General features: G+C 40.0%; 58 protein-coding genes and 1 other RNA gene (2 of these 59 cut by a window edge). 37 read left to right on the forward strand and 22 right to left on the reverse strand.

The window, feature by feature from the left end:
- From ACM44_RS00490 to ACM44_RS00520, 8 genes are all read right to left on the reverse strand, one after another.
- On the reverse strand, positions 1-409 hold the 5' portion of the coding sequence (locus ACM44_RS00490) for an antitoxin Xre-like helix-turn-helix domain-containing protein (protein ID WP_048498281.1). 68 nt of this gene lie to the left of the window's left edge; the window shows 409 of its 477 coding nt (coding positions 1-409); it begins with the start codon at positions 407-409; its stop codon lies off the left edge, out of view.
- 74 nt (positions 410-483) lie between these two features.
- Entirely contained in the window at positions 484-1,737 is a 1,254-nt protein-coding gene (locus ACM44_RS00495) for a pyridoxal phosphate-dependent aminotransferase (RefSeq protein WP_048498138.1), read from the reverse strand.
- A 90-nt stretch (positions 1,738-1,827) separates the two neighbouring features.
- The gene (locus ACM44_RS00500) at positions 1,828-3,546 is read right to left on the reverse strand and encodes a phospho-sugar mutase (protein ID WP_048498139.1); all 1,719 of its coding nucleotides are present in this window, start codon (positions 3,544-3,546) and stop codon (positions 1,828-1,830) included.
- Positions 3,547-3,851: 305 nt separating this feature from the next.
- On the reverse strand, positions 3,852-4,574 hold the full coding sequence (locus tag ACM44_RS00505) for a GIN domain-containing protein (protein ID WP_048498140.1): 723 nt from the start codon (positions 4,572-4,574) through the stop codon (positions 3,852-3,854).
- The gene (locus tag ACM44_RS00510; protein WP_048498141.1) at positions 4,574-4,987 is read right to left on the reverse strand and encodes a type II toxin-antitoxin system VapC family toxin; all 414 of its coding nucleotides are present in this window, start codon (positions 4,985-4,987) and stop codon (positions 4,574-4,576) included. Before ACM44_RS00510 ends, ACM44_RS00505 begins: the two co-directional genes overlap by 1 nt.
- Positions 4,988-4,992: 5 nt before the next feature.
- Positions 4,993-5,115: a hypothetical protein gene (locus ACM44_RS15830; protein WP_262486454.1), complete on the reverse strand. Its 123-nt coding sequence runs from the start codon at positions 5,113-5,115 to the stop codon at positions 4,993-4,995.
- A 69-nt stretch (positions 5,116-5,184) separates the two neighbouring features.
- Positions 5,185-6,141, reverse strand: coding sequence for a glycosyltransferase family 2 protein (locus ACM44_RS00515; protein WP_048498142.1), 957 nt, complete (start codon positions 6,139-6,141; stop codon positions 5,185-5,187).
- A gap of 71 nt (positions 6,142-6,212) precedes the next feature.
- A complete protein-coding gene (locus ACM44_RS00520) occupies positions 6,213-6,794 on the reverse strand; it encodes a DUF4199 domain-containing protein (protein ID WP_048498143.1) in 582 nt (193 codons plus the stop codon).
- A gap of 62 nt (positions 6,795-6,856) precedes the next feature.
- Here ACM44_RS00520 and ffs point away from each other — a divergent pair.
- An RNA gene (gene ffs / locus ACM44_RS14930) (signal recognition particle sRNA small type) lies at positions 6,857-6,954 on the forward strand.
- A 65-nt stretch (positions 6,955-7,019) separates the two neighbouring features.
- Here the strand turns inward: ffs and ACM44_RS00525 are convergent.
- The 5 genes from ACM44_RS00525 to ACM44_RS00545 all read right to left on the reverse strand — a co-directional run bounded on the left by ACM44_RS00525 (position 7,020) and on the right by ACM44_RS00545 (position 11,598).
- Positions 7,020-7,700 (reverse strand): metal-dependent hydrolase, encoded by a 681-nt coding sequence (locus ACM44_RS00525; RefSeq protein ID WP_048498144.1) that lies wholly within the window; start codon positions 7,698-7,700, stop codon positions 7,020-7,022.
- A gap of 96 nt (positions 7,701-7,796) precedes the next feature.
- Complete coding sequence (gene menA / locus ACM44_RS00530; protein WP_048498145.1) at positions 7,797-8,723, reverse strand: 1,4-dihydroxy-2-naphthoate octaprenyltransferase; 927 nt, start codon at positions 8,721-8,723, stop codon at positions 7,797-7,799.
- A 76-nt stretch (positions 8,724-8,799) separates the two neighbouring features.
- The gene (locus ACM44_RS00535) at positions 8,800-9,636 is read right to left on the reverse strand and encodes a 1,4-dihydroxy-2-naphthoyl-CoA synthase (protein WP_048498146.1); all 837 of its coding nucleotides are present in this window, start codon (positions 9,634-9,636) and stop codon (positions 8,800-8,802) included.
- Positions 9,637-9,765: 129 nt separating this feature from the next.
- Positions 9,766-9,999: a putative signal transducing protein gene (locus ACM44_RS00540; protein ID WP_048498147.1), complete on the reverse strand. Its 234-nt coding sequence runs from the start codon at positions 9,997-9,999 to the stop codon at positions 9,766-9,768.
- Between the two features lie 189 nt (positions 10,000-10,188).
- Complete coding sequence (locus tag ACM44_RS00545) at positions 10,189-11,598, reverse strand: APC family permease (protein WP_048498148.1); 1,410 nt, start codon at positions 11,596-11,598, stop codon at positions 10,189-10,191.
- A gap of 163 nt (positions 11,599-11,761) precedes the next feature.
- On the opposite strand from ACM44_RS00545, the gene ACM44_RS00550 reads away from it, so the two are divergent.
- Positions 11,762-12,268: a DUF4920 domain-containing protein gene (locus tag ACM44_RS00550; protein WP_048498282.1), complete on the forward strand. Its 507-nt coding sequence runs from the start codon at positions 11,762-11,764 to the stop codon at positions 12,266-12,268.
- Positions 12,269-12,355: 87 nt separating this feature from the next.
- Here ACM44_RS00550 and ACM44_RS00555 read toward each other — a convergent pair whose 3' ends face one another.
- Positions 12,356-13,462, reverse strand: coding sequence for a M14 family zinc carboxypeptidase (locus ACM44_RS00555; RefSeq protein ID WP_048498283.1), 1,107 nt, complete (start codon positions 13,460-13,462; stop codon positions 12,356-12,358).
- Between the two features lie 347 nt (positions 13,463-13,809).
- On the opposite strand from ACM44_RS00555, the gene ACM44_RS00560 reads away from it, so the two are divergent.
- From ACM44_RS00560 to ACM44_RS00570, 3 genes are all read left to right on the forward strand, one after another.
- Positions 13,810-14,901: a TerC/Alx family metal homeostasis membrane protein gene (locus tag ACM44_RS00560; protein ID WP_048498149.1), complete on the forward strand. Its 1,092-nt coding sequence runs from the start codon at positions 13,810-13,812 to the stop codon at positions 14,899-14,901.
- Between the two features lie 135 nt (positions 14,902-15,036).
- Positions 15,037-15,549: a helix-turn-helix domain-containing protein gene (locus ACM44_RS00565; RefSeq protein WP_048498150.1), complete on the forward strand. Its 513-nt coding sequence runs from the start codon at positions 15,037-15,039 to the stop codon at positions 15,547-15,549.
- A 126-nt stretch (positions 15,550-15,675) separates the two neighbouring features.
- Positions 15,676-17,022 carry an AAA family ATPase gene (locus tag ACM44_RS00570; RefSeq protein WP_048498284.1) on the forward strand — a complete coding sequence of 449 codons (1,347 nt, stop codon included), beginning with the start codon at positions 15,676-15,678 and terminating at the stop codon, positions 17,020-17,022.
- A gap of 15 nt (positions 17,023-17,037) precedes the next feature.
- Here ACM44_RS00570 and ACM44_RS00575 read toward each other — a convergent pair whose 3' ends face one another.
- Both ACM44_RS00575 and ACM44_RS00580 read right to left on the reverse strand, forming a co-directional pair.
- Positions 17,038-17,229 carry a DUF6496 domain-containing protein gene (locus ACM44_RS00575; RefSeq protein WP_048498151.1) on the reverse strand — a complete coding sequence of 64 codons (192 nt, stop codon included), beginning with the start codon at positions 17,227-17,229 and terminating at the stop codon, positions 17,038-17,040.
- Positions 17,230-17,247: 18 nt separating this feature from the next.
- On the reverse strand, positions 17,248-17,718 hold the full coding sequence (locus tag ACM44_RS00580; RefSeq protein WP_048498152.1) for a hypothetical protein: 471 nt from the start codon (positions 17,716-17,718) through the stop codon (positions 17,248-17,250).
- A 121-nt stretch (positions 17,719-17,839) separates the two neighbouring features.
- Between ACM44_RS00580 and ACM44_RS00585 the strand changes: the two genes are divergently transcribed.
- The 6 genes from ACM44_RS00585 (at position 17,840) to recG (ending at position 27,835) form a co-directional block, all read left to right on the forward strand.
- The gene (locus ACM44_RS00585; RefSeq protein WP_048498153.1) at positions 17,840-19,966 is read left to right on the forward strand and encodes a S9 family peptidase; all 2,127 of its coding nucleotides are present in this window, start codon (positions 17,840-17,842) and stop codon (positions 19,964-19,966) included.
- Positions 19,967-20,086: 120 nt separating this feature from the next.
- Positions 20,087-21,766, forward strand: a complete 1,680-nt coding sequence (locus ACM44_RS00590) for a peptide MFS transporter (protein ID WP_048498154.1) — start codon at positions 20,087-20,089, stop codon at positions 21,764-21,766.
- A gap of 118 nt (positions 21,767-21,884) precedes the next feature.
- Positions 21,885-23,381, forward strand: a complete 1,497-nt coding sequence (locus ACM44_RS00595) for a peptide MFS transporter (protein ID WP_048498155.1) — start codon at positions 21,885-21,887, stop codon at positions 23,379-23,381.
- A 77-nt stretch (positions 23,382-23,458) separates the two neighbouring features.
- Positions 23,459-24,994, forward strand: coding sequence for a peptide MFS transporter (locus ACM44_RS00600; protein WP_048498156.1), 1,536 nt, complete (start codon positions 23,459-23,461; stop codon positions 24,992-24,994).
- A gap of 71 nt (positions 24,995-25,065) precedes the next feature.
- Positions 25,066-25,599 carry a thioredoxin family protein gene (locus ACM44_RS00605; RefSeq protein ID WP_048498157.1) on the forward strand — a complete coding sequence of 178 codons (534 nt, stop codon included), beginning with the start codon at positions 25,066-25,068 and terminating at the stop codon, positions 25,597-25,599.
- Positions 25,600-25,729: 130 nt separating this feature from the next.
- Entirely contained in the window at positions 25,730-27,835 is a 2,106-nt protein-coding gene (recG, locus tag ACM44_RS00610; protein ID WP_262486464.1) for an ATP-dependent DNA helicase RecG, read from the forward strand.
- Positions 27,836-27,877: 42 nt separating this feature from the next.
- Here recG and ACM44_RS00615 read toward each other — a convergent pair whose 3' ends face one another.
- Complete coding sequence (locus ACM44_RS00615) at positions 27,878-28,585, reverse strand: hypothetical protein (RefSeq protein WP_048498158.1); 708 nt, start codon at positions 28,583-28,585, stop codon at positions 27,878-27,880.
- Positions 28,586-28,712: 127 nt separating this feature from the next.
- On the opposite strand from ACM44_RS00615, the gene ACM44_RS00620 reads away from it, so the two are divergent.
- Together ACM44_RS00620 and ACM44_RS00625 are read left to right on the forward strand one after the other, a co-directional pair.
- Positions 28,713-31,157, forward strand: coding sequence for a DUF5686 family protein (locus ACM44_RS00620; RefSeq protein WP_048498286.1), 2,445 nt, complete (start codon positions 28,713-28,715; stop codon positions 31,155-31,157).
- Between the two features lie 16 nt (positions 31,158-31,173).
- A complete protein-coding gene (locus ACM44_RS00625) occupies positions 31,174-31,410 on the forward strand; it encodes a hypothetical protein (protein ID WP_048498159.1) in 237 nt (78 codons plus the stop codon).
- Positions 31,411-31,412: 2 nt separating this feature from the next.
- Here the strand turns inward: ACM44_RS00625 and ACM44_RS00630 are convergent, their stop codons facing one another.
- Positions 31,413-32,138, reverse strand: coding sequence for an RNA methyltransferase (locus tag ACM44_RS00630; protein ID WP_048498160.1), 726 nt, complete (start codon positions 32,136-32,138; stop codon positions 31,413-31,415).
- Here ACM44_RS00630 and tamL point away from each other — a divergent pair.
- The 4 genes from tamL (at position 32,124) to ACM44_RS00650 (ending at position 38,743) form a co-directional block, all read left to right on the forward strand.
- The gene (gene tamL / locus ACM44_RS00635) at positions 32,124-34,700 is read left to right on the forward strand and encodes a translocation and assembly module lipoprotein TamL (RefSeq protein WP_083993608.1); all 2,577 of its coding nucleotides are present in this window, start codon (positions 32,124-32,126) and stop codon (positions 34,698-34,700) included. The genes ACM44_RS00630 and tamL overlap by 15 nt on opposite strands.
- A gap of 105 nt (positions 34,701-34,805) precedes the next feature.
- Entirely contained in the window at positions 34,806-35,507 is a 702-nt protein-coding gene (locus tag ACM44_RS00640) for a hypothetical protein (RefSeq protein WP_048498161.1), read from the forward strand.
- Between the two features lie 87 nt (positions 35,508-35,594).
- Positions 35,595-37,817 carry a M20/M25/M40 family metallo-hydrolase gene (locus tag ACM44_RS00645; RefSeq protein WP_048498162.1) on the forward strand — a complete coding sequence of 741 codons (2,223 nt, stop codon included), beginning with the start codon at positions 35,595-35,597 and terminating at the stop codon, positions 37,815-37,817.
- A gap of 257 nt (positions 37,818-38,074) precedes the next feature.
- Positions 38,075-38,743: a hypothetical protein gene (locus ACM44_RS00650; protein WP_048498288.1), complete on the forward strand. Its 669-nt coding sequence runs from the start codon at positions 38,075-38,077 to the stop codon at positions 38,741-38,743.
- 273 nt (positions 38,744-39,016) lie between these two features.
- On the opposite strand, the gene frr is transcribed toward ACM44_RS00650, so the two are convergent.
- Both frr and pyrH read right to left on the reverse strand, forming a co-directional pair.
- Positions 39,017-39,571: a ribosome recycling factor gene (gene frr, locus ACM44_RS00655; RefSeq protein WP_048498163.1), complete on the reverse strand. Its 555-nt coding sequence runs from the start codon at positions 39,569-39,571 to the stop codon at positions 39,017-39,019.
- A 15-nt stretch (positions 39,572-39,586) separates the two neighbouring features.
- Entirely contained in the window at positions 39,587-40,312 is a 726-nt protein-coding gene (gene pyrH / locus ACM44_RS00660; protein ID WP_048498164.1) for a UMP kinase, read from the reverse strand.
- 132 nt (positions 40,313-40,444) lie between these two features.
- Here pyrH and porQ point away from each other — a divergent pair, with 132 nt between their 5' ends.
- The 5 genes from porQ to ACM44_RS00685 all read left to right on the forward strand — a co-directional run bounded on the left by porQ (position 40,445) and on the right by ACM44_RS00685 (position 43,596).
- Positions 40,445-41,443, forward strand: coding sequence for a type IX secretion system protein PorQ (porQ, locus tag ACM44_RS00665; RefSeq protein ID WP_048498289.1), 999 nt, complete (start codon positions 40,445-40,447; stop codon positions 41,441-41,443).
- 98 nt (positions 41,444-41,541) lie between these two features.
- On the forward strand, positions 41,542-42,216 hold the full coding sequence (gene cmk / locus ACM44_RS00670; RefSeq protein ID WP_048498165.1) for a (d)CMP kinase: 675 nt from the start codon (positions 41,542-41,544) through the stop codon (positions 42,214-42,216).
- A 104-nt stretch (positions 42,217-42,320) separates the two neighbouring features.
- Positions 42,321-42,704: a YtxH domain-containing protein gene (locus ACM44_RS00675; protein ID WP_048498166.1), complete on the forward strand. Its 384-nt coding sequence runs from the start codon at positions 42,321-42,323 to the stop codon at positions 42,702-42,704.
- An 81-nt stretch (positions 42,705-42,785) separates the two neighbouring features.
- Positions 42,786-43,094 (forward strand): phage holin family protein, encoded by a 309-nt coding sequence (locus ACM44_RS00680; protein WP_048498167.1) that lies wholly within the window; start codon positions 42,786-42,788, stop codon positions 43,092-43,094.
- 4 nt (positions 43,095-43,098) lie between these two features.
- Positions 43,099-43,596: a hypothetical protein gene (locus ACM44_RS00685; RefSeq protein ID WP_048498168.1), complete on the forward strand. Its 498-nt coding sequence runs from the start codon at positions 43,099-43,101 to the stop codon at positions 43,594-43,596.
- Here the strand turns inward: ACM44_RS00685 and folP are convergent.
- The gene (folP, locus tag ACM44_RS00690) at positions 43,593-44,459 is read right to left on the reverse strand and encodes a dihydropteroate synthase (RefSeq protein WP_048498169.1); all 867 of its coding nucleotides are present in this window, start codon (positions 44,457-44,459) and stop codon (positions 43,593-43,595) included. The genes ACM44_RS00685 and folP overlap by 4 nt on opposite strands.
- Before the next feature lie 72 nt (positions 44,460-44,531).
- Positions 44,532-45,218: a zinc metallopeptidase gene (locus tag ACM44_RS00695; RefSeq protein ID WP_048498170.1), complete on the reverse strand. Its 687-nt coding sequence runs from the start codon at positions 45,216-45,218 to the stop codon at positions 44,532-44,534.
- 107 nt (positions 45,219-45,325) lie between these two features.
- On the opposite strand from ACM44_RS00695, the gene ACM44_RS00700 reads away from it, so the two are divergent.
- From ACM44_RS00700 to nuoL, 15 genes are all read left to right on the forward strand, one after another.
- Positions 45,326-46,456, forward strand: coding sequence for a GNAT family N-acetyltransferase (locus ACM44_RS00700; protein ID WP_048498171.1), 1,131 nt, complete (start codon positions 45,326-45,328; stop codon positions 46,454-46,456).
- A 120-nt stretch (positions 46,457-46,576) separates the two neighbouring features.
- Positions 46,577-46,801 carry a hypothetical protein gene (locus ACM44_RS00705; protein ID WP_048498172.1) on the forward strand — a complete coding sequence of 75 codons (225 nt, stop codon included), beginning with the start codon at positions 46,577-46,579 and terminating at the stop codon, positions 46,799-46,801.
- A 136-nt stretch (positions 46,802-46,937) separates the two neighbouring features.
- A complete protein-coding gene (locus tag ACM44_RS00710; RefSeq protein ID WP_048498173.1) occupies positions 46,938-47,309 on the forward strand; it encodes an NADH-quinone oxidoreductase subunit A in 372 nt (123 codons plus the stop codon).
- Positions 47,310-47,362: 53 nt separating this feature from the next.
- Positions 47,363-47,917, forward strand: coding sequence for an NADH-quinone oxidoreductase subunit B (locus ACM44_RS00715; protein ID WP_048498174.1), 555 nt, complete (start codon positions 47,363-47,365; stop codon positions 47,915-47,917).
- A 4-nt stretch (positions 47,918-47,921) separates the two neighbouring features.
- Positions 47,922-48,422, forward strand: coding sequence for an NADH-quinone oxidoreductase subunit C (locus ACM44_RS00720; protein WP_048498175.1), 501 nt, complete (start codon positions 47,922-47,924; stop codon positions 48,420-48,422).
- Positions 48,423-48,483: 61 nt separating this feature from the next.
- Complete coding sequence (gene nuoD, locus ACM44_RS00725; RefSeq protein WP_048498176.1) at positions 48,484-49,707, forward strand: NADH dehydrogenase (quinone) subunit D; 1,224 nt, start codon at positions 48,484-48,486, stop codon at positions 49,705-49,707.
- A gap of 131 nt (positions 49,708-49,838) precedes the next feature.
- On the forward strand, positions 49,839-50,348 hold the full coding sequence (locus ACM44_RS00730) for an NADH-quinone oxidoreductase subunit NuoE family protein (protein ID WP_048498177.1): 510 nt from the start codon (positions 49,839-49,841) through the stop codon (positions 50,346-50,348).
- 71 nt (positions 50,349-50,419) lie between these two features.
- Positions 50,420-51,775: an NADH-quinone oxidoreductase subunit NuoF gene (nuoF, locus tag ACM44_RS00735; RefSeq protein ID WP_048498178.1), complete on the forward strand. Its 1,356-nt coding sequence runs from the start codon at positions 50,420-50,422 to the stop codon at positions 51,773-51,775.
- A gap of 48 nt (positions 51,776-51,823) precedes the next feature.
- Positions 51,824-52,672, forward strand: coding sequence for a hypothetical protein (locus tag ACM44_RS00740; RefSeq protein WP_048498179.1), 849 nt, complete (start codon positions 51,824-51,826; stop codon positions 52,670-52,672).
- Positions 52,673-52,708: 36 nt separating this feature from the next.
- Positions 52,709-53,746, forward strand: a complete 1,038-nt coding sequence (locus tag ACM44_RS00745; protein WP_048498180.1) for a 2Fe-2S iron-sulfur cluster-binding protein — start codon at positions 52,709-52,711, stop codon at positions 53,744-53,746.
- 30 nt (positions 53,747-53,776) lie between these two features.
- Positions 53,777-54,850 carry an NADH-quinone oxidoreductase subunit NuoH gene (gene nuoH / locus ACM44_RS00750; protein WP_048498181.1) on the forward strand — a complete coding sequence of 358 codons (1,074 nt, stop codon included), beginning with the start codon at positions 53,777-53,779 and terminating at the stop codon, positions 54,848-54,850.
- A 297-nt stretch (positions 54,851-55,147) separates the two neighbouring features.
- On the forward strand, positions 55,148-55,720 hold the full coding sequence (locus ACM44_RS00755) for a NuoI/complex I 23 kDa subunit family protein (RefSeq protein ID WP_048498182.1): 573 nt from the start codon (positions 55,148-55,150) through the stop codon (positions 55,718-55,720).
- Positions 55,721-56,215 (forward strand): NADH-quinone oxidoreductase subunit J family protein, encoded by a 495-nt coding sequence (locus ACM44_RS00760; protein WP_048498183.1) that lies wholly within the window; start codon positions 55,721-55,723, stop codon positions 56,213-56,215. It abuts the gene before it with no gap.
- Positions 56,216-56,219: 4 nt separating this feature from the next.
- On the forward strand, positions 56,220-56,549 hold the full coding sequence (nuoK, locus tag ACM44_RS00765; protein WP_048498184.1) for an NADH-quinone oxidoreductase subunit NuoK: 330 nt from the start codon (positions 56,220-56,222) through the stop codon (positions 56,547-56,549).
- 7 nt (positions 56,550-56,556) lie between these two features.
- Positions 56,557-57,671: the 5' portion of an NADH-quinone oxidoreductase subunit L gene (gene nuoL, locus ACM44_RS00770; protein WP_048498185.1), read on the forward strand. The gene runs 781 nt beyond the window's last position; only the first 1,115 of its 1,896 coding nucleotides appear in the window; its start codon is at positions 56,557-56,559; its stop codon lies beyond the right edge, outside the window.

Consider the following 57,671-nt stretch of genomic DNA (forward strand, 5'->3'; position numbering starts at 1 on the left):
TTAGAAAATCTATCGGTTTATCTTGGGAACCCCACATCGGTTTTTCGAGCCAGGAATTAAATTCATCAATGTTTCCCAAATATTCCTTCCCTTTTTCATAAAGGGAAATCAATTTCAAAAGGTGCTCACTGTAATTGGCCTCCAGGGATTTGTTTTGATCCCGATAATTGCTGATGGTTCTAGGCGAAAGATTTATGACTGCTGCCAAAAACTTTTCGGGCATTTTGATGGAATCCGCAAAAGTGTAAAAAACATCAGTATCAATGCCTTCTTTTGCTTTTTTTACTAATGACCAATCATTCTTCGGAATAAACCTAGTGTAATAGCTGGCTCCATAGGCAATGGCTGCTTCTGAAAATACCGATGTTTTTCTTTTTTGCGGATAGGCTTTGGAATTTTTTGTTTTCATCACCAAAATTTTTCTACCACAAAGGTAGAATTTTTTCCAAAGCAAAAGTGATTTTTTTCCACTTTAACTTTTCATTAACGCAATTTTGCCAAAGCGCTCTCCAGTCGTGGCAACATTGCCTTAATCTCATCCAAAGACAATCCGCCTGCAGATGCCCTAAACCAAGGCGTTTCCGGTGAAGCACCAAAAGCAGAAAACGGAACCAAAGCTACTCCCGCCTCATTAATCAGATAAAACACCAAGTCTGAAGAATTGGCAATTAATTCTCCGTTTGATTTTTTCTTTCCTACATAATCAAGTTTAATGGTGAGATACATTGCGCCCATCGGTTTAATGCTTTCTACAGCAAATCCCCTTGATTTCATGTCCTGAATTGCAGCATGCAAAAATTTCAGGCTGTTTGAAATTTTACCTTTGAATTCGTCAACAAAGGCATCCACATTTTCGGTTTCTCCCAAGAAAACGGAAACTGCCTCCTGCTCAGGTTTTGGCGCCCAAGCTCCCACGTGAGTCAATAGCGATTTCATCTTATCGATGATCATTTTCGGTCCAAAACACCATCCCACTCTCACTCCAGTAGCCGCAAAACATTTCGAAATACCATCTATGAAAATGGTGTAATCTTTCAATTCCGGGAAAAGTGAAACCGGATTAAAATGTTCCTCGCCGAAAGTCAGCATCGCATAAATCTGGTCATACATCATGTAGAGCGGCTTTTCGTTTTCGCCACGAGATTTGTTCTCCTCCAAAACCAGTTCACAGATTTCAGAGAGTTGCTCTTTGGTGAACATAGTTCCCGTAGGATTAAGCGGCGAACAAAGCGCCAGCAAAACCGCACCTTTCAAGTGAGGTTTCAAATCCGCTGCGGTAGGAAGGAAATTATTCGACTCCGAAGTTTCTACTTCTATTTTCTCTGCGCTTGTCAGATACGCGTAATGGTTATTATTCCAGGATGGAATCGGGTAAATTACTTTGTCATCTTTGTCAACGATAACTTCGTATGTCCCGTAAATTAATGGTCGCGAACCGCCTGTGATTAAAATTTCATCCGGTGAATAATCTAGATTCCATCTGGTTTTAAGATCCTGTGCGACTGCCTTCCTCAACGACAAAAGTCCGTTTGCAGGTGGATAATTCGTGAGGTTATTTTGATAAGCTTTATTGATTTCCTCTTTTAATCTTGCCGGAATTGGATAGATAGTGGAGTCTAAATCTCCGATGGTCAGATTTGCGATGTCAGCTCCTTTTGCTTTCAAATCATTGACCTCATTCCCAATTTTTACAATTTCTGAACCGATCAAATTTTCGGCGAGTTTAGATATTTTCATTTTATATTTTTTATGGTATTAGACCTCTTCCTTAATCAATCAAAATTTCTTCTCATCATTCGTAAAATCTCAAAAAATTTGAAATAATCGTTACAGCTTCAAATCTTTTTTTACTTTTTCAATCTTATCCGAAAGGATGATGGATTTATTTTTAAATTCATTTTCAGAATTAATCGAATCTTTTACCGAAACATAAAACTTAATCTTCGGTTCGGTTCCGGAAGGTCGCACGCAGACTTTGGTTCCATCTTCGGTATAATAAATCAGTACATTGGATTTTGGAATTTGATTCATTACCGATTTTTTATTTTCCGGAATGTCAAGTGATGTTTGTTCCTGGAAATCTTTCAGTTCCACTACTTTCGACCCGGCAATTTCTTTTGGTGGGTTCTCCCTGAAATCCTTCATCATCTGCTGAATTTCCTCAGCGCCGGTTCTACCCTTTCGCACCACATTGATGAGTCCTTCATAATACATTCCCAAATCTTTATAAATATCGATCATATACTGGAACATCGAGCTTCCGTTTGCTTTGCACCACGCAGCGATTTCGCAAGCCAAAAGGATCGAGCCGCAGGAATCTTTGTCTCGAACAAAATCTCCGGTCATAAATCCGAAAGATTCTTCACCGCCACAAACAAATTTCTCCTTTCCTTCCACGTCGCGGATCATTTTTCCGATCCACTTGAATCCGGTCAATCCCACTTTACATTCCACCCCGAATTTATTGGCGATATCGTAGAAAATATCCGAAGTCACAATCGTGGAACCAATGAATTCCTTTCCGGTGATTTTCCCTAATTTCTTCCACTGGTCCAAAATATAATAAGTCAAAATCGTATTCGTTTGGTTTCCGTTCAAAAGCTGCATTTCGCCGTCCAGATTTCTCACCGCGATTCCCAGTCGGTCTCCGTCCGGATCTGTTCCGATGACGATATCCGCATTGACGATTTTCGCCAAATCGAGCGCCATTTCCAGCGCTTTCGGCTCTTCCGGATTTGGGGACTCCACCGTCGGGAAATTTCCGCTCGGAATCATTTGCTCGGTCACCAAATCGATTTTCTTGAAACCTGCCTTCTTCAAGGCTTTTGGAATGGTGGTGTAAGTAGTTCCGTGAATTGAAGTGAACACGATATTCAAATTGTCATAACCTGTCTTATCCTTTTGGTAAAGGGAATTTTCCATACAGATATCGATATAGACATCATCCTGTTCCTCACCAATCCATTCTATCAGATCATCATTTCCATTAAATTTGATCTCCTCAAACTTCACTGAATAAACTTCCCTGATGATATTTTCGTCATTTGGGGGAACAATTTGCGCCCCATCATTCCAATAGACTTTGTAACCATTGTATTCCGGTGGATTATGCGATGCCGTCAAAACGATTCCGGCATTGCAATTTTTATCCCGAACCGTGAAAGAAAGTTCTGGAGTCGGTCGGTGGTTTTTGAAGAGTAGAACCTTGATTCCGTTTGCGGTCAACACATCTGCGCACATTTTGCCGAATTCTCGGGAATTGTTTCGCACGTCATAAGCGATCGCTACTTTAATTTCCTGATTCGGGAACTGCTCTTTTAGGTAATTGGCCAGACCTTGCGTTGCCTGTCCCAAAGTATATTTATTGAGCCGGTTTGTACCAACTCCCATTATTCCGCGCATTCCGCCGGTTCCGAATTCCAGTTCGCGGTAAAATGAATCTTCCAGCTCATCGGATTCGGTATCAATCCATTCTCGAATCGTTTTCTTGGTTTCTTCGTCGAAAGTGTCTGTGAGCCAAAGTTTTGCTTTTTCTAAAGTAGTCATATTTAATTTTTTTTTGGATGGAATATGGAAGCAGCAAGAAATTCTGCACACCAATTCAATTTTCCGAATTTTTATTTTTTAATTGGTTCTGAATGCTATAAATGGGTTCATCAAATTAAAAGCATCATCATAAAATTTATTAAATTTTTCTTTTTCAATATAGTTTCTGCGTTTTGCTTTATAAAGTCAAGTCACACATTATGTAATCAACCGAATAGCAAATCCTAAGAATCTCTTGTTTTCGGGATTAGACTGCAAAATTTACTTGTGAGCAAAGGTTTTAAATTTCCGTCTAGGGATTTCTATTATTCTAAAACTTTATTCTTCACATTTGCGGTTTGATCAATTTTCAACACCCGAATCGGGTCATTGTAATAGACCAATTTCGCAGTATTTCTGATATTTCCCCTCAAAGTATCCTTCACGTTCAGTTCCGCATAATTGCCGTTTTTGGAATCAATATTCAAGTTGGTGATGATCCAATAAGGCGCGATGATATTTGCCGTGTCAGAAATTTTGATCACCGCATCCTTTGTTTTTCCCAGGAAATTTGCACGGCTTGTATTTTTCATCTCTATTTCTGCCTTTCTGGAATTAACTGATCCTATAAATTTAGCATTATTTCTCAAGTTGAGCTGAAAATTATCGGTTTTAATTTCGCTCGAAATATTCATTTCCGCTGAATCTGAGATCGAAATCTTTTCGATGTTGTATTTGGAATAAATCGTGATATTGTAAAAATCGACGCCTTGAGTTTCACGGTTTTCAATGATATTTAAAGTTTTATCTTTAACCTTTATATCAAGATTATTCATAATGTTGGAATAGGTTTCCACATTCACGAAACTTTTCTCTGCATTCACATAAAAAACCCGGAACTTCCCTTGAAGATTGATATTGTTGAAGTTTTCCACAGGGAAATCCCTGCTTTCGATATTTCCTTTCGGGGTGATTTTTCCGCAGGAGAAAAATAGAAATGCGGTAAGGATAAAAGCAATTTTATTCAATGCAAGGGTGTTAATTCTCATCATCTTTTATTAAAAACAAATTCAAGTTTCTGTGTTGAATATTCTTTGAATTTTCTGTCGGAACTTACCAGTATCATTTTCTCAGAGATTGCTTGCGAAATAATAAAGTGGTCGATTTGGTCTTTGTGATTTGGAATGATTTCCAATTGGGAATAGGTTTTTAGATGTTCGTCTTTGGTGTGAAGGATGTTCAAATAAAGTTGGTCTTCAATAACATTGGTCAATTCTTCTACCTTGAAGCCCAATCGAATTTTATGAGTTTTATGTAGCAAAATTGTTTCTATGATGCTTGCCGAACTCACACACAGGGTGTTAGAAAAATCCGAAATAATATCTTCTACTTCATGAGAAATGCTTTCAGTTTTTCCTAAAAGCATGAAAATTATGATATTGGTATCTAATAAGAATCTCACGATCTCTATTTCAAAACCGCTTTTAAATCTAAAATTTCACCTGTTCCCCTCAATTCCAAAACCGCTTTCCATGTTTTTGAAATTGGTTTTTGGCCCTTTCCATTTTTATTAGAAATCTTATTTTTCATTCTTTTCAATTTTTTTTCCTTGGTTTCCATCCTTCAAACTTTAATCCAAAGATACGAAATGTTTTTCCTCTAGATTACCTCCTCAATATGATAATTCTTACTCTCCCGGGTTGTTCGGATAATCATTTCGCCCAAAAATCCGGCGATGAAAAGCAGCGTTCCTAAAATCATCATCGTCAATGCGATGAAAAACCAAGGGTTGTTCGTAATTAAATGCCCATAAATTCCATGCGAAACATCGATGAGTTTTGAAATTCCCAACCAAAGTGCCGATAAAAACCCGATAATAAACATCAAGGTTCCAACCGCGCCGAAAAAGTGCATTGGTCTGCCTCCAAACCGACTCACAAACCATAGCGTCACCAAATCCAGAAAACCGCGGATAAATCTTTCGGTCCCGAATTTTGAACTTCCATAAGGTCGGGCTTGATGCTGTACAGGTTTTTCAGTGATTCTTCTAAAACCTGCGTTCGCCGCCAAAACCGGGATATAGCGGTGCATGTCGCCATATACGTCTATGGATTTCACGACCTGTTTTTTGTAAGCTTTCAACCCGCAATTAAAATCGTGAAGTTCAACCCCCGAAAGTTTTCTGGCAGCGGAATTAAAAAGTTTTGAGGGAAGATTCTTGGTCATCACATTGTCAAAACGTTTTTTCTTCCAACCGGAAACAATGTCGTAATTTTCATTTTTGACCATGGCGTACAATTCCGGAATTTCTTCTGGAAAGTCCTGCAGATCTGCATCCATCGTGATTACCACATCTCCGTTTGCCTGTTCAAATGCGGCATGTAGCGCTTGCGATTTTCCATAATTTCTGGAAAACTTAATTCCGTGAATCTGCGGATTACGGATGTTAAGGTTTTCAATGATTTTCCAGGACGAATCGGTGCTGCCGTCGTCCACGAACCAGATTTCATAAGAAAATCCATGGGATTTGCAGACCTGGTCAATTCTTGTAAACAGTTCTTCAAGAGACTCTTCTTCGTTCAGAAGCGGGATGATAATGGATAGGTTTGGATTCAAAGGTTTTTGATTTGATTTTAATGTTCAAATTTACGAATGTTTGTCCATATAAATAATGAATCGGCACAATCTTAATGCTCTGTTCTGCTTCTGAAAAAAGTGGCGAAAAATGTCGATAAGACCAGGAAATAGACGCAGTATCCCGCAAAAATATAACTAAAATTCCTCGCGGAAAACATCTCTTCATTTTTGCGCTCTTTATTGGCGATCCGCATTTTTGCTTCTTCATATTTATCCTTCACCGACTTCCACTCTTCGCTGTTCGGCTTTAAAATCTGGATCGTGCTGCTGTAATCCTCTTCCAAAGAAGTTCGGTAACTTTGGATATATTGGTAGCTGAGCAGATCTTTCGCTTTAGGGTCCACTTTGTTGAAGAAATAAAAAATACTGACCACCGAAAGCAGCCCACCCACAAACATGGGAACAAAGGCTCTTCCGAAAATCTCCCGAAATCCCATGCGGGCTCCTGTTTTTCTTAAATTATTTATAGAGAGAAATGCACCCACCAGATAAATTGCGGGCAGCAAAAACGCATTAATCAGCACGGAATTGTGGTAGTATTGGGTGTTCATTCCAAAAAAATACAATAAAAAGAACACCACCATTGTTGCCACAAACAGCAGAAAACCAACTGCATAACCATTTTTTGTCATAAAAATCTATATTTTCTTAAATTTTGAATTTTGCTTTTTCAATTAAAGCCGTATCTTTGCACCGGCAAGTCCTACACAACCAGCTCCTGAAAATCCTCCAGGGTGGGAACGCAGCAAAGGTAATCGGTTGTAGCGGTGTGATGTAGGTAGCTTGCCATTTTTTATTTATTTTAAGAGATCAGGTAATTTCTAATTTTGGAATGCTTGATCTCTTAATTTTTTTATTCAAATCTCAAATTCCTGCCCCAGTTCCGGTAATGAGAAATCAATGTTTCGGTCTTCAAAGAAGCTTTTTGCTTCCTCATGATTAATTTTAATGGGCGGAAAGGTATCGAAATGGCAACCGATTACTTTTTTCGTGTTCAAAAGTTCTGCCGCGGCAAAACTTGCCTTTCTGGCACACATGGTGTAATGTGAACCGACCGGAAGTATCGCCAAATCAATGTTTCCGAACAATCTCGGAAAAATTTCCATATCCGCCATGATTCCGGTATCGCCCGCGAAATAGATATTCTTCCCCTGAAACCGAAAAATATATCCACATGGTTCGCCACCATAAGTTCCATCGGGAAAACTTGAAGTGTGTGAAGCAGGAACCATGGAGATTTTCAGGTCGCCCATTTTTGCGGAACCTCCGAAATTGAGGTCAATTGAATTCGAATGTTTGAAATAACCACAGATCTCCGGTTGACCGATCAAAGTTGCGTTCGGATGAATTTGCAAAACTTCCTTCACATCTGCGATATGATCACCATGCGCATGAGTAATCAAAACATAATCAATTGGTTGCGCCGAAATATCAAACCCCGATTTTTCTTTTTGGAAATTGTAAAAAGGGTCACTCAATATATTTTTCCCGTTGTAATTGAACAGGAAACAGTTTTGTCCAAGGAATTTAATTTTCATAATGCTATATTTAGTTTCGCGTCAGCAATCAAAATCAAGAGAACAGTTCAATTATTACACCTGTTCAATTTTCTTTCATACCACTTCACTTCAAATTTAAAAATAATTCAATCCAAAAGCCAGCAAAACCGCCATCATTAAGGTAAGAATTCCCACCTGTTTCAAAAATGGGTCCAGTTCTTTTGGCTGGTTCACCGCCATGATTTTTCGCCTTAAAGCCGTCATTGGGAAAACCAGGATCATCACGATGAACGGGTAATATTTTCCTTCTTTGATGAAACCATTGACTCCAAGAAAAACTAAGATTAAAATCAAAGGCAACATCAGCAAAATGATTTCATAAACCATCGCAAGTTTGAAACCCAGCCTTAACGCCAAAGTCTTTTTTCCACTTAAAGCATCACTTTCGATATCGCGCATATTGTTCAGGTTTAGAACTGCGGTGCTCAGCATTCCCACTGCCGTTGCCGGGATCAGAATGTCCCAGTCAAAAGTTTTGGTGAAGAGGAAATAACTTCCGCACACGGAAACCAACCCGAAAAAGATGAACACGAAAATATCGCCCAATCCCATATATCCGTAAGGTTTTTTACCGACCGTGTAACCAATCGCCGCCAAAATGCAGGCAATTCCCAATCCCACGAAAATCCAGAATTCTTGGATGTGGTTCGGAAAAAATGCAAGATATAGAAGCGCCACTGTGGCAATCAAAGAAAGGATAGAAAACAAAATCACGGCATTCCTCATTTGAGCTGCTGTAATTTTTCCGGAAGCTACTGCTCTCTGTTCGGCTTCGTTGACCCTTAATTGATCAGTTCCCTTGATTCCGTCGCCGTAATCATTGGCGAAATTGGACAGGATTTGGTACAATAAAGTGACCAATATCGCCATTGCGAAAATCTTCCAATCCCAAGTTCCACCATTTTCCAAAATCCGCCATCTCGCGATAAAAGATCCCATGATAATTCCGCTCATGGAAAGCGGCAAAGTCCGCAATCTCGCGGCGTGAATCCAATCCTTCATATCTGTTTTTTAGACATTCGATAGGAGACTGAAGATGGAAAACTGCAGTTACCCATCTGTTTGTCTCTGCTCTTATTTAAGATATCCATTTATTTTCCCCAAAATCTGGCTTTCTTTTTTCCAGGAATGCATTTCGTCCTTCCTTGGCTTCTTCTGTCATATAAGCTAATCTTGTTGCTTCTCCCGCGAAAACCTGTTGGCCAACCATTCCGTCATCCGTCAAATTCATGGCGAATTTCAACATTCTGATAGACATTGGCGATTTGCCCAAAATTTCCTGCGCCCACTGATAAGCAGTATCTTCGAGTTCTGCATGAGGTATCACCGCATTGACCATTCCCATTGCTTCGGCTTCTTTGGCAGAATAATTTCTTCCCAAAAAGAAAATCTCTCGGGCTTTCTTCTGCCCTACCATTTTTGCCAGATATGCGGAACCGTAACCACCATCGAAGCTGGTCACATCTGCATCGGTTTGCTTGAAAATTGCGTGTTCCTCACTTGCCAAAGTCAAATCGCAAACCACGTGTAAAGAATGTCCGCCACCAACTGCCCAACCATTTACAACGGCGATGACCACTTTCGGCATGAAGCGAATCAGACGCTGCACTTCCAGAATATTTAATCGGTGTCTCCCGTCATCTCCCACATAACCTTGATGTCCTCTTGCTTTTTGGTCGCCACCGCTGCAGAAAGCATGGACTCCATCTTTTGGACTTGGTCCTTCGCCGGTCAATAAAACCACGCCCACCGAAGAATCTTCGGAAACGTGATAAAAAGCGTCATATAATTCGGAGGTTGTTTTCGGACGGAAGGCGTTGCGAACTTCCGGTCTGTTAATCGCGATTCTGGCGACTCCGCCACTTTTTTTGTAGGTAATGTCTTCGTATTCCTTTACGGTTTTCCAATCGGTCATTTTAGTAGAAAATTTAAGGCGTAAAGATAGGGAAAAGTTGGGGAAGCGGGAAGATGGAAGTAGGAATTTGGACGAAGAAGAAAAGCTTTGCTCCGTGTAGAAAAAAAATGAAATTAAAAATAATTTGGGTTAAAGCATTTCGCTTTCATCTACGGAATCATCTTCTTCGAGGATTTTTTTGGCTTCCTCAAGATCATTTTCGCTCACGACGAGGACATAATTTTGAGACATGGGAAAAACGGCGACATTATTGACAAATTCGTTTTTCACATAACTGGGAATATCCCGGGATGCGAGTTTTGATTTGGCAATCTCAATCTCGTAGAGATAGGATGATTGCAGCAGGATTACTAATTCTGACATGATTTCTTTTGTTAAAGTTAAACAAATTTTTGAACAGGATCCCCAAAAAATCTTGAAAAAAAGAACGACAGAAGTTGATAGCCCCGATTGGAGCAATTGTTTGAGCTCTTTTTCTTTTTTTTCAAAAAAGAAAAAAGCGAGTGCGGAAAGCGGGACGGGTCTTCGGAAAGAATGAAAATCTGGTTGCTCCTAGTTCGCTTTCTTTCTATTAATGAAGAAATATACCGGCAATCCGAGCAAAATAAGGATAAATCCGGGCCAAGTGTATTGCGGTTTGAACCAAATCAAAAGTACGCAAAATGCGGTGCCAATGATGAGGTAAATAATGGGCGTGATGGGATAAAGCCAGGTTTTATAGGGTCTTTCGAGGTTTGGTTTTTTGATCCTCAAATAGATGACTCCGAAAACGGTGATCATGTAAAATAGGACGATGACGAAGGAAATCATGTCCAGTAAATCACCGTATTGTCCGCTGAGTGCAAGAACTGATGCCCAAATTCCCTGCATCCAGAGGGATTTTCCGGGAACATTGTGTTCGTTGTTTTCGATGGCGGATTTAAAGAAAAGTCCATCTTTTGCCATGGACTGGTAAACCCTAGCTCCAGCCAAAACCAATCCATTGATGCAACCGAAGGTGGAAATCATTACCAAAATGGCCATAATCATGGTTCCCAAACTACCGAATATGACTTCTGAAGCGGCTACTGCGGGACGATTTTTGTCTGCAAATGCAATACCATCTCGATCGAGTGCGTTGAGGTAGACGAAATTCACCAAAAGGTAAAGTAGCATCACGATTACCGTTCCAAAAACCATGGATTTCACCACATTTTTTTTGGGATTTTCAATTTCGCCGGACATGAAGGTCACGTTTTCCCACGCCACTGAACTGAAAATGGAACCTACCAAAGCTGCGGCAATTCCGCCCAAAAGTGTGACGCCGCTGATCGGTTTCCAATCTGTGGGCAAAAGGTCGTTCCCTACTTCCCTACCAAAATTCTGGAACCCGCTCCAGCCGAAACTCATGTTTTGTGCCCATTGAGAGTCTTTGATCAAGAGGAATCCAAAAATGATGATGCCTAAAAGCGCGAGAATTTTTGACGACGTGAAGACATCCTGCAAGATTTTTCCGTTCTTTAAGCCCTTGGTATTCACGAAAGTGAGAAAAATAATCACTACTATTGCCAAAATCTGAACCCAGGTAATCTTGAATCCCCCATTCTGAAAGATTGGATGTGAATCATTGAGCCAAGGAATGAGATAGGCGGTAAATTTTCCGAAAGCCATCGCTACTGCAGCAATCGTTCCTGTTTGAATGACGGTGAACAATCCCCATCCGTAAAGAAAACCGGGCATCTTTCCAAAAATTTCTGTGATATAGGTGTACTGTCCGCCGGCTTTTGGAAACATAGAGGACAGTTCGCCATAGGAAATTGCAGCTGCAACGGTCATGATTCCGGTGATGATCCAAACGGCAATTAACCAATATCCGGAACCCAGATTCCGCATCATATCGGAACTTACGATAAAGATTCCACTTCCGATCATCGATCCCATTACCAGCATCGTGGCGTCCCAAAGTTTGAGTTTTTTCTGCATAAATAATTTTTGGTTCAGAATAACGAGTTTTCCCTTTTAAAATTGAAAGTCGTAAATATATAAATTTTTGATAATTATTGTTAAATTGACATTAACTCTTTATAAAAATCTTTAAGATTCTTTTGAATTTGTAAAAATTGCTATTTTTGTGAAAATTGAAAACATGAAAAAATTAGTACTGATTTTTATGATTGCAATCTCCACGGTGGGATTTTCACAGGAAACTGCAGCTCAAAAAGCGGGTCCACCGGAAGGAAATGCTTTAGTAGGTGACTATTATGGGGGAAATGTATCGGCAAAAGCTGAGAAAAATGCCATCACAACTACCCAATTGGAAAAAAAGCTGAAAAAAGCAAAAAAAGTTGAAAACGTGGCAGTGAAGGGAAAAGTGACCGAAGTCTGCGACAAAAAAGGTTGCTGGATGACTGTGGAAACTGAAAACAAGGAAAAATTCTTTGTGAAAATGAAGGATTATGGTTTTTTTGTTCCACTGGCACTGAAAGGGAAAAATGTGGTTTTGGAAGGAAATGCCGAAACCAAGGTAATTTCCGTGGACGAGCAAAAGCATTATGCAGAAGATGCGAAAAAATCACAAGCCGAAATCGATGCGATCACAAAACCACAGGAAGAAATTCGGTTTGTGGCGAGTGGAATTAAGGTAGTGAATTAGATGAAGCTATAAGAATGCATGGTTCAATGTGAGAAAGCATGCATTTTGGCAATGACAAAAAAGCGAAATCAATCGATTTCGCTTTATTTATTCGATGGTGAAATTTTGGATTTCGTCAAGTTTCGGGAATTTCTTTTCAGAAACGAATTTTTTTCCGGTGCAGTCGATTTCTTTCCAGCCTTTCTTTTTGCCTACATCACCCACTTCCACCACAATCGGTACAAATGAGATTTCTTCATCACCATCCTTGATTTCTTCCCGAAATTGCACCGCTACATCCAAAACACATGGAAAATCAGTGTTCAATTTCACGTTCCTGTAGATGATATCATAGTGACTTTCTCTATTTTCCGGGATCTCTAAATAATTTTCCCAACATTCTGTTGAACCTTTGAGAAGTGAAATCGCCTTTAAACCTTCATATAAAGCTATGGTGTAATATTTTCGGGTTCCAATTCTTTTGTAATCTTCCGGAAAATGGCCGCCTTCATAGAGTATCGATGCAATTCCCATTTTAATGAGATTATCGCCGGTTGAAGTGGGATAAAATTCATCGGAATATCTCGCTATTTGATGGGGAATCAGATTTTTCAACTTTTCATGGATCCTGGAAATTACCGCCATTGATTTTTTTCTGGTTTCGGTAACGTCTCTTGCAAAATTTTCGGACGGTGCTAAAAATGAAAGTGTTGCAGGATGTTCACCATCCGAGGTAAAGATAGTGCGCTGCTCATGAAGATTGAGCCCGTATTCATAATTGCCGTTTTCAGCTATACTTTTTAGAATTGGGAACTCTTTACTGGAAAGTTTCAGGAAGTCGCGGTTCATATCAATATCCAAAGCATTTCTGCGGCTCCATTTTTCGGAACCATCCGGATTGAGCATAAAAATAAAATCCAGCGTAATTTCCGAAAACAATGGTTTTGCTAATGCCGGTTGATATTTCAAAATCTCCAGCAGATCCAGCATTGCGTGTGTTGCGTTGGATTCATTACCATGCATTTGCGACCACGCCAAAACTCTGGTTTTTCCATTTCCCAAAGTCATCATGAAAATCGGTTTGTCCAAATAGGATCTTCCAACCTCAGAAATATAATCGCTGTAATTGGTCTGCAGATAAGAAAATAATTTTTCCGGGGAAATATAGCGGTTTGGGAAATTAGGATTCTGGCGGTAATTCAATGCTTCGATCATCAACTCAAATTTTACATTTTTCAAATTTAATTTTTTTTGAGGGAAATATGAAATTAACTTTTGTAAATTCATTAAACACTTGGAAATGTCAGTTTGTCTGTGGATTATTTTGTGGATTGCATTTTCGTTAATTAAAAAATGTAAAACTATACAACTGAGTATTTTAATTAATTTATTTAAACTTTATTTTTAATATTACTTTAAGTGGAAAAGCATGTGGAAAACTCCATTTGAAGGAAACTTTAATAAACAGAATTGGAATGTAAATTAAGTTGAGTTCCATTTTGTTTACATCCGTAAATACATTGAAAATGATTATTTCCCTATATTTGCATATATCTTTTTCTATGACAAGCGAGAACATTTTTCTTATCAGTTTCTTACTATTTATATTCTTTATACTTGCCCTCGATTTAGGACTTTTTGGGAAAAAATCATCTGCAGTCTCTATGAAGCAAGCTGGTTTGATGAGTTTTTTTGTAGTGGCACTTTCGGTGTGCTTCTACTTTGTACTGATTAATTACGGGCATTATCTGCATGGAATTGACAGTTTGGACAAATTGCAGCATGTGATTGCCCGACACCATCATCCGGTGCATCTTATTCCAGGTGATTTGGAACACAGCATTCAGCTTTATAACCAAAATTTAGGGCTGGAATACCTGACCGGTTATGTGGTGGAATATGCGCTTTCTGTGGACAATATATTTGTCATTGTATTGATATTTACAGGATTTGGGGTCGCTCCAAGAAACTACCACCGGGTTTTGTTTTGGGGAATTCTAGGTGCAATCGTGATGCGGTTTGTCTTCATTTTTGTGGGGGCTGCATTGATCGAGAAGTTCGAATGGATCATGTATGTTTTTGGCGCTTTCTTGGTATTCACGGGAGTTAAAATGTTTCTTGATAAAGATAAAGAAGAAAAGATCGACCCTCAAAGTCATCCAGTAGTAAAGTTCGCCAATAAACATTTTAAGGTTCACAACCATTTTGTAGGAAATAAATTCTTCGTTACCGTTGATGGCATTAGAAAAATGACGCCTTTATTCTTAGTCCTTCTTATCATAGAAGCAACGGATCTGATCTTTGCGGTGGATAGTATTCCGGCAATTTTCTCGGTCACAAAAGATCCATATATTGTATTCTTTTCGAACATCTTCGCAATTATAGGGCTGCGTTCCATGTTCTTTCTTTTAGCAGGAATTATCAACAAATTTAGGTTCCTGAAAATAGGCTTGGCTGCATTGCTTACATTCATCGGGCTCAAAATGCTTTTTCACGTATATCTGGACCAATTTGGTTTTACCACCACAGATTCCTTGTTGATCATTATTGGCATTTTAGGAACCAGCATCTTCTTCTCACTGATTTTTCCGGAAAATAAAAAAGACAGAAAATTGAAGTTTGATCCAGAAAATGAAGATAATACCCGGCATTAATTTACCGACATAAATTATCTTAAGTATTACTAATCAATAATTTAGTTGCCTAGTTTACTTTCGTAAACGTTCTTTTTGCCAGTTGGTTTACATTTGTATTTTATTCTTGTGAATTATTTATTTACATTTGTAATTATGGAAATAAATGAAAGAATTGCCAAAGTTTTAGAATATTCTGGATTGTCACCATCTGAATTTGCAGATGAGATTGATGTGCAGCGCTCCAATATTTCCCATATCACCTCCGGTAGAAATAAACCATCACTCGATTTTCTCATTAAGTTAAAAGACCGTTTCCCCGAATTACAATGGGATTGGCTGATCTATGGTAAAGGTGAAATGATCCAGGATAAAGTGGATACTCCTGTTGTCGAGAAACCAAAAACAACTTCACTCCCCGATTTGTTTTCATTAATTGCCGATGACAATTTTGGAATTACAGAAAGTGAAGACCGCATTGCTAATGAGCCTCCACGAGAATCCGAAATTCCTCTGCCTACGTCAACGAATGAAAAAATATTCGATTCTCAGCGATTAGCGGTTGAAGAAAAAATAAGCTCTCCGCAACATACTAATAATCAATCAAGTAAAATAAAGAGAATCGTGTTGTTTTTCGACGACGGCAAATTTGAAAGTTTTGAGCCTTAATTTTAATTTTCCTAGAAAAATTTTGGATGAAGATTTTCTTCCATGCAGAATTTTTAATATTTTCTATTAGATTCCGAGTTTCGCATAGTTTTTGTAAATTTGGTATTAGCCAAAATTTTCAACATCATGAAACTAGCCGATTTAGCGAAGGAACTTCATATTTCAACTGAAAGTTTCATCAAATTCATCACCGATTTCGACCTGGAACTTTCCGAATGTATCACAACCAATTTCGATGTGAAGGATGATTTCGTGAGATTCGCAAGGGAAAACATCAGCTTCCTGCAAAAATATGAAAAGGATTTGAAGGCTGATAAATCTGTAGAAGACATCGCAGAAAACATCCACCAACCTGCAGAGAAAATTGTGGAAATCATCAAAAAGGAAAAGCCAAAATTGTTTGATAATGGACTGTACAAATCTTCGATTTCAAGCTTTGGGATTGACCATAAACTTGGTGGGAATTATCAGTTCGTCTATGATTATTTCGGCAAGAAGACGAGTCTGAAAGAGAGAGATTTCATCGGTTACCGCGATTTGTTTTTCTATATTTCACAGGAATTGCAGCCTTTTATCAACAGTACGCATCTCAGTGAGTGGGGATTACACCGTCCGGCGGGAATTGTTTTATATGGTCCACCGGGAAGCGGCAAGATTTTTTGGGCATACAAAATTGCAGAAATCATTGGTTATCAGTTCAAAGAAGTAAAAAAACACTACCTCGGAAGTTCATTTGTAGATGGCAATAAATCAAGATTCAATGAGTTTTTGGTGAACATGCTGAAAGAAGAAAAAGTTCTTCTGTTTATGGAAGATTTTGACTCGATCATGGGAATCCCACACGACGAACAGTCGGCAGCTGAATGTGACGAAGAAACTAAGGACATCATTCTGCACTATATCGGACATTTTGAGGCAGAAGACTTGCTCATGGTAGGTTCTGCAAACTCCATTATAGAAATTGACAGAGAAGTTCTGGCTCCAGGTCGTTTTGACGTACTGATTCCGATCTTTCCTCCAAATTTACACGAACGCTGTGAAATGATTCTCTTTCACATGATGGATCACCTGACCGAGGATTCGGTTCTAATGAAGATTCTCACTAAAAACCAGGCGGATCATTTACCGTTTTGGAACGAAATTGCCTCCAAGATGAAGACATTTTCCAATACGATGATTATTGACTTTACCCAAAGTTTAAAGAAAAGGATTAGAAACATCTATCTTAATGACCAATCAGAAGACATCGTGATTGATGCTCATATTTTGGAAGCGGCTCTGCGAGATGCATCTGCCAAACTTACCGAAGAATATTTGAATCAGGTGGATCAGTTCCTTCAGGATGCTGCGATCAATAATTATGATGAATTTCAGCACCGGATTGAAGGCCTAAAAAATGAACTTGAAGATTATAAAGTGGTTGAAGCACCTACAAAAACTATAGGTTTCACCCATAACGATGAAGAAAAATAGCGCCTGACTTTTCAATTATTTCTGATTTTTTGACAACGGAGGTACTTTTAGACCCGCATCTTCCGCTTCTGAGATTCCGATTGCGATCGCCTGTTTTCGGTCGGTCACTTTTTTTCCGGATGATGATTTCAATTTACCCTCCTTGAATTCGTGCATTACTTCACCAATTTTTTCCTGGGCTTTTTTTGAATATTTCTTTTTGCTCATGATCGATTTCTTTTACCATCATTTTGAAATGGATACTCCTATTTCATAGACTTTTGCGTGTTTCAGATATTTTGATCGCTCACGCGAAGTCACGGACTCAAATTCACCATTTTTAAGCACGATGATGGGATCTTCAGCAATCTCAATCTCTGCATTAGAAATATATTTTTCTTCCGGGCTATATCCTACCAATTTTGATTTAATTTTCATAAGTTCGTCTGCATAATCCCGAAATCCTGCATCTACCGAGTGAATGAATCGATATTCCGGACCTGCCTCCACGAAAAAATGCAGCTTCTTTTCACGCAAACCCGCTTCGTCAGTAATCTGCGGATTATCATTTCCATCTTTGAATCCAACTTCCACGATATTCCCGTTTTTTAAATTTGCAAAACTTTCGGCATCCTGGTAACTCGCAAATCCTGTGTAAATAACTTGGTCATCCAAAGTATATTTACTTAATTTTTCATGTTGTGCACTGGTTTCCATCACTATAATTTCTTATGATTATCATTAAAATCATCAATAATTCTGCCACTCCTGTTAAAAAAACACGCTTTAACTATTTTTAGGAAAATGACTATCTTTGAAATCTTATCAAAAAATTCACATGAAAAAACTCGTTCTATCATTAGCTATTCTGGCTACTGTCTCCGCATTTTCGCAGGAAATTACTTTAGACAAAATTTATTCCGGCTATTATCGCGGCAAAAACATCGCAGGAATTGCTTCCTTAAAAAATGGTGAAAATTACGCCGTCATCGAGCGTGGCGGAATCGCCAAGTATTCTTATAAGACTTCTCAAAAAGAAGGAAATATCGTTGATGGGGATTTCCAGTCTTATCAGTTCAATGATGATGAATCAAAAATCTTATTGTTAAAGGACAGCCAACCTATTTACAGACATTCCTTTCTAGGCAAGTTTGACGTGAAAGACCTGAAATCCAATAAAACATTAAGCCTAAATAATGGAAATTTTGTGCAGGAACCTACTTTTTCTCCAGATGGGACCAAAGTTGCCTTCATAGTGGACAATAATCTCTTTTTTCAGGATTTAAACACTGAAAAAATCACCCAGATCACAAACGACGGAAAGAAAAACTCAATTCTGAACGGGCTTGCTGATTGGGTTTATGAAGAAGAATTCGGCCACGCAAAACTGTACGAATGGACCAAAAATTCTGATGCGATCGTTTATGTGAAGTCCGATGAATCGCTGGTTCCCGAAATGTTGATCCCTATTTACGGAAAGCAGCTCTACCCTTCTGAAATGCGTTTTAAATATCCAAAAGCAGGAGAAAATAATTCCGTGGTTTCTGCACAATTGTACCGGCTTGATACCGGAAAAAATATTTCACTGAACTTGTCTGGATTCAGGAATTATTATATTCCAAACGTCATTCAGACCAAAAAAGCTGACGAAATTGTGTTGATCACATCCGAACGGATTCAAAACGCGTCAGATATATTGAAAGTGAACACCAAAACCGGAAATGTCACCAAACTATTCACCGAAACGGATGACAAATGGATTGAAACCGATAATGTGACGATGGAGTTTCTGGATGACAATTCATTTATCTGGGGAAGCGAAAGAGATGGAAACCATCATCTGTATTGGTATGACCAAAATGGAAAATTAAAGAAACAAATCACCAAAGGAAACTGGGAAGTAACTGACTATTATGGTTTTAACCCAAAAACAAAAGAAGTACTGGTGAGAACTACCCAAAATGGAAGCATCAATAAAGTGGTGTCAAAAATCAATATCGAGACCGGAAAATCAACCTTGCTTTCCAATCCCGAAGGAAATAACAGCGCCAGTTTCAGCAACAATTATCAGTACTTCATCGAAACCTCCTCTTCTGCCACCAAACCTTACACTTACGTCCTAAAAGACGGAAATGGAAAAACGGTGAGAGAGCTTCAAAACAATGATGAACAGCTGAAAAAATTGCAGCAGGACAATTTCGTGACCAGGGAATTTTTCACCATTCCCAATGAAGCCGGCGACCAAATGAACGCCTGGATTTTGAAGCCGAAAAACTTTGACCCGAACAAAAAATATCCGCTCTTCATGTTCCAATATTCCGGACCTGGATCACAAAACGTAGCCAATACGTTTGACACCGGAAATGGCTTATGGTTCAATCTTTTGGTTCAAAAAGGCTACATCGTGGCTTGCGTGGACGGACGCGGAACAGGCTACAAAGGAACAAAATTCAAAAAGGTAACCTACATGCAATTAGGCAAATATGAAATTGAAGACCAAATTGCAGCAGCCAAATGGTTTGGAAAACAATCCTATATTGATGCCTCGAGAATAGGAATTTTCGGTTGGAGTTACGGTGGATATATGTCAAGTTTGGCCATGACGAAAGGCGCAGATGTTTTTAAAGCGGGAATCGCGGTTGCACCCGTGACGAACTGGAGATATTATGACTCCGTTTACACCGAAAGATTCATGAGAACACCGCAGGAAAACGCAAAAGGCTATGATGACAACTCCCCTACCGAATTCGCAAAACTGATGAAAGGCAAATTTCTCCTCATCCACGGAACTGCCGATGACAACGTACATTTCCAGAACTCTATGGAATTTGCGGAAGCGCTAATCCAGAATAAGAAGCAATTTGAATTCATGGCTTATCCAGACAAAAACCACGGCATTTATGGAGGAAATACCCGTCCACAACTGTACCAGCTGATGACCAATTTTATTTTGGAAAACTTGTAGAAATCCAATCCCGAAATCTTCAGGGAAGAAATAGGAAAACTGTGAAAAATCCGCTCCGAATTTGGGGTGGATTTTTGTTTAAAATAAAAGTCCTATTTTTGGGAAATTCAATTATAACTTATGGAAAAAACAACAGCGAAACATCCGAAAGGACTGCCTTTTTTATTCTTTACCGAAATGTGGGAACGTTTCGGCTACTATTTGATATTGGGAATCTTCGTACTCTACATGATTGACCCGAAAGATACCGGTGGATTGGCTTTTCTGGACAAGACCGCCTATGATATTTTCGGGACTTATATTGCGCTTACTTACTTAACCCCATTTTTAGGTGGATTTCTTGCAGACCGGGTTTTAGGCTATGTGAAGGCGATCTATATCGGTGGTTTTTTGATGGCACTTGGTTATATCGGTGTTGGACTTTTCCAGCAACTGCCAATGTTTTACGCATCTTTGGGACTTGTCATTATTGGGAACGGTTTTTTCAAACCGAGTATTTCTACACTTTTAGGTAATCTTTATTCGGAAGAACCTTACAAAGCCAATAAAGATGCGGGCTACAATATTTTTTATATGGGAATCAACATCGGTGCATTGGTATGTAATTTCGTGGCTGCATACATGCGAAACAAATACGGATGGGGACCAGCGTTCATGACCGCAGGAGCCGGAATGTTGATTGGTTTGGTGATTTTCTCACTCGGAATGAAGCATATTCGTGCAGCAAATGTCTTGAAACCTGTTCAAGAAGGCGACACTAAGATTTCTTCCATTTTGCTTAAAGTTTTCGTTCCTGCTTTGATTGCAGGTGCAATCGGATGGTTCTTGCCCGCCGCAATTTTCGGGCATGATATTTTCGGCAGTGAAAGCACCGATGCATTCATATTTGCCTGTATTCCGGTAATTTTCTTTTATGTAAATCTTTATTTAAGGGCCAATTCGGAAGACAAAAAACCAATCGGCGCATTGCTGGCAATTTTTGCCGTAAGTATGATGTTTTGGGCTGTTTTTAAACAAAATGGAACCGCACTGACCAATTGGGCAAAATATTACACGGTGCGAACTGCTGCTCCTTCCATTGAAAAACCTTTGGAAACCCTTTATCTAGTGGAAACCAAAGAATATAAAGACAAGGAAGTTCCTGTTTATGATGAACAGTTCCGTGCACAGAAAGACGAATCCGGTAATACTTTAAAAGAATCCGGGAAGGATATATATTTCAGGAACCTCTCTCCTGAAGCAAAAGCAGATCTGGAAGCAAACCCCGGTGCAACGGTCTATCTCTATAATACCGAACTCTTCCAATCCATCAATCCGTTTTGGGTAATCGTGCTCACTCCACTGATTGTGGGATTCTTCCTGATGTTGCGCCGAAGAGGCAAAGAACCCACCACCGCCTCCAAGATCGTTCTCGGGTTATTTATCTCGGCACTTTCCTGTTTGGTGATGATTGGTGCAGTTTATGCCGGTGGTGGCAACCTGGAAAAAGTTTCGCCGTGGTGGCTGGTTGCGACTTACGGCGTGGTTACAGTCGGTGAATTGTGTCTTTCCCCAATGGGATTGTCACTGGTTTCAAAACTTTCCCCGCCTAGAATTACCGCTTTGATGATGGGTGGATTCTTTCTTTCCACGTCCATTGGAAACAAACTTTCGGGAATCCTTGCCAGTTTATGGTATGGTTACGAAGATAAGGCGAACTTCTTCTGGGTGAATTTCGGATTGTTATTATTGGCAACTTTGCTTGGATTGTCCATATTAAAGTACCTCAACAAAATTCTAAAAGAAAAAGGAGTTAGCTAATTTTTTCGGCTATTTCTTAACAAATCGTGGGTCTATTCCGCGATTTTTTTCTGGAATTAAGGAATTAACTCATAAAAAAACTATATTTGCTAGTCTTAACAAAAAATAACAAAAAAATATGGATACGGTAAAACCTACAACAGGGCACCCTAAAGGATTGTACTCGCTGTTTTTCACTGAGATGTGGGAGCGTTTCTCCTATTATGGTATGAGAGCCCTTTTAACAATTTTCTTAACAGCTGAATTGGCAACTGGTGGTTTTGGTCTGGACAGGGCAGAATCACTTAAAATTTACGGTGTTTTTACCGCATTGGTATATCTTACCCCTATTTTGGGTGGATGGTTTGCCGACAAAGTTTTAGGCCAAAGAAAATCCATTCTTATCGGTGGATTGGTCATGGCGATTGGTCAATTTATGTTGGCCGCCAGTGCTGCTCCAGATTTACTTGGAGATATTGAAGCACGAAAACATTTCTTTTATCTTGGTTTGGGAGTCCTCATTCTTGGGAATGGATTCTTTAAACCAAACATTTCTACAATCGTAGGTGACCTTTATGATAATGATGATCCAAGAAAAGACGGTGCTTTTACCATTTTCTACATGGGAATTAATATTGGTGCTTTCCTTTCCCCTTTTGTTGCAGGAACTTTGGGTGAAAAAGTGGGTTGGCCCTATGGTTATTTCGCAGCGGGTATTGGTATGTTGATCGGCGTGCTTTGGTTCTATGCAAGAAGAAACACATTGGAAGACAAAGGGTTGCCTCCAGGATATAAAGAAAAAGGCATCGCTCATTTGTTGCCAAAAGACTGGAGGGATGTAATACTATATGTGATTGCAAATGTGGCATTCGTATTTTTGGTAATGATGATCTGGAACAATACTTCAGATGCTGTTCATTCCGTGATGGTATGGGTACTGGGTATTGCCGGCGCATTATTTATAGGTTCGTCGATCTTTAAAGGAACCAGTGGTTCTACGGAGTGGACAAGAGTTTTTGTAATTCTGATCTTGGCCTTCTTCAACATTGTTTTCTGGGCGGGATTTGAACAAGCCGGTGGTACATTCAATCTTTTCGCGCAGGAAAATACCAACCGCGTCGTCGGTGGATTCGAGATTCCTACTACCTGGTTTCAAAATATTAACCCCATTGCCATTGTAACTTTGGCACCACTTTTCTCAATTCTTTGGGTTAAATTATCTGCTCGTAAATTAAATCCAAGAACGCCCGTTAAATTTGCATTGGCAATGTTTATCGGAGCTTTAGCTTTCTTCATCATGACTCAAGCGAATAACAGTGCACAGGGCGGAAATCTCGTTTCTCCATTATGGCTCGTTGTAGTTTATGTACTTTTAACGATGGGTGAGTTAATGCTTTCGCCAATTGGACTTTCAATGGTTACCAAGCTTTCCCCAGGAAAAATCACTTCGATCATGATGGGGGTTTGGATGGCTTCCTTTGCATTGGGTAACTATTTTGCAGCTACTTTGGAGCAAATTCTACAGACTTACAATTTTGACTTGTATCCATTCATCACTTGGTTGATGCTGGCTTCAGGGGTTTCGCTGCTTCTGCTCTCACCGCTCCTTAATAAATTTATGAAAGGAATTCACTAAAAAATTTCGTTAAAATAGCAAAAACCTCTGCTCGGTCAGGGGTTTTTTGTTTAAATTCGTTAGCTAAATAAATTAAAATGAACCTAACTCTCGAACAAATACAGGATTTCAAAGGAAAATATCCTCGACAGATCTGGCCGCTCTTTTTCTCGGAAATGTGGGAACGATTCTGCTTTTACGGAATGCGTGGAATGTTGGTGGTTTTCATGATCTCTCAGCTTAAACTGGAAGAACAGGAAGCCAATCTTCAATATGGAGCCACTCAGGCGTTTGTGTATGCATTTACCTTTGTGGGTGGACTTTTTGCCGACAAGATACTTGGATTCAGGAAATCGCTTTTCTGGGGAGGTTTGCTGATGATTTTGGGAAGTTTGATTTTGGCGACCAACGCGTTCAGTTTTGTACCGGGCATCACATACAGGAATTTCTTTTTAGGAATAGCATTTACCATCATTGGAACCGGATTCTTTAAACCAAATATCTCCACAATGGTAGGTAAACTCTATAAATCGGGAGATGGAAGAACTGATGCAGGATTTACTCTGTTTTATGCAGGAATCAATCTGGGTGCGCTTCTCGGCGGATATTTATGTGTTTCCATCGGGCAGGGAGATTTGTTCAACTCTTATATTGATCCCGACCACCGTTGGAATGTAGCTTTCGGTCTCGCTTCAATAGTAATGATAATTTCCTTGGTCAACTTCCACTTTACCAGAAGATTGTTGGGCCCAATCGGTTTACAGCCCGGTCATGAACATTCAGACAATCCGGAAAAGAAAATCGTGAAGTGGCATGAATATGCGGTTTATGCAGGAACGTTAGTGATTATTCCTTTAATCATGATCATGGTTTCCAAAACCCAGTATACCGATTATTTCATGTGGACCATTGGACCATTGACGCTGTTTTACCTTTTCTATGAAATGTCTAAAGTAACTTCCGCAGAGCGAAAAAAACTTTGGGCAGCCTTGGTCTTTATCCTATTTTCAATTGTTTTTTGGGGAATATATGAACAAAGTGGTGGTTCTCTTAGCATATTTGCCGCAAAAAACTTAAACCGGGATTTGTTCAACCTTAATCCAAATGGAGTCAATAATTCTGGTGGTGCATTCTTCATCCTGCTCTTGGCAATTCCGATCGGACTATTGTGGATCTGGCTGAATAAACGGAAAATGGAACCTAATACCCTGATCAAATTCGGATTAGGATTCCTGTTTTTGGGATTGGGATTTTATGTGATTTATTCCACAAGACTTTTCGCAGATATGGCCGGAGTTACTTCCTTGAGAATCTTCACCATTGCCCTGTTTGTAATCACACTTGGCGAAATGTGCCTCTCCCCGATCGGACTTTCAATCATGACCAAACTTTCCACCAAAAACCTCCAGGGAATGATGATGGGGATGTGGTTTCTGGCTTCTGCTTACGGACAATATGTTGCGGGAATCATTGGTGCAAATATGGCGACCGCAAAAGAAGGTTCTTCAAATATCGACGCACTGATGGCATATACAGAAGGTTACAAACAACTCGGTCTTTATGCAGTAATCGCGGGAATAATTTTGATCATTATTTCTCCATTGGTTAAAAAACTGATGCAGGAAGTACGTTAAATCAAAAGAATAGGAAACCCAATTATTTCGGCGTTTGTTTAACAATTGATAAAATTCAGCATCAAAGAATCATGTCTAAAGTTTTTCTAATAATATCGGTTTTGATATCGTCTTTTTTCTTTTCGCAAGTGAAATGGATGACCATGGAAGAAGCACTGAAGGCGCAGGAGACCAAACCGAAAAAAATCATCATCGATTTCTATGCGGATTGGTGCGGCCCCTGCAAAACCATGGAAAAATACACCTACAATCATCCCGAAATTTCAGCCTATCTCAATGAGAATTACTATCCGGTAAAATTTAATGCTGAAGGAAACCAGGTTTTTACGATCTACGGAAGGACTTTTGGAAATCCGGATTTCGTGAGTGGAAAAAAAAAGAACTCAATGCACGATTTCAGCAAATTCATGAATGTTAATGCAGTTCCATCTATGGTGTTCCTGGATGAGCAAAATATGCCAATCACGATCATCAATGGTTTTCTCACAGCGAAAGAAATCGATCCTTATCTTAGAATCATATCCACCAATGATTACAAAAAGTTCAAATCCCGCGAAGAATGGGATAATTCGCAAAAAAAAATGAAATCCAACATTAAGGACTGAAGATAAAATAATGACAAAATTGGAAATCACCATATAATTTCAAAATCGACTTTCAACTTTTTTTTGGAAGTCGATTTTATTTTCCCGAAATTTCAAACCTCAAATCTACTTGTCGGCAAACAGCCTTCAAATTACAAACCTCAAATTGACTTTAGATTCTTCCATAGAATTTTTAAAAGGAGTCGGTCCGGAAAGAGCCAAATTCATCAGGAATGTCTTGGGAATTTCCACTGTGGAAGATCTGCTCACTTTCTATCCGTTAAGATATATTGACAGGAGCAAAATTCATAGAATAGGCAATTTGGTAGAAGAACCCGATGCAGAGATTCAGTTAAAGGGTAAAATTACAGACGTTCAGGAAATAGGTTATGGAAAAGGGAAAAAGCGTTTAGTCGCAAAATTCCGTGATGAATCCGGAACGATGGAATTGGTTTGGTTCCGGTACTCCAAGTGGATGAAAGACCAGATTCCAATCAACCGCGACATATTCATTTTCGGGAAAGTGAACCTGTTTAACGGAAACTTCTCCATGGCTCATCCTGAAATCGAAGTGGACGAAAAAAAAGCACTTTCAGGAACATTGCTTCCTATTTATCCGGGAAGTGAAAAATTGTCCAAACGTGGCATCAGCAATAAGTTTTTTCAGATTACCATCATGGAAATCCTTAGGAATCTTCCATCATTAATTGAAGAAAACCTGCCCGATTCCATGATGAAAAAGCTAAAATTGATAGGCAGAATCACGGCATTCTATAACATTCATTTTCCAAAAGATTTGGCACATTTTGAATACGCCAACCGAAGAATAAAGTTTGAAGAGGCTTTTTTTTTCCAGCTGGGATACGGTTTGAAAAAGCAACACCAGAAGACTTCTGTCGTGGGAAACCCATTTCCTGTTGTTGGTGAAAATTTCAATCATTTCTATGAAAATTTTCTGCCGTTTGAATTGACGAACGCGCAAAAAAGGGTTCTGAAAGAAATCCGCACAGACCTGAAAAAACCGATCCAGATGAACCGGCTATTGCAAGGCGATGTGGGGTCCGGAAAAACTATGGTCGCATTACTCTCCATGTTAATCGCCATGGACAACGGTTTTCAAAGCTGCATCATGGCCCCCACGGAAATTTTGGCTCAACAGCATTTCAACGGAATTTCTGAACTTTTAGAAAATACAGGTATCAAAGTTCGTTTGCTAACAGGTTCCACCAAGACTTCAGAAAGAAAAACCATTCATCAAGAATTACTGAATGGTGAACTTTCAATATTGGTGGGAACTCACGCTGTTTTGGAAGATGTGGTACAGTTCAAGAATTTAGGTTTAGCCATCATTGATGAACAGCACCGATTTGGTGTTGCACAACGAGCGAAACTTTGGGCTAAAAACAAGATTCCACCTCATATATTGGTGATGACCGCAACTCCGATTCCCAGAACTTTGGCGATGAGTTTCTATTCCGATCTGGATGTTTCAGTTATTGATGAAATGCCGGTTGGAAGAAAGCCGATTATCACTGCGCACCGAAGAGACAAAGACCGGCTCTCCGTTTTCCGTTTTGCGAAAGAGGAAATTGAAAAAGGAAGACAAATCTATTTCGTCTATCCGCTGATCGAAGAATCCGAAACTTTGGACTACAAGAATCTAATGGAAAACTTCGACCATATTTTGGAGTTTTATTCGGAATATAATGTCACAATGCTTCACGGCAGAATGCGACCCGAGGAAAAAGAAACCAACATGAAATATTTCGCATCGGGGAAAGCTCAGATTATGGTTGCTACCACGGTAATTGAAGTGGGGGTAAATGTTCCCAACGCATCGGTAATGGTCATCGAAAGTGCGGAAAGATTTGGACTCTCGCAGCTTCACCAGCTTCGCGGAAGAGTGGGACGCGGAGCGGAGCAGAGTTACTGTATTTTGCTCACCTCCGACAAATTGTCAAAAGAAAGCCGAACCCGCATCAAAACGATGACAGAAACCAACGATGGCTTCAAGATTTCCGAAGTCGATATGCAGCTTCGCGGACCCGGCGATATTTTGGGAACACAGCAAAGTGGCGTGGTAGATTTCAAAAAATTGAATTTGGTTGCGGATGGAAACATCATCAAACTCGCAAAAAATACCGTAGATGAACTGATTCTGCACGATCCACATCTTCAAAAACCGGAATACCTTTCTTTAAGGAATTACTATGTGAAGCAATATAAAGGGAAAAATAAGTGGGGACGGATTTCTTGATCAGCTCCAACCAATTATAAGAGAAATCCGATATCGTTCTATCTATTTTTTGGGCATTGGCGGTGGCGGAGAGACATATTCTTTCAATTCGCTTCCTTTTTGTCTTTCGGCAGATGAAATGCCATTAATTAAAGTCAGAATATCCGGCAGAAATTTTTCAAAGTCCCTTTGCGAAGTCAATCCGACAATTGCGGTATATCCTTCATCATTCAAAAAATAATATCCTGCATATTCGAAATCTAATCCCTTTGTATTAATTGCATACCGCAAGTAAAGCACCTTCAATCCGTTTACAGTACGATATTCTGATTCTTTCAACCTAAAATAATCTGCACTATTCTGAATATTAGAAAGTAAAACTTCCTTTAAGCTTCTATAATTAGAAATCGGAAAATTTTCTGTGGACATCACTGCCATCACATTATTCAGATTATTTTGAAGCGTGAAAGTATATTCAGCGTATCTCAACGTATTTGGAATATTGGTCCCAATTTTCCATTTTTTCGGATTGATAAACAACCCTGCATCGATCTTTTTACTTTTGATCAAAAACGTTGCATCCGTACTTTTTTCAAATAAAGTCTCATTCGTGGAAATGGTTTCCAGCGATTTCGCATCACTTTCGTTGACAAATTTCCATGTTCCATTCTCAAGAAGTACCACCTCTTTTCCATTTTCCGTTAATGCTTTAGTCTGCGAAAAAAGAATGACATTAAGCAATATGGTAATTACTACAATTGTTTTTTTCATTTTGCCAAATTATTATTTATTTGTGGATTACCAAAGTATTTATTCGCATAAAATTAGATTTAAAAGCAACGTATTCACACATAAGTCGCATTTTTTTTCCAATTTTTTTTTGAATATTTTTGCCAATATGAAAAAACTCTATGCCCTACTCTTCTTTTCCGTCTTCTTTCAAATCTTCGGGCAGTCGAAAATCACCGTGACCCAATCCGAAACCAATGCACCAATTTCGGGTGCTTCCGTTTCCTGCAAAGGAAAATTGCTTGGGAAGACCGACGCAAAAGGAGTTTTAGAATTTGGCACCAAGTGCAAAATAGTGCAGATTAAGGCAAATGGTTTTTATGAGGACGAAGTGCAGGTTGAGCCAACCATGGCAATTTCTTTATTTAAAGAAGATCCGAAAACAAAATCGATTGAAGCCGTCATCATCAATGACAAAAGCGATCCGAAAGCTTTGGCGATCATCAGAAAAGTGAACGATAACTTTAAGCAAAATTCCCCTCAAAGCCTGGATTCTTACTCCTTCAAATCCTACGAAAAAATATCGGTCGACTTCGACCAAGACAGCATCCAGCTTTACGAATCCGCGATGAACCTGAAACTGGATTCCCTGAAAAAGCTTCCGGAAAGAAAGCAATCGGCGAAAAAGAAAAAGGATTCTCTGGAAGACGTGAATTTGATGAAAATCGCTGCCAAAAGCAAACTTTTTCTTTGGGAAAGGGCGTCGGAATTTCTATATTCTAAAAAATTTGGTGAAAAGGTCAATATTTTGGATAACCGCGTTTCGGGACTACAACAACCGGTTTATGAGATGCTCGCCTTGAGGAGCAACCGAAACAAAATCCCACGCGAAATACGGGAAGAAAATCATTCACTTTACCGCTATTATCTGACGGACAGCATTGAAATTGACGGTCGGGAAAATTACGTGATCAGATTCCGAATGGCCAATAACAAGGTGATGCCGAAAAGACGAAAATTCAACGGTTATATCTACGTGGATGCCGAAAACTACGCATTAAGGAAAATTGAAAGCACAAGCAATAAGAAAAGCGAAGGAAATATTACCAGCAATTGGAAACTCTTCAACGGAAAATGGTTCCTGCAGAAAGAGAATTTCAAAGTGCGGATGGGCATGACCTATCTGGACGAAAAGTATAAAAAGGACGAAAAAACTGGCGAAAAAATCGAAAATAAAAACAGGGAAAAATTCGGAAATTACGTTTTCATGACCGCCGACTATTTTGATTTTAAATCGCCGATAGAAGAAAAGAAACGTGACTTCGAAGGATATTCCATGTCCGTGAAGAATTTTGACGGCTCGCTGATTCACCAGTTCAGGACGGATTCGCTGACAAAAAGAGAAGAAGCAACGTACGTGAAAATTGACAGCGTGGGAAAAAAATATAAGTTGGACCAAAAACTCAATACCATCACAGGTTTGATGAGCGGTTATTTCCGCTTTGGAATGTTCGATTTTGACGCCCTGGAAATCCTGAATTATAACAGATATGAGGGATTCAGACTAGGTTTAGCAGTGAAATTGAATTCCAAATTTAACAGATACATCTCCCCCGACTTGCGTTTTGCTTACGGATTTAAAGACAAAGCATGGAAATACGCCACAGGAATCGATGTGCGAACCACTTTGGAAAGAAATTCCTTCTTCCGAATTGAACATTACAGAGATGTGGTTCCGGCAGGAAGGTTTAACGAGACTTTATGGAATTTCAAGATGATTACCATGAACGCGGGAGTAGATTTGAACAATGACAAATTCTATGGTTATGATGGGTTCCGGCTTTCTTATCAAAGAGATATCGGGAATTCACTCACTGCAATTTCTGCCTTTAAATATGACAAAGAAGATGCACTTTTTGGCTATAATTTCAAGGATCTTGGAAATTCCTTCAAAAATTTTGCGGGCCAACTTACCATGAAATATTCCCCGAAATCAAAAAACATCATGACCCCGAACGGAAAATATGTTTACGAACAAAATTATCCAGAGTACTTCCTAAACTTTGAGCAAGGTTTGAAGGCATTTGGAGGCGATCTGAGTTACAGCAGGCTGGATTTTTTGACCCAACATCAGTTTAAGACCAAAATCGGGGTAACCGGAGTTCGGACTTATGCCGGAATTACATTTGGCGAAGTCCCGATTTGGCATCATTTTGCGATCAACGGATTGGGTAATCTGGAAAAAGACCTGAACTTCAACTTCACTTCTTATCTGGGTTTTGCCACAATGGAAGGTGGAAAATATTATAACGACAAGTTTTTCGGGTATTATTTCACGCACAGAATTCCTTGGTATTTCAGGACAATTGGCAAAAACACCTCCAGTTTCGATTTTGCTTACAAGGGAATCATCGGCGATATGAAAAATGAGGAATTTCACCAATTTGATTTTCAAAAACTTGACCGTCTTTACCAGGAAGTCGGCATGGAATGGAATAATTTCCTGGGCTCCCAATTCAATCTTGGATTTTTTTACAGGGTCGGATATTATTCCACTCCTAATTTCAAAGAAAACTTCGCGATTCAGCTGAAATTGAGTTTCTTAGGATTTTAAAAACAAACTTCTTCAAATGAAAAATATACAGGTAAACGCCACACAGTTTTTTGAGCTTTTAAAGGACAGAGACACTTCCATGTGGGAGATTTTTGCCCAAATGATCGATGGCGAAGAAAAGCGGATCATTTTTGTGGATGACGACGAGGTCATCCTCTTCAATTATATTTTGCCCGATAACTTGGAAAAACTGGAAGAAGACCGAAAAAAATTCGCGGCGGAATACCAGGAAAAGCTTTCCGGTTTAAATTAAGATTATCCTTTGTGGGAGAAAATTTGTCCTAAAATAATTCCCGTCGCCATGGAAACATTCAGACTTTCGGTGGATTTTCCGAAACGGGGAATGGTGATCTTTTCCGTCAGAAGTCGTTCGGTTTCCGGCCGCATTCCGTTTCCTTCATTGCCTAAAATCAGATTGAATTTTTCCGGGAATTTATGATGATAGAGATTTTCTCCATCCATATCTGTCCCGATCTTCGCGGCATCAGAATGGGTCAAATATTCAACCAAATCGCGATAGACCACATTCACCCGCAAAAAAGATCCCATCGATGCTTGGATCACTTTAGGGTTATAAAGATCGACCGTGTCTTCACTGCAGATGATTTGCGGAATTCCGAACCAATCTGCAAGCCGAATGATGGTTCCCAGATTTCCCGGATCCTGGATTCCGTCCAAAACAATTTGGATGGGCAGGTTCGCCAGAAATTTCTCCTCACCTAGCTCGCAAACCGCAACTGAATCTTTCGGATGCTGCAGAAAACTGATTTTCTTCAAGTCTTTGGGCGTGATTTTTGTTGTGTCAAAATCGCCGGTTGGAATTTCAGATGGATCCAACGAAAAAATTTCCCGGATCTTGAAATGGGAATTCGGGATTTCTTTGATGGTTTTGTTGCCTTCAACCAAAAACAAATTGTATTTTTGTCTGAACTTCTTTTTGTCGAGGGACTGAAAAACCTTTATTTTATGAGCTGTAAGCATTTTTTAAAATATTTTCAAAAGTATTATTTATTTTTCTTACCCGCAATTACGATCTTTTTTCTGTATGCCTGCAGCAGCACCCGAAAAGTTCCGCCCGGCGAATATTTGCTTACGAAAAACAATTTCAAATACGAGGACAATAAAATTCTGAGTGATGAAATTCCAAACCACGTAAGCCAAAAACCCAATAAGAAAGCGTTTTATCTTTTTCCGTTTGGACTTTGGATGTATAATACCACCAATCCGAAATATGACTCCATCCTTGCGGAGTACATGACTTATCCCTCGGAAATGAGGGACCAAAATCTTCGGGATTCCCTTTTCATCAAGTTTAAACATCCGGAATGGAAAGGAAAAAGTCTTTTTTTCGAAAGATTTATGCAGACTTTGGGGAAACCGCCCGTCATTTTGGACCAGCAAAAAACCGAAATCAGCGCCAATTCCATCAGAAAATTCTTAGTTTACAAAGGGTATTGGGACGCCGGTGTGAAATTTACCCATGATTTGGATTCTTCAGCGAAAAAAGCGCAAGTCAATTATCTCATCAATCACAAAGATCCCACGATCATCAGCGATTATTATTACAATATTCCGGATCCCGCCATCAAAGCTATTTACGAACAAGACTTAACTAAAAGTTTGGTGAAAGGAAAGCAAATCCTGGATCAGACTGTTTTGGAAAAAGAAGTGAAGCGTATCGGGGATTTGATGAAGGAGCATGGCTATTACCGTTTCAATAATTCCGTGGAAGAAATCTATTTCACAGCAGACACCCTGCAAAGCAGAAAGAATGTCCCTTTGACGATGGACATCCACAAAGATTCGGTAGATTCACCATATAAACAAACCACGATTGGCGAAATCAGGGTGCACCTTGTTGAAAAACTTGCCGATACTCTGACCGCAAAAAGAGACTCATTGCGGGGAATAAACTTCTACAAACATGATGATGAATACAAAACTATGGCTCTTTGGAGGCCAATCATTCTAAAAAATGGAGATATTTACAACCAAAAAAATCTGGACCTGACCAAAAGGAATTTCTCGGCGATGAACAATTTCAGTATGTTGAGCTACAAAGAGAGTTTGCGGGCAGGAAGCGACAGTATTCTTGATGTTCGATACTATCTTGCTCCACTTCCAAAATATGACTTCAAGATTGCGACCGACGTGAGTTACTCGCAGATTTTGAATCTAGGGATTTCGCCATCGGTTGATTTAATTACGCGTAACGTATTTGGAGGGGCGGAAAACCTTTCCACAAGCCTCTCCGGGACTTTTGGTTCTGTGATCAGCTCAAAAGATATAGAAAAAAGAGTTTTGGCTTATGAAATTTCTGCACAGGCTGCACTTAATTTTCCACGATTGCTTCTGCCCTTCAAAACTTGGAAACTCATTCCGAAAAAATATTCGCCTACATCTTCCATTATTTTGGGGACTTCCGTTCAGGATAATATCGGTTTGGGAAGAATTGGCTTCAACGGAAGCCTGAATTATTTTGCCAATGTAAATGACATTGTTTCTCACCGTTTATCGCTATTTAATACCCAGCTCAGTTTCACGCAAAATAAGGACAGGTATTACGATTTCTTCCCGGGAGACGCCGCTATCAGGAAGGAAATGTTTCAGCTGTACTCGGTTGGTCCCGGCTTGAATCTTTGGGATCAGTTTCAGGCCGGGCAAATTACTACAGACGCCGCTTCTGCAATGATTATGGACGACACCACTTTTCAAGGTTCGCTGACAGGAGATGAACTTTCAACCTTTAATACTTTCCGGCAGTCACTCCTCAACAAAGACCGTCAAACACAGGATGTTTTGATTTCGTCGATGATTTATAATTTCACTTACAATGAAATCGGGAAAAAAGACCGGCCGAATCCGTTTTATTTTAATGGAAAAGTAGAATTGGCCGGAAATATTTTTTCGCTCTTCAATAATAAATCAAACAATGCAGGGGTTGTTGCGGGAGATTCAAGAAAGATTTTTGACATTCCGTACTCCCAATTTGTGAAATTTGATTTTGATGTAAGAAAATATTTCACCGTCTTTGGAAATCAAACAATCGCCTTGAGGCAGTTAATCGGGATTGGTATTCCGTATGGAAATTCCAGCACGATGCCTTTTGTGCGTTCTTATTTTAATGGTGGATCCAATGACATCAGAGCGTGGCGGGTTTTTGGCGGATTGGGTCCTGCCGATTCCCAACTCGACGAAAGAGTTCGCTCTTACGTAATGGACAACCTGAAGCTTACCACCAATTTTGAATACCGCGTTCCGATGACACCTATGTTTGAAGGAGCATTCTTCATTGATGCCGGAAATATCTGGAGCTTAAAGGAAAATGATTTTGGCGATCAATTCAAGTTTAGCAAATTTATTTCACAAATGGGAGTTGGGACCGGTTTAGGATTAAGGATCAATATCGCTTACGTCACTTTGAGGATTGATGCCGCCTATCGAGTTTACGATCCAAACCAGCCTTTAGGTGACCGATGGGTGATTCAAAATTGGCAACCGCTGAAACCCGTTTTGAATATTGCCTTCGGATATCCGTTCTAAGAATTCCTAAAACTTCATCCCTATTCTTTTTGACAATAACTTAATATTTTATTACATTCGTATAATATTTGTCTGATTTTTGTCGTTCTTTTAAAAAATAACTCCATGAAAAGTATTATTCATTTATTATTGGCAGGATTGCTGGTTACCGCAATTTCCTGTCAGAGAACAGACGAGCCAGCTGCTCCATCCAACAATCCGGAAGTTCAATTTTTCAACCTTAAAGTTGGAAGCAGATGGGTTTACAAGACGTATTCTAATTCAGATTTTACTGCTCCAAACAATCCCTACTTTTTTACAGGTAGAATTGATTCCGTAAGTATTGTAGGTACCGTAAACGTGCAGGGATTCACCTTTGCAAAAGAAAGAACAAAAATAATCGATCCCAATTCCAATATGAACGGACAGGTTATTTATAATTACCTGCGGGTTAATTCCAAAGGTCATTTAGTCTGTTACCCTACGCTTGAGAATGTGACTGTGACAGAAACTGGCGGACATGTGCGGCATCCGGGAAAAGATTTCGACTACAACTATTCCAGCGAAGTGAAGACGGGACCAGAGGTGATCGGGAACCTTTTCTATAAACTCGAGAAAAACAAGAGCATTTCTGTGGAAGGGGCTCAATATGTGGCATCACCTTATGAAGGAAAATTCACGCCGGTTCCTACACAACCGAATCTGCTGCCGAAAACTCAAGAAATTTCATATACCAGTGGATTGGGAAAAGTCCGGGAAATCTGCCATCAAGTTTCTGGCAAAGCATTTTTGGAAACCCGTTTAGTATCAATGAATATCATGAATTGAAATCCCATGATTTTTGATAAAAAAAACCGTAGTATTGCTGCGGTTTTTTATTTGTATATTTGGAATCGTTCTCAATAAATAATTCTTATGGCTTTATCCAAATCCCTTTTAAAACTTACATTACTAAGTTTTTCAACATTCGTATTTTCTCAGGAAACCAACCTTAACAACATCAAAAAACTCACTTTCGGGGGTGATAACGCGGAAGCCTATTTTTCACCGGACAGCAAAAAACTCACCATGCAGGTCACCAATCCGGAAATCGGCGCACATTGCGATCAAATCTATTTGCTGGATTTAAATCATCAATACTTAGGCACAAAAGATCTGAGGTTAATTTCCACCGGAAATGGAAGGACGACCTGTTCTTTTTTCATGCCGGATGGAAAACACATTCTCTATGCTTCCACACACGAAGCAAATAAGGAATGTCCGCCAAAACCCGCTCCAAGAGCCGACGGGAAATACCTTTGGCCGATTTATGCGGAATTCGACATCTATGTGGCGGATCTGAATGGGAAGATTGTAAAAAAACTGACCGACTCTCCCGGATACGATGCAGAAGCAGTGGTTTCACCGGATGGAAAATACATTGTTTTCACCTCCACCAGAAGCGGCGATTTGGAACTATGGCGAATGGACATCGACGGGAAAAACCTGAAACAACTGACTTTTGGTCTAGGTTATGACGGAGGCGCTTTCTTCTCGCACGATTCCAAAAAACTGGTGTTCCGATCTTCGCGACCGACTTCCGAAAAAGATATTCGGGAATACAAAGAACTTTTGGCGGAAAACCTCGTAGCTCCTACCAATATGGAAATTTACACGATGAATATTGATGGGACAGATTTGAAGCAGGTTACGCATTTAGGCAAGGCAAATTGGTCTCCGTATTTCCATCCTTCTGATAAAAAGATCCTGTTTTCATCTAACCACCATTCTACGAGAGGTTACGATTTCCAAATTTACTCGATTGACGTGGATGGAAAAAACCTTCGGCAAATCACCTACGAAAGCGAATTTAATGCGTTTCCGATGTTTTCCCCGGACGGAAAAAAACTGGTTTTTTCCAGCAACCGAAATGGTGACAAACCTCACGAAACAAACGTTTTCATCGCTGATTGGATCGACACCGACGCTCATGAAATCGTTTCCGGGAATAATTTGAAAAAAACCGTGACCTATCTCGCTTCAGATGATCTTCAGGGAAGATTGACCGGAAGTCAAGGTGCGGAGAAGGCCGCAGATTTTATTTCCAAAGAATTTAAAAAGTTATATTTAAAGCCACTTTCGGGGAAAGATTATGATCAGAATTTCGACTATTCCGTGAAGCTGAATCCTCATGAAGAAAATTCTTCCGTGAATGTGAAAGGGAAAAACGTGATCGGATTTTTGGACAATAAGGCAGAGAAAACCATCATTATCGGAGCTCATTACGACCATCTGGGTTTGAATGAGCACCATAATTCCACGCTGATGAATTCTGCCGGACAAATCCACAACGGAGCCGATGACAACGCATCCGGTGTTGCTGCAGTCCTGGAATTGGCGAGGATGTTTTCACAAAATAAAGCAAAAGAAAAAGCCAACTATATTTTCGCACTCTTTGCCGGCGAGGAAGACGGTTTGATGGGTTCTAAATTCATGGCGGAAAACCTGCCGAAAAACCAAAAATTCAAAGCGATGATCAATCTCGACATGATTGGGAGATTAAACCATGATAAGGATTTGACCATCGGCGGAATTGGAACCTCCCCGATCTTTGGCGAAATGGTAAAACGCTACAAACCGGCCGGATTTAATTTAGCCATCGACAGTTCGGGAGTCGGACCAAGCGACCACACTTCATTTTATTTAAAGGATATTCCGGTGTTATTCTTTTTCACGGGAACTCACAGCGATTACCACAAACCGAGTGACGATTCCGAGAAAATCAATTTCGATGCGATGACCACGATTACGGGTTACGTTTTCAATTTGGCAAACGCCATTTCTGAAACCGGTGAAATTCCATTTACCAAAACAAAAATGTCGCAAAGTAAAGCAGTCCCGAAATACAAAGTAAGTCTGGGTGTGATGCCAAGTTATGCGGATACCAAAGACGGACTCCATATTGACGGTGTTACGGACAATCGACCGGCGGCAAACGCGGGCATAAAAGCGGGCGACATTCTGACCAAAATCGGCACCTGCGAAGTGAAGGAAGTCTATTCCTACATGGAGTGTCTATCAAAAATCAATTCCGGCGAGGAACTTCCGGTAACCGTTTTGCGGGAAGGTAAGGAAATGACGATGATGGTGAAATTTTAGCACCGCGTTCCAAAACAAAAAAACTGCCTGAAATCTGGGCAGTTTTTTTTGGAGTTATCTTAAACTAGTAGAAATATTTCCATAATGCGGAAGTAAGAATTATCTGCAAATTTTTGTAAATTGGCGTAAACAAAAACCATCGTAGAACAAGAAGTTTTGCAAAATTGTGCAAAGCCCTTAAATGTGGAACTTCACAAAGCTTCGGGATGTTAACCGTCGTTTTTAAAAAACAGCCAAAAAAAATATATAAGTTGAAAATGAACGAAAACTATAAGTTAACAGGCGGAGCTAGAATTGGCAGAGCAAACGCAACCTATCCTTTAGCCGACTTGTATGTTGATAAAAAAATACTGAAAATTAATGCATCAGTTGTAGGAAATCTGGTTTTTAGACCTGAAGATATTATTTCAATTGAGACTTATAATTTCATTCCTTTACTGGCACAAGGAATAAAAATAAATCATAAAATCCCCAATTATGATCCCAAAGTTATTTTTTGGACTTTTAAAGAACCCTCAATGGTAATATCAGAGATCAAAGCAACAGGATTTTTAGACGATCATAATTCTGCATTATTTATGGAAGACGAACCAATTCTTGAAATGCAAAAACAAGGAGGTTTTCCAATCAAGAAAAATGTCGCAATACTTTATGTTGTCGCGTGGAATATGCTCTTGCTTTGTGATTTCATCCCGTTTTTTTTAAACTTTTCTACCGATAAATCACCTTTTGGATTTGGAGTTATAACAGCAATTGGACTTTTATTTTTTTCAGCAATTTTAACATTAATTTCTAAAGATTTTAGAAGCCTAATTTTAAAAGCCGGAAGAAATTTTGAGGAGGTTAAGAAAACTACTTATTTAATATTATTTCTTAGTGCGTTTATGCTGCTGAATATTATGATAATGAAAATTGCAATTGGCTAAGAAAACTTCGGGTAATATTGGCCACTATTTTGCAACCCTGACTTTTTGGTAAATTTCCAAGATAATTAATAAAATTCATCCTCCATTAAATCTATTTAAGAGCGGTTTTTTATGTTTTTTCTGATGACAGTTTTGGAATTCGAACGCATATTAAATCAAGGTTACCCAACACTTCCGTGCGATTTGATTACGTGGTCAGCAGCAAACATTTAAAACAACAAAAGTCCCCAAAAATGGGGACTTCTGTCTTTTTTTTACGTATCATGTGAAAGCTTAAACTTTCATGATCTCTGCTTCTTTCACTTTCAGTTTATCGTCGCAGAATTTTACATATTTATCGGTGAGCTCCTGGATTTTAGCTTCCCCGTCTTTGACGAGGTCTTCGGAGATGTTTTCAATTTTTTTCAGGTCTTTCATTCCGTCTTGTCTTGCGTTTCTTACCACTACTTTGGTAGCTTCTGTTTCGGCTTTTGCACTTTTCGCCAATTCGCGTCTTCGCTCTTCGGTTAATGGCGGTACATTCAGGATAATGTTTTCCCCGTTGTTGGAAGGGGCAAATCCCAAATTGGAATTGATAATTGCTTTTTCAATAGCGCCAATCGCTGTTTTGTCCCATGGTTGGATGGAGATGGTCATCGCGTCCGGTACCATCAAGTTTGCAACCTGACTGATCGGAGTCGGCGCGCCGTAGTATTCCACCATCACATCCTGAATCATCGATGTGGAAGCTCTTCCTGCACGGATTTTTTGGAAAGCATGATCAAGGTGCTTCAATGCAGAATCCATTTCCTGCTTCACCATTTCAATTGTTAGTTCTATTTCTTCCATATTGCTAATTGCTTTTTACTCGTTACTGATTACTCCTAAATTGACCAAGGTCCCAACTTTCTCTCCTTCCACGATTTTCAAGAGGTTTCCCTCTTTATTCATGTCGAAGACGATGATGGGCAATTTATTTTCGTGACTTAGGGTAAAAGCAGTCATATCCATTACTTTTAATCCTTTTTCAAAAACTTCTTCAAAAGTCAGGGAATTAAATTTCACTGCATTTTCATTTTTTTCGGGATCACAGTCATAGATCCCATCCACTCTGGTTCCTTTTAAAATGACATCTGCATCGATTTCAATCGCTCTGAGCGTTGCCGCAGTATCGGTAGTGAAATAGGGATTCCCAGTTCCTGCGCCAAAAATCACCACTCTCCCCTTTTCCAAATGTCTCACTGCCCTCCTTTTGATGAAAGGTTCGGCCACTTTGTCCATTTCAATTGCGGATTGAAGCCGCGTGTAAACTCCTGCATCTTCCAAAGCTCCCTGCAACGCCATTCCATTGATGACCGTGGCAAGCATTCCCATATAATCTCCCTGTACTCGGTCCATTCCTTTGGCAGCTCCTGCAACACCGCGGAAGATATTTCCGCCACCGATTACAATGGCCACTTCACAGCCTTTTTCCACCACTTTTTTGATCTCATGGGCGTAATCTTTTAATCGTTCGTTATCGATTCCATATTGCCTGTTCCCCATCAAAGCCTCGCCACTCAATTTCAGGAGGATTCTTTTATATTTCATTTTTAAAATGTTACAGATTTTTTCAGTGCAAATATAAGGAAACCGAGATAATTTCGTTAATAGATTTATATTTGCCGGGAATTATTTTCGAAAAAAGTCTAATTGTCTTATTTTTGCTCGTCAACTTCGGATTTGAAAAAACTATCAATTATTTCGTTCATCTCTTATTCTTCCTTTCTGTTTTCGCAGGTGGGAACAAATGTGTATCCTTTCCTGAATACTCCGGTTTCTGCGAGACAGGCTGCTTTGGGAGGAGATGCGGTTTCTGTACGTGATTATGACGTGAGTTTTTCCGGGAGTAATCCGGCTTTGATGAATCTGGAACAGGATAAGATGGTATCATTTAACTACGCATCTTATCTGGCGGGAACAAATTATGGCACTCTTTCTTACGTCCGTGATTTATCTGAAGGGCATTTGCTGGGTTTTAACGCAAAATACATGGACTATGGAAAAATGCCGAGAACCGATGAAAGTGCTGCAATCAGTGGCGAATTTTCTGCCATGGATGCCTCAATTGGAGCCAGTTACGCTTTCCAGTTCGATGAGGATTTCACGATTGGAGGCGGCGTCAATTTCGTGACCTCAAAAATCGACAGTTATACTTCGATGGCCATTGTAGGAACTGCAGGCGTGACTTACCACAATGCACAAAGCAATGAAACCGTGGCTTTGGTTTTTAGAAATTTCGGATACCAGTTCAAACCCTATAACGGTGTTCGCGAAACGGTAGCTTTCCGTGTGGATTTAGGTTACACCAGAATTTTAGATGATTTTCCGCTGGCTTTCACGATTACCGCGCACGATTTGCAGCAATACAATATTTCGCAGGATTATAATAATAATGGGCAACCCATCAGCAAATGGCGAAAAATCACCGACCATTTTTCTTTCGGGGCTGAAGTCTTTCCGGGACAGTCTTTCAATGTGAGACTCGGTTACAACATCAAACGTGGAAATGAACTCGCTGTTTTGGATCAACGCAGTTTTGCCGGACTTTCTGCAGGTTTTGGGATCAAGATTTCCTACTTTAAATTCGATTATGCTCATGTGAGATACCACAATTCCGCCAATCTGAATATGTTTGGGATTACAATGGATTTAATCGAATTGGGCGGAAACCGCAGATAGATTGCATTTATCCAAAAAAAATTCTTTTAAATTTTCACTTATCGTTACGGAAAAATTTTAAGCTTTCACATTCCGAAAAAATTCAGGAAATTTGCGGTATGAGAAAACCTGTAATCGCAATTGACGGTTATTCGTCTACCGGCAAAAGTTCGATTTCCAAAGTGATCGCAAATAAATTAGGTCTGGTCCACATGGATACAGGCGCACTTTACAGAGGTGTGACCTATTTTGCGAATACTTGCTGCCAAAATGAAGCAGGTGAGATCAACCTCAAAGATTTCGTCAAAAATTTAAACCAAATCAAACTCGAATTCAAACAAATCGGCGATGAGTTGGTTCTTTTTCTCAATGGAAAAGACATTTCAAAAGAAATCCGGACCAACGAGGTTTCTGCGAACGTAAGTTTGATCGCAGCTCAAAAAGAAGTCCGCGACTTTCTGATGGAAACCCAGCGTTCCATTGCAGAGCAAGGCGGCGTTATTTTGGACGGAAGAGATATTGGCACAGTGGTTTTACCAGATGCCGACTACAAATTTTTTCTCACGGCAAGTGTGGAAGAAAGAACCCGCAGAAGGTTTTTGGAACTCACCAATTTGGGCATCAAGACGGATGAGAACACCGTGAAAGAAAATCTGATTTCCAGAGATAAAATTGACAGTGAGAGAGAAGTGGCACCTTTAAGAAAAGCAGAGGACGCCATTTTGATAGACAATACCCATCTCGATAAAAACCAGACCATCGCACTGATTCTTTCCTATATTAAAGATTTTTAACATATTTTTATGAATTTCATTTTTTTAAATGGTATATAAATTGTAACTTTAGAATGAAATAAAAAGCACAAATACTTAATTATTAACAATAAAAATATCTAAAAATGTCTAAAAAAAGAAATAACGCAGCCGGCGTTTTGGCAGGATTGCTTGCAGGTGCAGCAGCAGGTGTAGTTCTGGGAATGCTTTATGCTCCGGAAGAAGGTAAAGAGACCAGAAAGAAAATCAAAAACAAAGCAAATGATCTGAAAGATCAGGCGATTGACCAATACGGGAAAACCACCGAGAAAGCGAAAGCGCAATATCAGGATCTTTCTGAAAAAGTGAAGGACAACTACCAAACCATCTCTTCACAAGTCAGAGAAACCGCCAAAAACGTGGCTTCCACCGTGAAAGAAGGATATGACAGGTACAAAGATCAAGCGGTAGCTAAAACTGCCGAAGTGGTGAAAGATGTAGAAACAGAATTAGACGGATTGAAATCATAATAAAATTCCGTTTTATTCAATAGAAATAGAAAGGAACTTTGCGAGATAAGTTCCTTTTTTTGTAATTTTAAAAAAAATATCATGCTTGACCTTGTAAAAGATTATGCTACCAAAAGAGCAGATCTCCTAAAAATGGAAGTAACCGAGAAATCGGTGACCTTGATCGGGGCACTTGCTTTTTTAGTTTTGGCCGCTTTCACCGCTTTGTTTTTTGTGATCCTGCTGCTTTTCGGAATCGGATTCCTAATTGGTGCTTATTTGGACAATTATGGTTATGGGCTATTGATAGTGGCAGCATTTTATTTGTTGGTCTTGTTGCTTCTTTTTTGGCGAAGAAAATCCATCAAGGAAAAAGTGGCCAACAAAATCCTGGAATCTCTAAACGATTAAAATTATGGGAACAAGATACAGCAGCTTAGAGGAATTAAGAAGAAAAAAGGCGCTTCTGAAAAAAGATGTAGCCGAAATGGAAGATTTACTGACCTTTGAAAATGCCAAAGAAAGTTTAAGCGTCATGACCAAGGGTTTTACAGATCCTTTTCTAAAGGAAGAAACCGAGCTGGACGGCGAAATAAAAGTTTCGTTGGATACGAGAAAAATCGTCAAAGAGCTTTCTAATTCCGTGAAGGATCATTTTCTGAACAAAAACGCTATTTTTAGTTTAGCGAAAAGCGGTGCCGGACTAAACGTGATGGAGAACGCAGTGAAAATGGGAGCCGTGGCTTTGGTAGGAAATTACGCCAAAAAAAACCTCTACGGTTCCGGCTGGAAAAAGAAACTGATCGGTGTCGCCTTGATTTATCTGGCTCCCATTGCGTTGAGATTTGTCCGCGAAAAATTAGAGCAATACGAAAAAAACAAGGCAACATCCAGCATGGAGCAACTGATTTAGAGCCCTGAATCTTCAAAATCGCGAATGGTTCTGAAGGTTTCAGCCACGTCATGCACACGAAGAATTTTTGCTCCTTTTTGTAAAGCCTTAAAGTGAAGCCGCTGTGTTTCTTCAATAATTTCCAAAGGTGATTTACCGAGCGGTTTATAAATAAAAGACTTTCGGGAGATTCCCACCAATAAAGGCATTTTCCCAAAACCGACAAATTCCAGCTCGTCCATTGTTTGGTGATTTTGTGCCACGGTTTTACCAAATCCGAAACCTGGGTCCAGAATAATATCGTTTACCCCGAATCTCTTCAATTCAAGCACTTTACCGGAAAAGTATTTATTGATGTTTAGAAGAATATCTTCTTCTATGAGTTTTTCGTGCATCGATTCGTAGGTTGGATTCACATGCATCAAAATATAGGGAAGTTTCGTCTCTCCCACTGTTTCGAACATTTTATGGTCGTAATTCCCCCCTGAAATATCATTTACAATATCGATTCCTTCCTCGAAACCGAATTTCACAACCTCTGCATAAAATGTATCTAGCGAAATCAAGGTTTCAGGAAATTCCAATTTGATTTTCGAAATTAAATTCCCAATTCGTAAGATTTCTTCTTTGGCATTCAAATATTCCGCATGAGGTCTGGTTGACTGCGCTCCGATATCGATAATAGCGGCTCCCTCTTTTACCATTTTTTCCGCGTGAACCAAAGCTGACTTTTCGTCCACAAATTTTCCGCCATCAGAGAATGAATCTGGAGTCAGGTTCAGAATTCCCATGATTTTTGGGGAATCCAGACGGACTAAGTTTCCACGACAATTGATCGAGAAAAACGTTTGAGCATCAAGGCTATTTTCAAAAGCTTCTTTCATAATTTTTGTAAAAAACGAAGGGTAATTTACAAAATCCATAAATTACCCCACATCTACTTTCTATATTTTTTTCTAATCACGTCTTCCACTTAACATGGATGCAAAATAAATCAGCTGCGCCAATGAACCCAGCGCTGCAACCACATAAGTTCTTGCGGCCCATTTCAAGGAATCCTGCGCCGCATCATGCTCGCTTCTTCCCAAAGTACCAGAAGATTCCAGCCATTTCAGTGCACGGTTACTTGCATCATATTCTACCGGCAAAGTCACGAATGCGAACAAAGTGGTGACTGCAAACAGAACAACTCCCACTGTTAAAAGTGTTTTGTTACCGCTGGATGCCATTACCAGGATACCCGCCATCAAAACAAACTGCAGCAATCTGGAGGAAACATTCACAATTGGAACCATTTTCGACCGGAGCTGAAGCATGGAATAACCCACCGCATGCTGAACGGCATGACCACATTCATGAGCAGCAACCGCGGCGGCGGCGGCGTTTCTCTGCATATAAACTTCTTCTGAAAGGTTTACCGTTTTATCGGCCGGATTGTAGTGATCTGTGAGTCTTCCCGGAACGGAAATCACCTGCACATCATTGATATTGTAGTCTCTCAACATTTTTTCTGCAATTTCCTTTCCTGACATCCCATTTTGCAACCGCATCTGTGAATAGTGGGCGAATTTCGATTTCAATCGATTTTGAACAATCATACTGACAATGAAAATCACTCCAATAATTAAATAATAACTTCCCATTTCTTCTTTTTAAGTTTTAAATAAATTGCCTTTTTACAAGTAAATAGCGTGCCAAAGTTTTGAGTTTTCCTTTAATCAATTATCTTTGTTTGTTCAAATCAAAACTGATGTCTGAAATAGCTGTAATTGAAGTAAAAGATGCCGGTGAATTGATAAAATTCATCAGATTTCCGATGGAGCTTTACAAAAACAACAAAAATTACGTCCCACCATTAATCATTGATGAAAAGAAGGTTTGGAACCGGAAAGAAAATCCCGCTCTTGGTTATTCGGAAGCGAAAAAATTTCTTGCGCTAAAGGATGGAAAAGTGGTCGGGAGAATAGCCGTCATCATTAACCATAAAGAAGCAAAGGAATTGGGAATCAGCAAAGTGCGTTTCGGTTGGTTGGATTTCATTGATGATTTTGAAGTTTCCAAAGCACTGATCGATACCGCCATCAATTTCGCCAAAGAAAAAAATATCCCAAAAATAGAAGGACCGATGGGATTTACCAATCTGGACAAAGCGGGCATGTTGACCTACGGATATGACAAATTGGCAACGATGATCGGACTTTACAATTTTGACTATTATCCTGAACATTTGGAAAGACTGGGATTGGTGAAGGAAAAGGAATGGGTGGAATTCGAAATGAAATTCCCGGAAACACTCCCGGAAAAAGTCGTGAAATTCAGCAATTTAATTGCGGAGAAATACAAATTAAACGTCATCAAATTCAAAAATAAGTCGGAAATTCTGCCTCTCGTGGATCCAATGTTTGACTTGCTGGACAAAACTTACAGCTCACTTTCCACTTATACCCCGCTATCGGAGGAACAGAAGAAAACCTATAAGGAGAAATATTTCCCATTCATCAATAAAAACTACATCATTTGCGTGGAGGATGAAAATCACCAGTTGATTTCGTTTGCGATCACCATGCCGTCTTATTCGAAAGCTTTGCAAAAAGCGAAGGGAAAACTTTTTCCATTTGGCTGGTGGCATTTTTTGCAGGCCGGAAAAAAGAACGACCGTGCCAACTTTTATCTGATCGGGATTCATCCGGATTACCAAAGACGCGGCGTGACGGCGATCATTTTTAAAGAAATCTTCGAACGGTTTAGTAAAATGGGCATCCAGTTCGCAGAAACCAATCCCGAATTGGAGGAAAACAAAAGTGTGCAGCTGCTTTGGCAAGATTACGAACCGGTGAACCATAAGCGTCGGAGAACCTATTCGATGGCAATAAATAGCTGATGCCAAACTTTTGGACCGTATGACCAGAATGCAATGCAATTTTATGCCACCATTTTCAAAACTGAAATCCTTTATCGCAGACTGGCTTTAAACATAAAACCTAAAACCTTCCAGTAAATCATGAAAAGGCAACTCTACTTTTACATCGCGATGATCATGACATTTATCATCTACAACCAGTTTTTCCAGGTTGCGGATCCACGATTGAATACGATTATTAATATTCTTTTTGCAAGTTTCCTTTTCCTGTATATCGGTTATATGGCATTTGTGTTGCTGAAAAGGATGAAAAATGCGGCGAAAACCCATGCTGATAAATCCATAAAGAAACCAAATAAAAATTAGGATTTCGGTAATAAAGAAATTTATTTTTAAAAATTCTAAATTGCAAATAGTGTCCAATTTCAAACTATTTTGAAGGGTTTAAATTTCTTGCTTAAATAGTAATTGACTAAATTTGCAGATTAGTAAATACTAAGTTATGATTTCACATGCAGATTACGGCTATATACTGATTCAAGCTCTTGTTGCACTGGGTTTTGTTGGAGTTTCGCTTTTGGGTGCGCATTATTTGGGTCCACGTCAAAAGAAAACCACCATTGAAAAGAATAAAAACTTCGAATGTGGAATAGAAAGTGAGGGAGATGCGCGAACTCCGTTTTCCATCAGATACTTTCTTACCGCGGTACTTTTCGTACTTTTCGATATTGAAATCGTGTTTTTTTATCCTTATGCAGTAAACTTCAAAGAATTCGGATTGGCCGGTTTCATGGCAGTCTTGACTTTCGTTACCATTTTTTTTGTGGGATTCTTCTACGTACTGAAACGTGGCGCTTTGGATTGGAATAAATAATATTTCGCATCGAATATCAATTTTAGGTTTTTAAATTTTAAACTTTAGTTAAAATGTCAGATTTACCAAAAATAAATACAAACGCACCCGCTCCTCCGGGTTTTGAAGGTGAAGGCTTCTTTGCCACAAAACTCAGCAATTTGATCGGGATGGCTCGTTCCTATTCACTTTGGCCACTTCCTTTTGCTACATCTTGTTGTGGTATTGAGTTCATGGCCACCATGGGTCCCAATTATGACTTGGCAAGATTCGGAGGAGAGAGAATGAGTTTCTCACCAAGACAGGCCGACGTTTTGATGGTTTGCGGAACCATCTCTAAAAAATTAGGACCTATCCTAAAAGAAGTTTACACCCAAATGGCCGAACCGAAATGGGTGATCGCAGTAGGTGCATGTGCTTCCAGTGGCGGAATTTTCGACTCTTATTCTGTTTTACAGGGAATCGACAAGGTAATTCCTGTGGATGTGTATGTTCCAGGTTGCCCGCCAAGACCTGAGCAAATTTTGGAAGGATTCATGCAGGTTCAAGCACTTTCGCAGAGTGAAAGCCTAAGAAGACGCGACCTTCCGCAATATAAAGAATTACTGGAATCTTTCAATATCAATTAATTTCATGGAATTTACCAATAGTTTTGTCTTAGAGGCCATTACCAGAGAATTTCCCGAGTCTGTAATTTCAACTTCCGAACCGTATGGGTTTTTGACTTTGGAAATCAAGAAAGAGGACATCAAAAAAGTGATCCACCACATGAAAGACAGCAGTCTGAACTACATATTCCTGACGGACCTCTGTGGAATCCACCATCCGGAAATGCCGGAAAAGGAATTGGGTGTCATTTATCACCTCCATAATCTTGTTGATAATCACAGGATCCGACTGAAAACCTTCATGCCGAAAGAAAATGCTGAAGTGGACACACTGACCGATTTATACGCCGGTGCAAACTGGATGGAAAGGGAAGCCTTTGACTTTTATGGAATTAAATTTAAAGGACATCCTGATTTAAGAATTATACTGAACGATCCCGAACTCGGCTATCATCCACTCTTGAAGGAATATCCATTGGAAGATGGCACCAGAACGGACAAAGACGATAAAATGTTCGGACGATAAAGATGCAAATAGCTTGTGGCAACCTGTATAGGTCGTCAATAGCAAAAAGCCAATAGCAATTATGAAAGACAACGCACTCTCAAACATATTGAACCAGCACGAATCCAAAGAGCAGATTGACGGGCAACTCTACACACTCAATCTGGGGCCAACCCACCCGGCAACACACGGAATTTTTCAAAATATCCTTACCATGGATGGCGAAAAAATCCTGCACTCTGAACAAACCGTAGGTTATATCCATCGTGCATTCGAAAAAATCGCAGAAAGAAGATATTTTACGCAAATCACCACTTTAACAGACCGGATGAATTACTGTTCAGCACCAATCAACAATATTGGCTGGCAAATGACGGTGGAGAAACTTTTGGGAGTTGAAATTCCAAAGCGGGTGCAGTATATGCGGGTCATCATGATGGAACTTGCCAGAATTGCTGACCATTTGGTTTGTAATTCGGTTATTGGTGTAGATACCGGCGCGTTGACAGGATTTACCTGGACCTTCCAGGATCGGGAACGAATCTACGACATGTACGAACAGGTTTGTGGGGGAAGACTGACTACAAATATGGGAAGAATCGGTGGTTTTGAAAGAGATTTCACCCCAAAATTCCACGAACTTTTGAGAACTTTCCTGAAAGAATTCCCAGCTAGATTCCAAGATTTCAGCAACCTGCTTGAAAGAAACCGAATTTTCATGGACAGAACAATAGGAGCAGGTGCTATTTCTGCGGAACGTGCATTAAGCTACGGTTTTTCGGGACCAAATCTCCGTGCAGCCGGTGTAGATTATGACGTTCGTGTCGCTACTCCCTACTCTTCCTACGAGGATTTCGATTTCATCATCCCGGTGGGAACTTCTGGTGATACTTATGATAGATTTATGGTGCGCCAACAGGAAATTTGGGAATCCTTGAAAATCATTCAGCAAGCATTGGATAACCTCCCGGAAGGTCCATTCCATGCTGATGTTCCGGAATTCTATCTTCCTGAAAAGGCAGATGTTTATACGAAAATGGAAGCCTTGATTTACCATTTCAAAATCGTGATGGGTGAAACACAAGTTCCAAAAGGAGAAGTTTACCACGCCGTGGAAGGAGGAAACGGAGAATTAGGTTTCTATCTGGTCAGTGATGGTGGTAGAACTCCATACAGACTCCATTTCAGAAGACCTTGCTTCATTTATTATCAAGCCTATCCGGAAATGATTACGGGATCCGTAATCTCTGACGCGGTGGTCACTTTAAGTAGTTTGAATGTCATCGCGGGAGAATTAGACGCGTAATCAAACATTGAAAAAAAAGATTGAGCAAGAATAGAAAACTATTTTCTGTTCAATGCTAAGAAAAATAAAAGAAAATTTGAACAAAGTAGAAAGTTTTTTCTCTTGCTACCTTGTTCCATAATCTAAAAATAATGAGCGAAACAATTGCTTTTAAGCCAGAAACTTTAGAAAAAGTTCATGCGATTATTAAGAGATATCCTGAAGGGAAACAAAAATCCGCTTTGATTCCGGTGCTGCATTTAGCACAAAAAGAATTTGGCGGTTGGCTGGATGTTCCGGTGATGGATTATGTGGCAGAAGTGTTGAGCATCAAACCAATCGAGGTATATGAAGTTGCCACTTTTTATACCATGTTCAATATGCAGCCGGTTGGAAAATATGTTTTGGAGGTTTGCAGAACTGGACCTTGCTTGACAAGAGGAAGCGAAAAAATCCTGGACCACATCCGAACAAAATTGAATATCAAAGATGGTGAAACCACTGCCGACGGACTTTTTACATTGAAACCAGCAGAATGTCTAGGAGCTTGCGGATATGCGCCGATGTTGCAATTAGGAAAATTCTACCACGAAAATCTAACCACAGAAAAAGTGGATGAAATCCTTGAACTCTGCAGACAAGGAGCAATGAAGCTGGACTAAACAGATTTGAATCAAAATTAGATAATAAAAAGCAAGAAGCTCGCGAGCCAATTGCCATAAGCATAATTAAAATGAGTAAAAAACTTTTACTTAAAGACGCACACATAGAGGGAATCCGATATTTCGACGTTTACCGCAAACAAGGCGGTTATGAAGCGGTAGAAAAAGCACTGAAAATGACGCCGGAAGCGGTGGTGGAAGAAGTGAAAACTTCCGGACTTCGCGGTCGTGGCGGTGCAGGTTTCCCCACGGGAATGAAATGGAGTTTCCTCGCAAAACCCGAAGGAGTTCCCCGCTATTTGGTGGTAAACGCCGATGAATCGGAACCGGGAACCTTCAAAGACCGGTATTTGATGGAATTCATTCCTCACCTTTTGATAGAAGGAATGATTATTTCCTCTTTTGCATTGGGTGCAAATACATCCTACATCTACATTCGTGGTGAATATTCATGGATTCCCGATATTTTGGAAGAAGCCATTGATGAAGCCAAAAAGAACGGATTCCTAGGAAAAAATATTCTTGGAACCGGATATGACCTGGAAATCTATGTTCAGAGAGGAGCCGGCGCATACATTTGTGGGGAAGAAACTGCCCTTCTAGAATCCCTGGAAGGAAAAAGAGGAAACCCAAGGCTAAAACCGCCGTTCCCTGCTGTGAAAGGTCTTTGGGCTTGTCCGACTGTGGTCAACAACGTGGAAACGATTGCCGCCGTGGTTCCGATTATCAATATTACCGGAGCTGAATATGCCAAAATTGGTGTTGGTAGATCTACCGGAACCAAACTCATTTCTGCCTGTGGAAACATCAACAAACCAGGCGTTTACGAAATAGACATGACCATTACCGTGGAAGAATTTATCTATTCCGATGAGTACTGCGGTGGAATTCCGAATGGCAAAAAACTGAAGGCCTGCATTCCGGGAGGTAGTTCTGTGCCTATACTTCCTGCAAATCTACTGTTGAAAACCATCAACGGAGAACCAAGATATATGAATTACGAATCTCTTGCAGACGGCGGTTTCGCAACTGGAACAATGATGGGTTCTGGCGGATTCGAGGTACTGGATGAAGACCAATGCATCGTGGAACATACGATGACTTTGTCAAGATTCTATGCGCATGAAAGTTGCGGGCAATGTACGCCGTGTCGTGAAGGAACGCCGTGGATGTACAAGATTTTAAAGAAAATTGAAAGTGGAGAAGGAACTTCTGCCGATATTGATTTGCTATGGGATGTGCAAAGAAAAATTGAAGGAAATACGATTTGTCCACTCGGTGATGCAGCAGCTTGGCCGGTTGCAGCAGCAATCAGACATTTCCGTGATGAGTTTGAATGGCACATCAACAATCCCGAGTGCCTAACCAGAAATTACGGATTGGCCAATTATGCAGACCCCATTCCGGTGGCTGCAAAAACAGAATAATTGCGGAATATAAAGAAACAGAGCCTGGGAGTTCAACTCTAAAGATATATGAAGAAAATTTTCGCGGTTTCGATGTTGTTTGGAGGATTATATTCCTCATTCGCACAAAACGAAAACTCAGTAAAACCTGAGCAATACAAGGAAGTAAAGAGTCCATTGACCAAAAAAGGACAGATGTTTGTCTTTTATGGCTGGAACAGAGGAGCGTTCACCAATTCAGATATACATTTTTCGGGAAATGGGTATGATTTCCAGCTACAGAGCGTGGTTGCACATGATCGCCCCACGAAGTTCGGCTTGGTATATTTTGATCCGGCGTGGTTTACCGTAACACAGTACAATTTCAGATTGGGCTATTTCATCAAGGATAATTTGGCTATTGTTCTTGGAATTGACCACATGAAATATGTGATGGATCAAAACCAAACCGTGAAATTTTCAGGAAATATTTCGGATCCGGTTTATGCAGGAATGGTTCAAAACGGACAGGTCAATTTGGCGGATGAAAAATTCCTTACTTTTGAACATACAGACGGTCTGAATTATGAAAATATAGGTATTGAAAAATACCGGTCCATTTCCAATAACAAAAATATCGACATAATATGGAGTTATGGTGGCGGATTAGGAATCATGTTTCCAAAAAGTAATGTGAAACTTTTCGGAAACGAAAGAAGCGACCGTTTCCACGTTGCAGGATTTGGAGCAGATTTAAGAACCAGCATTAATGCGGTATTCTGGAAGCATTTTCTGGCAAGAGTAGAAGTAAAGGCAGGTTATATCAATATGCCGGATATCAAAACCACGCTGAACAATAAACCCGACAAAGCAAGTCAGGATTTCATGTTCGGACAAATTATGGGAGGTATTGGATATACCTTTAACACAAAGAAATAATTTAAGCAATAAGCCATAAGCTAAAAGCTAAGAGATATGAGCGAAGAAGTTAAAAAATTCAAAGTAACAATAGACGGACAGACCACCGAAGTGGATCCTGGAACTTCCATATTGGAGGCAGCTCGACAAATCGGCGGAAAATCTGTTCCACCTGCAATGTGCTATTACAAACCCCTGGAAGGAAGCGGCGGAAGATGCCGAACCTGCTTGGTGGAAGTTTCAAAAGGTTCTGAAGCAGATCCGCGACCCATGCCAAAACTGGTGGCAAGTTGCCGAACCACTGTGATGGATGGAATGGAAATAAAAAACAGCACTTCCGAAAGAGTTCTGGACGCCCGCGAAGGAGTCACCGAATTCTTGCTGATCAACCACCCACTCGATTGCCCGGTTTGCGATCAGGCAGGAGAATGCCATTTGCAGGATTTGGGCTATGTTCACGGTCTGGAAGAAACCAGAACTGAGTTCACCAGAAGAACCTTCGAACCGGAAGATATCGGCCCATACATCAAATTGAATATGAACCGATGCATTCTCTGTGCGAGATGTGTTTTGGCAGCCAACCAATTGACTGAAGAAAGAGAACATGGAATTTTGTTCAGAGGAGACCATGCGGAGATTTCTACTTATTTAAATAAAGCACTGGAAAACGATTTCATCGGAAACGTGATTGATGTTTGTCCGGTTGGTGCTTTGACTGACAGAACTTCGCGCTTCGCCAGCAGAGTTTGGTTCACCAAACCCATGAACGCACATTGCGAATGCGATAAATGTTCCGGAAAAGCAGTTCTTTGGATGAAAGGCGAGGAAATAATCCGTGTCACCGCAAGAAAAGACCAGTTCGACGAAGTACAGGATTGGATCTGCAATGACTGCCGTTTCCACAAAAAAGACTTGAAACTATGGACTGTGGAAGGTCCAAGACATATCGACCGACATTCAGTGATTTCACTGAACCACTACGAAAAACCGGAAAACATGATCTCTATGCTCAACAATCCGGATGCGAAAGAACTAAGTCCCAAAGACGAGGAGAAATCACGAAAAGGAATCGACGAAAATTTTTTATTGATGTAATGACCGACTGAAAAGTCAATTTTTAAAATAATGGAATTAATCACTTTTAAGATCATACTGGTTCTCGCGCTATTTTTATTGGCACTCACAGTTGCCGCATATTCCACGTGGGCAGAAAGAAAAGTTGCAGCAATTATGCAAGACAGAATCGGGCCGAACAGATCCGGACCATTCGGGATTTTGCAACCGCTTGCAGATGGTGGTAAATTTTTCTTTAAAGAAGACTTTACTCCTGCACAGGCGGAAAAATTCCTTTTCGTGATAGGACCTTCATTGGTAATGTTCATTTCGCTGATCACCGGTGCGGTAATTCCTTGGGGAAAAACCCTTAATATTGGCGGAACCTCTTTTGATTTGCAGGTTGCGAATATTGATATCGGCGTTTTGTTCCTCATTGGAATGGTGTCCATAGGTGTTTATGGAATTTTGCTCGGAGGTTGGGCTTCCAATAACAAGTTTTCCCTCATTGGTGCGATCCGTGCGAGTTCGCAGATGATTTCCTATGAATTGGCGATGGGATTGTCTTTGTTGGCGATCATCATGATGGCGGGATCACTTGATCTGAAAATCATTGTGGAACAGCAGACTCACGGAAAAATCTGGGGAATTATCCCGGAAGTTTCGGGACTGAACTGGAATATTTTTTATCAGCCTTTGGCTTTTATCATCTTTTTTGTGGCGGCTTTGGCGGAAACCAACCGTGCACCTTTTGATTTGCCAGAATGTGAAAACGAGTTGGTAAACGGTTACCACACCGAATATTCCTCCATGAAATTGGGACTTTATATGTTCGGGGAATATGTGAACATGTTTATTTCCAGTGCGTTGATTACGGTGCTGTTTTTCGGGGGGTATAATTTCCCGGGAATTGACTGGGTAACCGAGAATTGGGGAGAAAATGCTGCAGGAATCTTGACTATCGTGTCTTTCCTGACGAAGACTTTCTTTGGAATTTTTGTGTTCATGTGGATAAGATGGACATTGCCAAGATTTAGATATGACCAGTTGATGCATTTGGGCTGGAAGAAGTTGCTTCCTTTTGCATTGCTGAATTTGATGTTGACGGCAGCAATCATTTTGGCTTATAATCATTTTGTGGCTTAAAGGCTTGTTTGAGGCCTGTCTGCCGACAGGTAGATTTGAAGTTTAGAGTTTGAGGTTTGCCATCGATAGTTTAATAAGTGACCAGTTGGTAAAAAAGCAATTTATCAGATGTCACGAAAAAATAACCTTCGAAAGGAAAAACGACAGTACTTGATAGCCCCGATTGTAGCGTAAATCCCGCAGTAGCGTGGGGATTGGTGATGGACGAGGAATTGCAGCGGAAAGCGGGACCGGACTTGAAAAGAAGCAACCCGTGTGTTGCTCCTAATAAATAAGAATTAAAATATATTTCTGAAAATGAAATTAACAGATAGATCAAAAGTGGTTTCCAACAAGAAGATGACGTTTGGTGAGCGGCTCTATATTCCTGCGGTCCTGAAAGGGATGGGAATTACGATGCGGCACGCGGCGAAATCGGTTTTTGGAGACGGTGTTGCCACGATTCAGTATCCTGAAGAAGTTAGGCCGAGAGTGAAAGTTTGGCGTGGACTCCACGTGTTGAAACGCGATGATGAGGGCAGGGAAAGATGTACTGCTTGTGGACTTTGTGCGGTGATTTGTCCTGCGGAAGCAATCACGATGACCGCTGCGGAGCGTACCAAAGACGAAATGGATCTCTACCGGGAAGAAAAATATGCCTCGGTTTACGAAATCAATATGCTGCGATGTATTTTCTGCGGATTGTGTGAGGAAGCTTGCCCGAAATCTGCGATTTACCTTACAGACAGACTGGTTCCGGTGGAAGAGAACCGCGGTAGTTTTGTGTATGGAAAAGACAAGCTGGTTGAAAAAATTAACGAGCGAATCGACGTTTCCGAAAGACAAACCGAGTTGCAGAGAGAATCATTGGAAAAAAAATCACTGAAATAGATGGAACAGCTGTTATTTTTCTTTGTCGCATTTTGCGCGGTGGCAAGTGCCGTTTATTTTGTATTTGCCAGAAATCCTTTGTATGCCATTTTAGGACTGATTGCAACGATGTTTTCGATCTCGGGAATGTATATTTTGCTGAACGCGCAGTTCCTGGGAATTGTGCAGATCATAGTGTACACCGGTGCAATCATGGTGTTATTCCTTTATATTTTGATGATGCTGAATCTGAAAAAAGAAGATGAAGCCAAAAAGCAGAACCTGATGAAGTTCATCGGAATTTTTTCTGCGGGCTTGCTTTTGGTAGGAATTCTGGGAGCCTTCAGAGGACTTAAATTAGGGACTGTCACCGGAAACATAGACGGAAGCGTGGGTCTGACCAAAAACTTGGGAAGATTGTTGTTTAATGAGTATGTTTTGCCTTTCGAATTGGCTTCATTGCTTATTTTGGCGGGAATCGTGGGCGCAGTTTTAATCGGTAAAAAAGATTTGTAGAATTATGGGAGAAGTTAGTTCATTTATACAGACTGTTCCGCTGGAATATTTCCTTATTCTGTGTTCGGTTCTTTTCAGTTTGGGAGTTTTGGGAGTTTTGATCAGAAAAAACGCCATCATCATTTTAGGTTGTGTGGAATTGATGCTGAATTCTGTTAACCTTTTGCTAGCAGCTTTTTCAAGCTACAAAGGCGACGGGAACGGACAGATTCTGGTCTTCTTCATCATGGTTGTGGCAGCCGCGGAAGTGGCGGTGGGATTGGCAATCATCGCGATGATGTACCGAAACACCAAGTCAGTGGATGTGAGTATTTTTAATAAATTAAGAGGATAAATAACGGATGGAAAATTTAGTTTACGCAATTATACTTTTGCCATTGCTGGGATTTTTGTTCAGCGGATTGTTGGGGAAAAAACTCCCGAAAACAGTTGTTGGGGCAGTTTCTACTTTGGTGGTGTTTGTATCTTTCTGTCTTTCTTTAAGTATCTTCTTAAAGTTTGATGCAGCTACTCCACCGAAAATCATTCGTCTTTTTGAATGGTTCCGGTTCAATGGAGTTCAGGTGAATTTTGGATTTCATATTGACCAACTTTCACTCATGATGATGTTGATCATCACCGGAATCGGTGCGTTGATCCACCTCTACTCTATTGGTTATATGTGGACAGACAAAGGATTTCACAGGTTTTTCTCTTATCTGAACCTGTTTATTGTCTCCATGCTAATCTTGGTGATGGGAAGCAATTATCTCATCATGTTCATCGGCTGGGAAGGTGTTGGATTGTGTTCTTACCTGCTGATCGGTTTCTGGTACAAAAACTTGGAATATGGTGCAGCCGGTAGAAAAGCATTCATCATGAACAGAATTGGTGATCTTGCCTTCATCATCGGGGTTTGTCTGATTGCTTATCACACCAATGCGGTGGATTATCTTTCAGTAGCTCAGAACTCTTCGAAATTTCAGTTAGACTCACCGATTATCATTTTCATCACTGCCAGTTTATTCATCGGAGCAGTGGGGAAATCGGCCCAGATTCCATTATTTACCTGGCTTCCGGATGCAATGGCTGGACCAACTCCGGTTTCTGCATTGATCCACGCCGCTACAATGGTTACTGCGGGAGTTTACCTCTGTGTTCGTTCCAATTTCCTTTATTCATTGGCACCAACTACGATGGACGGAATCCTCTTCATCGGGCTTCTAACGGCTTTGGTGGCAGCATTTATTGGCTTAAGACAAAACGATATCAAAAAAGTTCTCGCCTATTCTACAGTTTCTCAATTAGGTTTTATGTTCGTGGCAGTAGGAGTTGGCGCATATACTGTGGCAATGTTCCATTTGATGACGCATGCATTTTTCAAAGCCCTTTTATTCCTCGGTTCCGGTTCTGTGATTCATGCAATGAGCGGCGAACAGGACATGAGATTGATGGGTGGTTTAAAAGATAAAATTAA

This window comes from Chryseobacterium koreense CCUG 49689, from assembly GCF_001045435.1.
GTDB lineage: Bacteria > Bacteroidota > Bacteroidia > Flavobacteriales > Weeksellaceae > Kaistella > Kaistella koreensis.

Bases quoted from the DNA above. Each gene is read 5' to 3' on its own strand.
- ACM44_RS00495 (WP_048498138.1), bottom strand. From the start codon at position 1,737: ATGAAAATATCTAAACTCGCCGAAAATTTGATCGGTTCAGAAATTGTA.
- ACM44_RS00500 (WP_048498139.1), bottom strand. From the start codon at position 3,546: ATGACTACTTTAGAAAAAGCAAAACTTTGGCTCACAGACACTTTCGAC.
- ACM44_RS00505 (WP_048498140.1), bottom strand. From the start codon at position 4,574: ATGAGAATTAACACCCTTGCATTGAATAAAATTGCTTTTATCCTTACC.
- ACM44_RS15830 (WP_262486454.1), bottom strand. From the start codon at position 5,115: ATGAAAAATAAGATTTCTAATAAAAATGGAAAGGGCCAAAAACCAATT.
- ACM44_RS00520 (WP_048498143.1), bottom strand. From the start codon at position 6,794: ATGACAAAAAATGGTTATGCAGTTGGTTTTCTGCTGTTTGTGGCAACA.
- ACM44_RS00525 (WP_048498144.1), bottom strand. From the start codon at position 7,700: ATGAAAATTAAATTCCTTGGACAAAACTGTTTCCTGTTCAATTACAAC.
- menA (WP_048498145.1), bottom strand. From the start codon at position 8,723: ATGAAGGATTGGATTCACGCCGCGAGATTGCGGACTTTGCCGCTTTCC.
- ACM44_RS00535 (WP_048498146.1), bottom strand. From the start codon at position 9,636: ATGACCGATTGGAAAACCGTAAAGGAATACGAAGACATTACCTACAAA.
- ACM44_RS00540 (WP_048498147.1), bottom strand. From the start codon at position 9,999: ATGTCAGAATTAGTAATCCTGCTGCAATCATCCTATCTCTACGAGATT.
- ACM44_RS00545 (WP_048498148.1), bottom strand. From the start codon at position 11,598: ATGCAGAAAAAACTCAAACTTTGGGACGCCACGATGCTGGTAATGGGA.
- ACM44_RS00550 (WP_048498282.1), top strand. From the start codon at position 11,762: ATGAAAAAATTAGTACTGATTTTTATGATTGCAATCTCCACGGTGGGA.
- ACM44_RS00555 (WP_048498283.1), bottom strand. From the start codon at position 13,462: ATGATCGAAGCATTGAATTACCGCCAGAATCCTAATTTCCCAAACCGC.
- ACM44_RS00560 (WP_048498149.1), top strand. From the start codon at position 13,810: ATGACAAGCGAGAACATTTTTCTTATCAGTTTCTTACTATTTATATTC.
- ACM44_RS00565 (WP_048498150.1), top strand. From the start codon at position 15,037: ATGGAAATAAATGAAAGAATTGCCAAAGTTTTAGAATATTCTGGATTG.
- ACM44_RS00570 (WP_048498284.1), top strand. From the start codon at position 15,676: ATGAAACTAGCCGATTTAGCGAAGGAACTTCATATTTCAACTGAAAGT.
- ACM44_RS00575 (WP_048498151.1), bottom strand. From the start codon at position 17,229: ATGAGCAAAAAGAAATATTCAAAAAAAGCCCAGGAAAAAATTGGTGAA.
- ACM44_RS00580 (WP_048498152.1), bottom strand. From the start codon at position 17,718: ATGGAAACCAGTGCACAACATGAAAAATTAAGTAAATATACTTTGGAT.
- ACM44_RS00585 (WP_048498153.1), top strand. From the start codon at position 17,840: ATGAAAAAACTCGTTCTATCATTAGCTATTCTGGCTACTGTCTCCGCA.
- ACM44_RS00590 (WP_048498154.1), top strand. From the start codon at position 20,087: ATGGAAAAAACAACAGCGAAACATCCGAAAGGACTGCCTTTTTTATTC.
- ACM44_RS00595 (WP_048498155.1), top strand. From the start codon at position 21,885: ATGGATACGGTAAAACCTACAACAGGGCACCCTAAAGGATTGTACTCG.
- ACM44_RS00600 (WP_048498156.1), top strand. From the start codon at position 23,459: ATGAACCTAACTCTCGAACAAATACAGGATTTCAAAGGAAAATATCCT.
- ACM44_RS00605 (WP_048498157.1), top strand. From the start codon at position 25,066: ATGTCTAAAGTTTTTCTAATAATATCGGTTTTGATATCGTCTTTTTTC.
- ACM44_RS00615 (WP_048498158.1), bottom strand. From the start codon at position 28,585: ATGAAAAAAACAATTGTAGTAATTACCATATTGCTTAATGTCATTCTT.
- ACM44_RS00620 (WP_048498286.1), top strand. From the start codon at position 28,713: ATGAAAAAACTCTATGCCCTACTCTTCTTTTCCGTCTTCTTTCAAATC.
- ACM44_RS00625 (WP_048498159.1), top strand. From the start codon at position 31,174: ATGAAAAATATACAGGTAAACGCCACACAGTTTTTTGAGCTTTTAAAG.
- tamL (WP_083993608.1), top strand. From the start codon at position 32,124: ATGAGCTGTAAGCATTTTTTAAAATATTTTCAAAAGTATTATTTATTT.
- ACM44_RS00630 (WP_048498160.1), bottom strand. From the start codon at position 32,138: ATGCTTACAGCTCATAAAATAAAGGTTTTTCAGTCCCTCGACAAAAAG.
- ACM44_RS00640 (WP_048498161.1), top strand. From the start codon at position 34,806: ATGAAAAGTATTATTCATTTATTATTGGCAGGATTGCTGGTTACCGCA.
- ACM44_RS00645 (WP_048498162.1), top strand. From the start codon at position 35,595: ATGGCTTTATCCAAATCCCTTTTAAAACTTACATTACTAAGTTTTTCA.
- ACM44_RS00650 (WP_048498288.1), top strand. From the start codon at position 38,075: ATGAACGAAAACTATAAGTTAACAGGCGGAGCTAGAATTGGCAGAGCA.
- frr (WP_048498163.1), bottom strand. From the start codon at position 39,571: ATGGAAGAAATAGAACTAACAATTGAAATGGTGAAGCAGGAAATGGAT.
- pyrH (WP_048498164.1), bottom strand. From the start codon at position 40,312: ATGAAATATAAAAGAATCCTCCTGAAATTGAGTGGCGAGGCTTTGATG.
- cmk (WP_048498165.1), top strand. From the start codon at position 41,542: ATGAGAAAACCTGTAATCGCAATTGACGGTTATTCGTCTACCGGCAAA.
- ACM44_RS00675 (WP_048498166.1), top strand. From the start codon at position 42,321: ATGTCTAAAAAAAGAAATAACGCAGCCGGCGTTTTGGCAGGATTGCTT.
- ACM44_RS00680 (WP_048498167.1), top strand. From the start codon at position 42,786: ATGCTTGACCTTGTAAAAGATTATGCTACCAAAAGAGCAGATCTCCTA.
- ACM44_RS00685 (WP_048498168.1), top strand. From the start codon at position 43,099: ATGGGAACAAGATACAGCAGCTTAGAGGAATTAAGAAGAAAAAAGGCG.
- folP (WP_048498169.1), bottom strand. From the start codon at position 44,459: ATGAAAGAAGCTTTTGAAAATAGCCTTGATGCTCAAACGTTTTTCTCG.
- ACM44_RS00695 (WP_048498170.1), bottom strand. From the start codon at position 45,218: ATGGGAAGTTATTATTTAATTATTGGAGTGATTTTCATTGTCAGTATG.
- ACM44_RS00700 (WP_048498171.1), top strand. From the start codon at position 45,326: ATGTCTGAAATAGCTGTAATTGAAGTAAAAGATGCCGGTGAATTGATA.
- ACM44_RS00705 (WP_048498172.1), top strand. From the start codon at position 46,577: ATGAAAAGGCAACTCTACTTTTACATCGCGATGATCATGACATTTATC.
- ACM44_RS00710 (WP_048498173.1), top strand. From the start codon at position 46,938: ATGATTTCACATGCAGATTACGGCTATATACTGATTCAAGCTCTTGTT.
- ACM44_RS00715 (WP_048498174.1), top strand. From the start codon at position 47,363: ATGTCAGATTTACCAAAAATAAATACAAACGCACCCGCTCCTCCGGGT.
- ACM44_RS00720 (WP_048498175.1), top strand. From the start codon at position 47,922: ATGGAATTTACCAATAGTTTTGTCTTAGAGGCCATTACCAGAGAATTT.
- nuoD (WP_048498176.1), top strand. From the start codon at position 48,484: ATGAAAGACAACGCACTCTCAAACATATTGAACCAGCACGAATCCAAA.
- ACM44_RS00730 (WP_048498177.1), top strand. From the start codon at position 49,839: ATGAGCGAAACAATTGCTTTTAAGCCAGAAACTTTAGAAAAAGTTCAT.
- nuoF (WP_048498178.1), top strand. From the start codon at position 50,420: ATGAGTAAAAAACTTTTACTTAAAGACGCACACATAGAGGGAATCCGA.
- ACM44_RS00740 (WP_048498179.1), top strand. From the start codon at position 51,824: ATGAAGAAAATTTTCGCGGTTTCGATGTTGTTTGGAGGATTATATTCC.
- ACM44_RS00745 (WP_048498180.1), top strand. From the start codon at position 52,709: ATGAGCGAAGAAGTTAAAAAATTCAAAGTAACAATAGACGGACAGACC.
- nuoH (WP_048498181.1), top strand. From the start codon at position 53,777: ATGGAATTAATCACTTTTAAGATCATACTGGTTCTCGCGCTATTTTTA.
- ACM44_RS00755 (WP_048498182.1), top strand. From the start codon at position 55,148: ATGAAATTAACAGATAGATCAAAAGTGGTTTCCAACAAGAAGATGACG.
- ACM44_RS00760 (WP_048498183.1), top strand. From the start codon at position 55,721: ATGGAACAGCTGTTATTTTTCTTTGTCGCATTTTGCGCGGTGGCAAGT.
- nuoK (WP_048498184.1), top strand. From the start codon at position 56,220: ATGGGAGAAGTTAGTTCATTTATACAGACTGTTCCGCTGGAATATTTC.